At 64.8% G+C, this 54,220-nt stretch carries 58 protein-coding genes and 2 tRNA genes (1 of these 60 cut by a window edge); 43 read left to right on the forward strand and 17 right to left on the reverse strand.

Annotated elements, in window-relative coordinates:
• The first annotated feature begins 595 nt into the window (after positions 1-595).
• From AC13HB_RS08635 to gltX, 3 genes are all read left to right on the forward strand, one after another.
• Positions 596-1,120 carry a hypothetical protein gene (locus AC13HB_RS08635; RefSeq protein ID WP_482949347.1) on the forward strand — a complete coding sequence of 175 codons (525 nt, stop codon included), beginning with the start codon at positions 596-598 and terminating at the stop codon, positions 1,118-1,120.
• A 1-nt stretch (position 1,121) separates the two neighbouring features.
• On the forward strand, positions 1,122-1,625 hold the full coding sequence (locus AC13HB_RS08640) for a hypothetical protein (protein ID WP_482949348.1): 504 nt from the start codon (positions 1,122-1,124) through the stop codon (positions 1,623-1,625).
• Between the two features lie 76 nt (positions 1,626-1,701).
• Positions 1,702-3,039 carry a glutamate--tRNA ligase gene (gene gltX / locus AC13HB_RS08645; protein WP_482949349.1) on the forward strand — a complete coding sequence of 446 codons (1,338 nt, stop codon included), beginning with the start codon at positions 1,702-1,704 and terminating at the stop codon, positions 3,037-3,039.
• Here gltX and AC13HB_RS08650 read toward each other — a convergent pair.
• Positions 3,036-3,611: an LOG family protein gene (locus AC13HB_RS08650; RefSeq protein WP_482949350.1), complete on the reverse strand. Its 576-nt coding sequence runs from the start codon at positions 3,609-3,611 to the stop codon at positions 3,036-3,038. The two genes, gltX and AC13HB_RS08650, sit on opposite strands and share 4 nt — an antisense overlap.
• 135 nt (positions 3,612-3,746) lie before the next feature.
• Between AC13HB_RS08650 and AC13HB_RS08655 the strand changes: the two genes are divergently transcribed.
• The 4 genes from AC13HB_RS08655 to AC13HB_RS08670 all read left to right on the forward strand — a co-directional run bounded on the left by AC13HB_RS08655 (position 3,747) and on the right by AC13HB_RS08670 (position 7,965).
• Entirely contained in the window at positions 3,747-4,781 is a 1,035-nt protein-coding gene (locus AC13HB_RS08655) for a LysM peptidoglycan-binding domain-containing protein (RefSeq protein WP_482949351.1), read from the forward strand.
• The gene (locus AC13HB_RS08660; protein ID WP_482949352.1) at positions 4,771-5,139 is read left to right on the forward strand and encodes a hypothetical protein; all 369 of its coding nucleotides are present in this window, start codon (positions 4,771-4,773) and stop codon (positions 5,137-5,139) included. Before AC13HB_RS08655 ends, AC13HB_RS08660 begins: the two co-directional genes overlap by 11 nt.
• Positions 5,140-5,189: 50 nt before the next feature.
• A complete protein-coding gene (locus tag AC13HB_RS08665) occupies positions 5,190-7,109 on the forward strand; it encodes an ABCB family ABC transporter ATP-binding protein/permease (RefSeq protein WP_482949353.1) in 1,920 nt (639 codons plus the stop codon).
• Positions 7,110-7,239: 130 nt separating this feature from the next.
• Positions 7,240-7,965: a prephenate dehydrogenase/arogenate dehydrogenase family protein gene (locus tag AC13HB_RS08670; RefSeq protein WP_482949354.1), complete on the forward strand. Its 726-nt coding sequence runs from the start codon at positions 7,240-7,242 to the stop codon at positions 7,963-7,965.
• 60 nt (positions 7,966-8,025) lie between these two features.
• Here AC13HB_RS08670 and AC13HB_RS08675 read toward each other — a convergent pair.
• A tRNA-Asn gene (locus AC13HB_RS08675) sits at positions 8,026-8,101 on the reverse strand.
• Between the two features lie 371 nt (positions 8,102-8,472).
• Between AC13HB_RS08675 and AC13HB_RS08680 the strand changes: the two genes are divergently transcribed.
• On the forward strand, positions 8,473-8,829 hold the full coding sequence (locus tag AC13HB_RS08680; protein WP_482949355.1) for an Mpo1-like protein: 357 nt from the start codon (positions 8,473-8,475) through the stop codon (positions 8,827-8,829).
• A gap of 39 nt (positions 8,830-8,868) precedes the next feature.
• Entirely contained in the window at positions 8,869-9,021 is a 153-nt protein-coding gene (locus AC13HB_RS08685; protein ID WP_482949356.1) for a DUF2256 domain-containing protein, read from the forward strand.
• Here the strand turns inward: AC13HB_RS08685 and AC13HB_RS08690 are convergent.
• Positions 9,018-10,601: a cryptochrome/photolyase family protein gene (locus tag AC13HB_RS08690; RefSeq protein ID WP_482949357.1), complete on the reverse strand. Its 1,584-nt coding sequence runs from the start codon at positions 10,599-10,601 to the stop codon at positions 9,018-9,020. The genes AC13HB_RS08685 and AC13HB_RS08690 overlap by 4 nt on opposite strands.
• 21 nt (positions 10,602-10,622) lie before the next feature.
• Here AC13HB_RS08690 and AC13HB_RS08695 point away from each other — a divergent pair, with 21 nt between their 5' ends.
• Positions 10,623-11,339: an SDR family oxidoreductase gene (locus tag AC13HB_RS08695; protein WP_482949358.1), complete on the forward strand. Its 717-nt coding sequence runs from the start codon at positions 10,623-10,625 to the stop codon at positions 11,337-11,339.
• Between the two features lie 25 nt (positions 11,340-11,364).
• Here AC13HB_RS08695 and AC13HB_RS08700 read toward each other — a convergent pair.
• Positions 11,365-11,438 (reverse strand) — tRNA-Cys (locus AC13HB_RS08700).
• 189 nt (positions 11,439-11,627) lie between these two features.
• On the opposite strand from AC13HB_RS08700, the gene AC13HB_RS08705 reads away from it, so the two are divergent.
• The 5 genes from AC13HB_RS08705 (at position 11,628) to AC13HB_RS08725 (ending at position 18,564) form a co-directional block, all read left to right on the forward strand.
• Positions 11,628-12,281: a protein-L-isoaspartate O-methyltransferase family protein gene (locus AC13HB_RS08705; RefSeq protein ID WP_482949359.1), complete on the forward strand. Its 654-nt coding sequence runs from the start codon at positions 11,628-11,630 to the stop codon at positions 12,279-12,281.
• A 233-nt stretch (positions 12,282-12,514) separates the two neighbouring features.
• On the forward strand, positions 12,515-13,909 hold the full coding sequence (locus AC13HB_RS08710) for a TolC family outer membrane protein (protein ID WP_482949360.1): 1,395 nt from the start codon (positions 12,515-12,517) through the stop codon (positions 13,907-13,909).
• A gap of 90 nt (positions 13,910-13,999) precedes the next feature.
• The gene (locus AC13HB_RS08715) at positions 14,000-14,596 is read left to right on the forward strand and encodes a DUF2497 domain-containing protein (protein WP_482949361.1); all 597 of its coding nucleotides are present in this window, start codon (positions 14,000-14,002) and stop codon (positions 14,594-14,596) included.
• Between the two features lie 168 nt (positions 14,597-14,764).
• Positions 14,765-17,590, forward strand: coding sequence for a valine--tRNA ligase (locus AC13HB_RS08720; RefSeq protein ID WP_482949362.1), 2,826 nt, complete (start codon positions 14,765-14,767; stop codon positions 17,588-17,590).
• The gene (locus tag AC13HB_RS08725) at positions 17,590-18,564 is read left to right on the forward strand and encodes a DUF3137 domain-containing protein (RefSeq protein WP_482949363.1); all 975 of its coding nucleotides are present in this window, start codon (positions 17,590-17,592) and stop codon (positions 18,562-18,564) included. The genes AC13HB_RS08720 and AC13HB_RS08725 overlap by 1 nt, the downstream gene beginning before the upstream one ends.
• Here AC13HB_RS08725 and mnmH read toward each other — a convergent pair.
• Positions 18,561-19,637 carry a tRNA 2-selenouridine(34) synthase MnmH gene (gene mnmH / locus AC13HB_RS08730; RefSeq protein WP_482949364.1) on the reverse strand — a complete coding sequence of 359 codons (1,077 nt, stop codon included), beginning with the start codon at positions 19,635-19,637 and terminating at the stop codon, positions 18,561-18,563. The two genes, AC13HB_RS08725 and mnmH, sit on opposite strands and share 4 nt — an antisense overlap.
• Before the next feature lie 65 nt (positions 19,638-19,702).
• Here mnmH and selD point away from each other — a divergent pair, with 65 nt between their 5' ends.
• The gene (gene selD / locus AC13HB_RS08735) at positions 19,703-20,752 is read left to right on the forward strand and encodes a selenide, water dikinase SelD (protein ID WP_482949365.1); all 1,050 of its coding nucleotides are present in this window, start codon (positions 19,703-19,705) and stop codon (positions 20,750-20,752) included.
• Positions 20,753-20,827: 75 nt separating this feature from the next.
• On the opposite strand, the gene AC13HB_RS08740 is transcribed toward selD, so the two are convergent.
• From AC13HB_RS08740 to AC13HB_RS08755, 4 genes are all read right to left on the reverse strand, one after another.
• A complete protein-coding gene (locus AC13HB_RS08740) occupies positions 20,828-21,676 on the reverse strand; it encodes a DUF2145 domain-containing protein (protein WP_482949366.1) in 849 nt (282 codons plus the stop codon).
• A complete protein-coding gene (locus AC13HB_RS08745; protein ID WP_482949367.1) occupies positions 21,673-22,080 on the reverse strand; it encodes a hypothetical protein in 408 nt (135 codons plus the stop codon). The genes AC13HB_RS08740 and AC13HB_RS08745 overlap by 4 nt, the downstream gene beginning before the upstream one ends.
• A 123-nt stretch (positions 22,081-22,203) precedes the next feature.
• Positions 22,204-23,046 (reverse strand): DUF2145 domain-containing protein, encoded by an 843-nt coding sequence (locus tag AC13HB_RS08750; RefSeq protein WP_482949368.1) that lies wholly within the window; start codon positions 23,044-23,046, stop codon positions 22,204-22,206.
• 182 nt (positions 23,047-23,228) lie between these two features.
• A complete protein-coding gene (locus tag AC13HB_RS08755; RefSeq protein ID WP_482949369.1) occupies positions 23,229-23,606 on the reverse strand; it encodes a winged helix-turn-helix transcriptional regulator in 378 nt (125 codons plus the stop codon).
• A 213-nt stretch (positions 23,607-23,819) separates the two neighbouring features.
• Here AC13HB_RS08755 and AC13HB_RS08760 point away from each other — a divergent pair, with 213 nt between their 5' ends.
• Positions 23,820-24,266 carry a GFA family protein gene (locus AC13HB_RS08760; protein WP_482949370.1) on the forward strand — a complete coding sequence of 149 codons (447 nt, stop codon included), beginning with the start codon at positions 23,820-23,822 and terminating at the stop codon, positions 24,264-24,266.
• Here AC13HB_RS08760 and AC13HB_RS08765 read toward each other — a convergent pair.
• Complete coding sequence (locus AC13HB_RS08765) at positions 24,263-25,051, reverse strand: exodeoxyribonuclease III (RefSeq protein WP_482949371.1); 789 nt, start codon at positions 25,049-25,051, stop codon at positions 24,263-24,265. The two genes, AC13HB_RS08760 and AC13HB_RS08765, sit on opposite strands and share 4 nt — an antisense overlap.
• A gap of 131 nt (positions 25,052-25,182) precedes the next feature.
• Between AC13HB_RS08765 and AC13HB_RS08770 the strand changes: the two genes are divergently transcribed.
• A complete protein-coding gene (locus AC13HB_RS08770; RefSeq protein ID WP_482949372.1) occupies positions 25,183-25,536 on the forward strand; it encodes a hypothetical protein in 354 nt (117 codons plus the stop codon).
• Here the strand turns inward: AC13HB_RS08770 and AC13HB_RS08775 are convergent.
• Genes AC13HB_RS08775 through erpA form a run of 3 tightly spaced genes read right to left on the reverse strand, consistent with a single transcriptional unit; the run spans position 25,533 to position 26,959 of the window.
• Positions 25,533-26,207, reverse strand: a complete 675-nt coding sequence (locus tag AC13HB_RS08775; RefSeq protein ID WP_482949373.1) for a nitroreductase — start codon at positions 26,205-26,207, stop codon at positions 25,533-25,535. The genes AC13HB_RS08770 and AC13HB_RS08775 overlap by 4 nt on opposite strands.
• An 11-nt stretch (positions 26,208-26,218) precedes the next feature.
• Entirely contained in the window at positions 26,219-26,572 is a 354-nt protein-coding gene (locus tag AC13HB_RS08780; protein ID WP_482949374.1) for a DUF1428 domain-containing protein, read from the reverse strand.
• A 57-nt stretch (positions 26,573-26,629) separates the two neighbouring features.
• Positions 26,630-26,959: an iron-sulfur cluster insertion protein ErpA gene (erpA, locus tag AC13HB_RS08785; protein ID WP_482949471.1), complete on the reverse strand. Its 330-nt coding sequence runs from the start codon at positions 26,957-26,959 to the stop codon at positions 26,630-26,632.
• 64 nt (positions 26,960-27,023) lie between these two features.
• Between erpA and AC13HB_RS08790 the strand changes: the two genes are divergently transcribed.
• The 17 genes from AC13HB_RS08790 (at position 27,024) to AC13HB_RS08870 (ending at position 42,162) form a co-directional block, all read left to right on the forward strand.
• Positions 27,024-28,232 carry a deoxyguanosinetriphosphate triphosphohydrolase gene (locus AC13HB_RS08790; protein WP_482949375.1) on the forward strand — a complete coding sequence of 403 codons (1,209 nt, stop codon included), beginning with the start codon at positions 27,024-27,026 and terminating at the stop codon, positions 28,230-28,232.
• Positions 28,233-28,343: 111 nt separating this feature from the next.
• A complete protein-coding gene (locus tag AC13HB_RS08795; protein ID WP_482949376.1) occupies positions 28,344-29,174 on the forward strand; it encodes an SPOR domain-containing protein in 831 nt (276 codons plus the stop codon).
• Positions 29,171-30,187, forward strand: coding sequence for a beta-N-acetylhexosaminidase (gene nagZ, locus AC13HB_RS08800; protein ID WP_482949377.1), 1,017 nt, complete (start codon positions 29,171-29,173; stop codon positions 30,185-30,187). The genes AC13HB_RS08795 and nagZ overlap by 4 nt, the downstream gene beginning before the upstream one ends.
• A gap of 80 nt (positions 30,188-30,267) precedes the next feature.
• A complete protein-coding gene (locus tag AC13HB_RS08805) occupies positions 30,268-31,080 on the forward strand; it encodes a segregation and condensation protein A (protein WP_482949378.1) in 813 nt (270 codons plus the stop codon).
• On the forward strand, positions 31,073-31,882 hold the full coding sequence (gene scpB / locus AC13HB_RS08810) for an SMC-Scp complex subunit ScpB (protein ID WP_482949379.1): 810 nt from the start codon (positions 31,073-31,075) through the stop codon (positions 31,880-31,882). The genes AC13HB_RS08805 and scpB overlap by 8 nt, the downstream gene beginning before the upstream one ends.
• A 67-nt stretch (positions 31,883-31,949) precedes the next feature.
• Complete coding sequence (locus AC13HB_RS08815; protein ID WP_482949380.1) at positions 31,950-32,165, forward strand: twin-arginine translocase TatA/TatE family subunit; 216 nt, start codon at positions 31,950-31,952, stop codon at positions 32,163-32,165.
• Positions 32,166-32,168: 3 nt separating this feature from the next.
• A complete protein-coding gene (tatB, locus tag AC13HB_RS08820) occupies positions 32,169-32,597 on the forward strand; it encodes a Sec-independent protein translocase protein TatB (RefSeq protein WP_482949381.1) in 429 nt (142 codons plus the stop codon).
• A 5-nt stretch (positions 32,598-32,602) separates the two neighbouring features.
• Positions 32,603-33,448 (forward strand): twin-arginine translocase subunit TatC, encoded by an 846-nt coding sequence (tatC, locus tag AC13HB_RS08825; protein ID WP_482949382.1) that lies wholly within the window; start codon positions 32,603-32,605, stop codon positions 33,446-33,448.
• 86 nt (positions 33,449-33,534) lie between these two features.
• Positions 33,535-34,812: a serine--tRNA ligase gene (gene serS, locus AC13HB_RS08830; RefSeq protein ID WP_482949383.1), complete on the forward strand. Its 1,278-nt coding sequence runs from the start codon at positions 33,535-33,537 to the stop codon at positions 34,810-34,812.
• Between the two features lie 181 nt (positions 34,813-34,993).
• Positions 34,994-35,728 carry a hypothetical protein gene (locus AC13HB_RS08835; protein ID WP_482949384.1) on the forward strand — a complete coding sequence of 245 codons (735 nt, stop codon included), beginning with the start codon at positions 34,994-34,996 and terminating at the stop codon, positions 35,726-35,728.
• 123 nt (positions 35,729-35,851) lie between these two features.
• Positions 35,852-36,646 (forward strand): 5'/3'-nucleotidase SurE, encoded by a 795-nt coding sequence (gene surE / locus AC13HB_RS08840; RefSeq protein ID WP_482949385.1) that lies wholly within the window; start codon positions 35,852-35,854, stop codon positions 36,644-36,646.
• 74 nt (positions 36,647-36,720) lie between these two features.
• Positions 36,721-37,362 carry a protein-L-isoaspartate(D-aspartate) O-methyltransferase gene (locus AC13HB_RS08845; RefSeq protein ID WP_482949386.1) on the forward strand — a complete coding sequence of 214 codons (642 nt, stop codon included), beginning with the start codon at positions 36,721-36,723 and terminating at the stop codon, positions 37,360-37,362.
• Between the two features lie 101 nt (positions 37,363-37,463).
• A complete protein-coding gene (locus AC13HB_RS08850; protein WP_482949387.1) occupies positions 37,464-38,369 on the forward strand; it encodes a peptidoglycan DD-metalloendopeptidase family protein in 906 nt (301 codons plus the stop codon).
• Between the two features lie 133 nt (positions 38,370-38,502).
• Positions 38,503-38,805, forward strand: coding sequence for a preprotein translocase subunit YajC (gene yajC / locus AC13HB_RS08855; RefSeq protein WP_482949388.1), 303 nt, complete (start codon positions 38,503-38,505; stop codon positions 38,803-38,805).
• A gap of 31 nt (positions 38,806-38,836) precedes the next feature.
• Positions 38,837-40,495: a protein translocase subunit SecD gene (gene secD / locus AC13HB_RS08860; RefSeq protein ID WP_482949389.1), complete on the forward strand. Its 1,659-nt coding sequence runs from the start codon at positions 38,837-38,839 to the stop codon at positions 40,493-40,495.
• A gap of 14 nt (positions 40,496-40,509) precedes the next feature.
• Entirely contained in the window at positions 40,510-41,454 is a 945-nt protein-coding gene (gene secF, locus AC13HB_RS08865) for a protein translocase subunit SecF (RefSeq protein ID WP_482949390.1), read from the forward strand.
• A gap of 96 nt (positions 41,455-41,550) precedes the next feature.
• Positions 41,551-42,162, forward strand: a complete 612-nt coding sequence (locus AC13HB_RS08870; protein WP_482949391.1) for a urate hydroxylase PuuD — start codon at positions 41,551-41,553, stop codon at positions 42,160-42,162.
• A 180-nt stretch (positions 42,163-42,342) separates the two neighbouring features.
• Here the strand turns inward: AC13HB_RS08870 and AC13HB_RS08875 are convergent, their stop codons facing one another.
• Complete coding sequence (locus tag AC13HB_RS08875; protein ID WP_482949392.1) at positions 42,343-43,248, reverse strand: serine hydrolase domain-containing protein; 906 nt, start codon at positions 43,246-43,248, stop codon at positions 42,343-42,345.
• 55 nt (positions 43,249-43,303) lie between these two features.
• Between AC13HB_RS08875 and AC13HB_RS08880 the strand changes: the two genes are divergently transcribed.
• Genes AC13HB_RS08880 through AC13HB_RS08890 form a run of 3 tightly spaced genes read left to right on the forward strand, consistent with a single transcriptional unit; the run spans position 43,304 to position 47,117 of the window.
• Complete coding sequence (locus AC13HB_RS08880) at positions 43,304-44,230, forward strand: IS1595 family transposase (RefSeq protein ID WP_482949393.1); 927 nt, start codon at positions 43,304-43,306, stop codon at positions 44,228-44,230.
• 3 nt (positions 44,231-44,233) lie between these two features.
• Positions 44,234-46,846, forward strand: a complete 2,613-nt coding sequence (locus AC13HB_RS08885; protein WP_482949394.1) for an HsdM family class I SAM-dependent methyltransferase — start codon at positions 44,234-44,236, stop codon at positions 46,844-46,846.
• Positions 46,847-46,853: 7 nt separating this feature from the next.
• Positions 46,854-47,117: a type II toxin-antitoxin system RelE family toxin gene (locus AC13HB_RS08890; RefSeq protein ID WP_482949395.1), complete on the forward strand. Its 264-nt coding sequence runs from the start codon at positions 46,854-46,856 to the stop codon at positions 47,115-47,117.
• Here the strand turns inward: AC13HB_RS08890 and AC13HB_RS08895 are convergent.
• Together AC13HB_RS08895 and AC13HB_RS08900 are read right to left on the reverse strand one after the other, a co-directional pair.
• Positions 47,111-47,524 carry a serine hydrolase domain-containing protein gene (locus AC13HB_RS08895; protein WP_482949396.1) on the reverse strand — a complete coding sequence of 138 codons (414 nt, stop codon included), beginning with the start codon at positions 47,522-47,524 and terminating at the stop codon, positions 47,111-47,113. The two genes, AC13HB_RS08890 and AC13HB_RS08895, sit on opposite strands and share 7 nt — an antisense overlap.
• A gap of 89 nt (positions 47,525-47,613) precedes the next feature.
• Positions 47,614-48,219 (reverse strand): superoxide dismutase, encoded by a 606-nt coding sequence (locus AC13HB_RS08900; protein WP_482949397.1) that lies wholly within the window; start codon positions 48,217-48,219, stop codon positions 47,614-47,616.
• A 107-nt stretch (positions 48,220-48,326) separates the two neighbouring features.
• Here AC13HB_RS08900 and AC13HB_RS08905 point away from each other — a divergent pair, with 107 nt between their 5' ends.
• Both AC13HB_RS08905 and AC13HB_RS08910 read left to right on the forward strand, forming a co-directional pair.
• Complete coding sequence (locus AC13HB_RS08905) at positions 48,327-49,142, forward strand: squalene/phytoene synthase family protein (protein WP_482949398.1); 816 nt, start codon at positions 48,327-48,329, stop codon at positions 49,140-49,142.
• A gap of 115 nt (positions 49,143-49,257) precedes the next feature.
• Positions 49,258-49,953: an SDR family oxidoreductase gene (locus AC13HB_RS08910; protein WP_482949399.1), complete on the forward strand. Its 696-nt coding sequence runs from the start codon at positions 49,258-49,260 to the stop codon at positions 49,951-49,953.
• A gap of 6 nt (positions 49,954-49,959) precedes the next feature.
• Here the strand turns inward: AC13HB_RS08910 and trmFO are convergent, their stop codons facing one another.
• On the reverse strand, positions 49,960-51,363 hold the full coding sequence (trmFO, locus tag AC13HB_RS08915) for a methylenetetrahydrofolate--tRNA-(uracil(54)-C(5))-methyltransferase (FADH(2)-oxidizing) TrmFO (RefSeq protein WP_482949400.1): 1,404 nt from the start codon (positions 51,361-51,363) through the stop codon (positions 49,960-49,962).
• 98 nt (positions 51,364-51,461) lie between these two features.
• On the opposite strand from trmFO, the gene AC13HB_RS08920 reads away from it, so the two are divergent.
• From AC13HB_RS08920 to AC13HB_RS08930, 3 genes are all read left to right on the forward strand, one after another.
• Entirely contained in the window at positions 51,462-52,592 is a 1,131-nt protein-coding gene (locus AC13HB_RS08920) for a hypothetical protein (protein ID WP_482949401.1), read from the forward strand.
• 40 nt (positions 52,593-52,632) lie between these two features.
• Entirely contained in the window at positions 52,633-53,835 is a 1,203-nt protein-coding gene (locus AC13HB_RS08925) for an energy transducer TonB (protein ID WP_482949402.1), read from the forward strand.
• Positions 53,836-53,950: 115 nt separating this feature from the next.
• Positions 53,951-54,220: the beginning of a hypothetical protein gene (locus AC13HB_RS08930; protein ID WP_482949403.1), read on the forward strand. It continues 618 nt past the right edge of the window; the window shows 270 of its 888 coding nt (coding positions 1-270); the start codon lies at positions 53,951-53,953; its stop codon lies beyond the right edge, outside the window.

Below are 54,220 nucleotides of genomic sequence, written 5' to 3' on the forward strand. Positions count from 1 at the left end.
CATCAGGGACATCCTGCACACGGAGATTTACCGGAGCCCTCACGGGCTCCCTCTCGAAACCGGTCTGGACAGACAGTCAGCGCTTTTGCTGCCTCTCCTTACCGATGGCCACCACCGGGCCCTGTCGCGGTCAGCCGACAGGGACGGGCAGGCTCCGTACTCCCCACACCCCCGGCGAACCAGGCCGGGCCTCGAGCGGTGCGAGAACGAGGGTGATTATGCGGGAGGTCTTGAGGGTGGGGATAAGTCGGAAGCAAACCCCAGCCACATCACCCCCTCTCCCCTCCCGGGGAGGGGGATAAAGGGTGAGGGGCGCGCCGCGACGCGGCGCTTCAGGGACTCGCAGCCCGGTGCCCGAAAGCTTTTCCCTGGCCCTTCGGGCCGCCCCTCATCCGGCCTTCGGCCACCTTTTCCCTGACTGGGGAGAAGCGACACGTCATGCTTTCGGAGAAATAGCCGCGTTGCGAACACAGTCCCGCCACCCTGGGTCGGACAATCGCTTGACGGTGACGGTGCCGCGAGCCTCTGCGACACCCCGCCACATTCGTAATATCCGGAATTTCTGTCAAAACAGAAATGAATGAAGGAGGGCGATATGACGACGCTCGCTGTGAGACCGCAGGGCGGGGCGATGACACCCGGCGCCAAGCCGGTTCCGGACCTTGCAACGGTCCGTCCGACACCGTCTGACCACCGCACAACCGGTCCGGGACAAGCCGTTGCGGCCTGGCTGGCGGGATGCGCGGTTGCGGCGCTGACCGGATATTGGGGCGTCGGGCTTTTGGAGCTGGCGCGCGGCAGCGGGGAGGCGGCGGACTTCCTCATCGCCATGGTGAGGGCCCTGCCGGGCGCTGTCGCATTTGCGGCACTGGCGGCCTTTCTCACCAGCATTCCCATGCCGCTCATCGTCTTTCTCGAACGCGCCTGCCGCTGGCCGCGCGGCCTGTCGGATCTGCTGCTCGGCGCGTTTCTGGCCGGATTGATGGTCCAGATATTCGACGTGCCGCTCCTGCAAGGCCCGCGCGGCTGGGCGATGACGGGTTTCGCCGCGCTGTGCGGCGCGATGGGCGGATTGAGTTATTGGGTGGCCGCCGGCCGGCCCGATGCGAAGGAGGTTTGAGATGGGATGGTTCAGGCGCTTGCATGGAGCAAAACCCTGGCGCGCAATCGGGGCCTGGCTGCTCGCCTGTTATGTGTCGGGCGTGCTGATTACGGCGGGATTCGTCGTCTACAGTTCTTTGAGTGCGGGCTTCAACAACGACACGCGGTCCGTGGCTGACATCGTCCTGATGGCTGTTCCCGGGGCGATGCTCTGGGGCGTCGTGACCGGTGGTTTCGTTGCAGTCCTGACGGTGCTTCCCATGCTCGGTATCAACGGTCTGATCCGCGCCCGCCGCTGGCCGCGGCCGCTAGCCGATTTGTTGCAGGGGGTCGCCATGGGCGGCGGTATCATCCAGATCCTCGGTATGCCGCTTTTCACTGCCGGCACCGAAGGCATTCTCCTGACCGCCGGCTTTACCGCAACAGGCCTGATCGCGGGATATGTCTACTGGCGCTTCGCCGGCCGCCCGCGGCCCTACGATCCGGAACCGGAGCGCATCGCCGGCGGGCATATCTTCGACTGATCCGCACCGCCCGCTTGCTCCTGAGCGCGCGGGGCGTTAAGCCCTGCGCCTCAAACTCAAGCGAGCCAGTCATCCCATGACCAAAGTCCGTTTTGCGCCGAGCCCGACCGGGAAACTCCATGTCGGCAATGTCCGCACCGCGATCTTCAACTATCTGTTCGCGCGCAAGGCGGGCGGGATTTTCGTCCTGCGGATCGACGATACCGATACCGGGCGCTCGACGCAGGCCTATGAGGACGGGATCCGCGAGGACCTGACCTGGCTCGGCCTGACATGGGACGAGACCTTCAAGCAGTCGGACCGTTTCGGCGCCTATGCGGCGGCCGCGGAAAAGCTGAAGGCGAAGGGCCTGCTCTATCCCTGCTACGAGACCGGCGAGGAGCTGGAACGCAAGCGCCGCCTGCAAATGGCGAACGGCCGTCCGCCGGTCTATGACCGCGCGGCCCTGTCGCTGACCGATGCGGACAAGGCGAAGCTGGAAGCCGAGGGGCGCAAGCCGCACTGGCGCTTCAAGCTTTCCGGCAATCCGATCAGCTGGGACGACATGGTGCGCGGCCCGGTGACGATCGAGACGTCTTCGCTCTCCGACCCGATCCTGATCCGAGAGGATGGCAGCTATCTCTACACCCTGCCGAGCGTGGTCGACGATATCGATGCGGAAATCACCCACATCATCCGCGGCGAGGATCACACCACGAATTCGGGCGCGCAGATCGAGGTCTTCGAGGCGCTCGGCGGCAAGGCGCCGCAATTCGGACACCAGGCCCTGCTGGTCGGCGCGGACGGCGGCAAGCTGTCCAAGCGCCTGGGATCGCTGGGCATCGGCGAGCTGCGCGATGTCGAGGGTTACGAGCCGATGGCCGTGGTCTCGCTTCTGGCCAAGATCGGGACGTCCGATCCGGTCGAGGCTTTCGCGGCGATGGACGACCTGCTCGAGAGTTTCGATCTGGGCAAGCTGTCCCGTTCGCCGGCCCGCTTCGATCCGGAAGAACTCAAGCGCCTGAATGCGCGTCTCCTGCACGACACGCCCTATGCGGACGTCCAGCCGCGGCTGGCCGCGATGGACGCCGATGCGGGCGAGGCGGTCTGGAATGCGGTGCGTCCCAATCTGGAACGCCTGTCCGATGTGAAGGACTGGGTAGCGCTGATCGAGGGGCCGGTAACGCCGGTCATCGAGGAGGCGGAGTATGCCGCCGCGGCGATCGAGCATCTGCCCGAGGGCGAGCTGACCGGCGAGAGCTGGTCGGCCTGGACCGGTGCCCTGAAAGAAGCGACCGGCCGCAAGGGCAAGCAGCTCTTCATGCCGCTTCGCCTCATGCTGACCGGTGAGCCGCGCGGCCCGGAAATGGCTGTCCTGCTGCCGCTGATCGGACGCGAGACCGTGCTCAAGCGCCTCAAGGGCGAGGCGGCCTAGCCCTCATTCAGGCCTTCAGCGGCGCGTACCTCGTCCAGCAGGTGCGAGATGGCGGCTTCCGGCTCGTCGACCAGATCGATGTGATCGGCGAGAGATTGAGGCGTGAAGCCCTCCTTCACCGTATGGTCGATCAGCTTCATGAACGGCTCCCAGAAGCCTTCCGTATTGAGGAAGACGATCGGCTTGTCGTGCAGTTCGAGCTGCTGGCGGGAGACAACGTCGAAGACTTCTTCCAGCGTGCCGGTGCCGCCGGGCAGGATGATATAGGCGTCGGATTCCGCGATGAGCTGGCTCTTGCGGATACCCATCGATTCGACGATTCGCACGTCGACACCCCTCAGATGGCCTTCCTTGGCGATGAGGAATCCGGGAATGATACCGAGCACATCGCCGCCTTCTTCAGCGGCGGAGGAGGCAGCCTTGCCCATCAGTCCGACATCGCCGCCGCCATAGACCAGGCGGGCGCCGGCCTTCGCAATCGCGCGGCCCACGCGCTCGGCAGCATCGCCATAGGCGGCCCGCTCACCATGTCGTGAACCGCAAAAAACACCGATCGACCATAGTTTTGCCATCGAAACATCGTCCATGATTGCATTATCGGGGCAAGATGATATTCGCCGGAAGCTGTCGGCGCGAGGCTTGCATCCAGTGGTGGGATGCCGGATAGCTCGTCCTGATAACCGGCCTTGAATGACGGGAGACACGCCATGACCGCGACGCGGTCTTTCATCATTGCTGGCGCCCTTGCTGCCGTAGCCATAGCGGCGGCACTGGCCTTCATCATGTATCGGCCCGGCGGAACGCCGGAGCCGGAAACCCTGCCTCGCAGCGAGACTGCCGGAACCGAGACGCCTGCGGTGTCCCCGGACGAGACAGATACGCTGCTTGCCCCGCCGGTTTTCGACATCGTTCGCGTGGCGCCGGTCGGAACGGCTGTGATTGCCGGCCGCGGCGAACCGGGGGCGATGATCCAGCTCCTCGCCGACGGCGAATCGCTGACTTTCGAACACGACAATCAGCGCACCGGCCTGATGCCGGTAAACGAGCGCGGCGAATGGGTTATCATTCTCGACGAACCGCTGCCGTCCGGCGCGATCGAACTCTCCTTGCTGATGACGGCGCGCGACGGACGGGCCCTGCGCTCGGAACAGGTCGTCGTGGTGTCCATCCCCGAACAACGCGGCCCGACGCCGCTGGTCGTCGTGGGACGGCCGGGCGAGGCGAGCCGGGTCTGGCAATGCCCCTCCTGCAGCGATGCCGAAATGGGGCCGCTCGTGCTCGAGACCGTCGATTACGACGAGACCGGCGCGGTGATCTTCTCCGGCCGTGCCGAAACCGGCACGACCGTTCGCATCTATGCCAATGGCGCCCTGGTGGGCGAGACGAATGTCGGCCGCGACGGCCGCTGGACGATGCAGGCCGGCGCTCTGCTCGCGCCGGGCGTATACGATCTGCAGATCGACCAGGTCGACGAAGACGGCCAGGTCAGCGCGGTCATCGTCCTGCCCTTCGAACGCGTGGCTGCGGAAGACCTCAATATGGGACCCGACTCGGTCGTCGTGCAGCCGGGCAATTCGCTCTGGCGTCTGGCCCGCCGCCTCTATGGCGAGGGCATCCAGTACACGGTGATCTACGAGGCCAATCGCGACCAGATCCGCGATCCCGACCTGATCTATCCGGGCCAGGTCTTCGAGGCCCCGCAGGAACCGGGCGAAGGCGATAACGGGGACGATGCGGGCTGATCTGTCCGAACGCCCGGATTTCGACAGCACGCCGGCCAGCCGCTGGGCGCCGCTCCTGTTCGACGTCGCCATCATGCTGGTCGCCGGCCATCTCCTGATCGCTCTGCTGGACGTCTATTTTCCCTATGGAGTCGCGGTCGGCTGGTTCGGTGAAACCGAAGCCGGGCTGATCGAGCGTCTGCCGGTCATCCGGCCCGGCGATCCGGCCTGGTGGGCCGGCGTGGCGGGTTGGGGCTTCGCCCTGGTCCTGCTGCGAACCGGCACCCAATTGCTCGGCTGGCATCGCCTGACCTTCTTCCCGCTGGCCGCACTCATCCCCGTGGGCCTGCATATGGCTGCAACCGGCGGCTGGCTCTGAGACAGGTTCGCTCTGGCTTTCGGCCCGGGCGCACCCTATCTGTCAGCGCAATGAGACCCTCGAAACCCGACAGCGAAGCCGACGCGCAGACGGCACCCCAGGGCCGGCTCGGCCAGACCATGCTGCGCCTGTTCGCGCTGCTGGCCTCGCCGGACATGGCGAAATGGCGCTTCCGCATGGCACTGGCGCTCGGCCTCACCGTGATCGCCAAGCTCTTCGCCGTGTCTGCACCGGTCTTCTTCGGCGACGGCATCAACCTCATCACCCAGCATGCAGGCGGTGGCGCGGCCGCCAGTGCTGCGGCAGACGGCGAGGGCGGGGGCTTTCTGTCCGGACTGCTTGGCACCTTCACCCTGGCCTTCATCGCCTATGCCGTGGCGCGCTTTCTGTCTGTCGGCGCGCCGCAATTCCGCGACGGCCTGTTCGCGCCGGTCAGCCAGGACGCCCAGCGCCTGACCGCCGTGAAGGCCTTCTCGCACGTCCAGTCGCTCTCGCTCGGCTATCACCAGACCAAGCGCACCGGCGCGCTCAACCGCGTCATCGAGCGCGGCGCGCGGGCCGTCGATTTCCTGATGCGCTTCCTGATCTTCAACATCGCGCCGACGCTGCTGGAACTGGTGCTCGCGGCGACGGTACTGAGCGTGAATTACGGCTGGGAGTTCGCGGCGATCGCGACGGTCACGGTCGGGACCTACATGGCCATGACCTGGTCGGTGACCGAGTGGCGCGTGAAAATCCGCCGTCGCATGAACGACGCCGACACCGAGGCCACGGCCCGGGCCGTGGACAGCCTGATCAATTTCGAGACGGTGAAGGCCTTCGCGGCCGAGCAGCGCGAGTCCGATCATTACGACGCCGCGATGACGCGCTATGCCCGTGCGGCGGCCAAGTCCCAGTCCTCCCTGGCCCTGCTCAACGGCGCCCAGGCTCTGGTCATGAATGGCGGCCTGCTGGCGATGGCGCTGACGGCCGGTTGGAAGGCCTGGAACGGGGTGCTGCAGCCGGGCGACGTCGCGGCCGTGACGCTTATCCTGATGAATATCTATCAGCCGCTGAACATCCTCGGCTGGGCCTATCGCGAGATCAAACAGGGTGCGGTCGACATGGAGCGCCTGTTCGACACGCTCGCGCTGCGCCCTGACGTCGCCGACGCGCCGGACGCAAAGCCGCTCGCCATCACCGGCGGGGCGGTGAGTTTCGATGCGGTCGCCTATACCCATGATGGACGCACGCGTTCGGTCAGCGATGTGTCCATGGAGATGCCTGCCGGCGGCTTCATCGGCATTTGCGGCCCGTCCGGCGCCGGCAAGTCGACCATTCTGCGTCTGCTCTTCCGCTTCTACGATCCCGACGAGGGGCGCATCCTGATCGACGGGCAGGACATCGCACATGTCACCCAGCAAAGCCTGCGCGACGCGCTCGCCCTGGTGCCGCAGGACGTCGTCCTCTTCAACGACACGCTGCGCTCCAATATCGTCTACGGGCGCCCCAATGCGAGCGAGGCGGAGATCTGGGACGTGCTTGAAAAGGCGCACCTGGCCGAGTTCGCCCGCAGCCTGCCCGACGGCCTGGAGACACGCGTCGGCGAGCGGGGGCTGAAACTGTCCGGCGGCGAGAAACAGCGCGTCGGCGTGGCGCGCGCCATCCTGAAGAACCCGGCCGTGCTCGTGCTCGACGAAGCCACCTCGGCGCTGGACAGCCAGACCGAGAAGGACGTACAGGCCGCCCTCGCCGAGGCTGCACGGGGCCGGACCACGATCGCCGTCGCGCACCGTCTCTCCACCATTGCCGAGGCCGACCGGATTTTCGTCTTCGAGGACGGGCATGTCGCGGAAAGCGGCACGCATGCCGAGCTGCTGGCGAAGGGCGGGCTCTATGCCGCCATGTGGAAGCGCCAGAGCGAGGCCGGCAGCGGCACGGCCGCCGCCTCGCCGGGAGCCCGACCGGTTCCCGTGCGATCGGCCGAGTAGCACCGCGCTAGGCAGGCCCGGTGCCCGCAGCTATCCTGCCGGCTACAGCTCCGGGGCGAGAGATGGACGCATTTCAAACGACACTGGCGGAAGGGACCGTCTCGTGGCGCCTTGCCGAGGCCGGGGCGGCATGAGCGGCAAGCCTGTCGTCGGCCTGATCGGGCTGGGTGCCTTCGGGCAGCTGGCGGCGCAGCATCTGGCGCCGCATCTCGATCTGCTTGTCTTCGATCCGGGCGTAGCGTCCAGCGCGCACGGACGGTCGGTTTCGCTCGAAGAGGCGGCGGGCGCTCCCATTGTCATCCTGGCCGTGCCGGTCCAGGTCGTTCGCGATGCCTGCGAGATGATCGCGCCGCATGTCGCGGACGGGGCGCTCGTGCTCGACGTGGCGTCGGTCAAACTCGAACCGATGGCGATCATGCGCGAGGTCCTGCCTGCTGGCACGCGTATTGTCGGTACCCATCCGCTCTTCGGACCGCAGAGCGCCGCGCAGGGTATTGCCGGACAATCCATCGTGCTCTGCCCGGAAGCGGGCGAGGATACGGCCTGTCTGGAAGCCTTCCTGTCCGGGACGCTCGGGCTCAAGGTCCATGTCAGCGATGCCGATACCCATGATCGCACCATGGCCAGCGTCCAGGCGCTGACGCATCTCGTCTCGAAAGTTCTCACCGATCTCGGTCTGGAGCAGGCGCCCTACAGCACGCGCAGCTACGACCTGCTCGTCGAGGCGGCGAATCTCGTCCGCAGCGACAGCGAACAGCTCTTCCGCGCGATCGAGCGTCACAACCCGCATGCGGCGGAGGTGCGCGACCGCTTCTTCGCGGCGGCGAGGGCGCTGGATGAACGGCTCAAGACCTAGCGGCCCACGACCGTTGGTCGACACGAGTTTACCTGTCAGGGAAGGGTGTTTCGCTTGGAGTGGCTCCCCGGGACGGGCTCGAACCGCCGACCCGGTGATTAACAGTCACCTGCTCTACCAACTGAGCTACCGGGGAACACTGGTCTCTCAAGCGAGGCCCGGCTTTTATCAGAGCTTTTGCGCGACGCGCAAGCGCCCATGTGCGCCGGATGTGCGATTGATCTGCAAAAAAAAATCGGGAGCCGCATTGGCTCCCGAAAAGGCATTGGGTGGATGGTGGGGTGTCTTCACGGGAAGACGCGTTAACAATCGGGTCGAAACCCTTAAGGCGCGGTTAACGGGATGCGTAGAATTGGGGATTTGATTTATCGTCCTTGCCGAATCCCTAACGACAACACGGAAATGCGCTGTTTCTTGTTGAGACCGCATTACCAATAAAAACGGCGTTTTCGCCTGCAGGGACAGGGTGTGATACTGATTCGGCCATCGAATCGGGGAGAGCCTTCCATGCGGGAATACCAGACATTTGACGCTTTCTGGCCCTACTACCTCCAGGAGCACGCCAAACCGGCCACGCGGTATTGGCACTATGTCGGGTCGACCCTCGCCATTCTGGTCCTCGTCGCTGCGCTGGTCACCCGGACCTGGTGGGCGCTGCTCGCCGTGCCGGTCTCGGGCTATTTCTTCGCCTGGGTCAGCCACGCATTCGTCGAGCGCAACAAGCCGGCGACCTTCACCTATCCGCTCTGGTCGCTGATTTCCGACTACAAGATGTTCGGGTTCTTTCTCGCCGGAAAACTGGACGGCGAACTGGCCAGGGCCGGGGTCCGGCCTGACGGCACGATCGGCGAACCGCAAGGCTAGGCTCTTTCCGCGGGGCGCGAGCGGACTAGCTCATTGCGCATGCCCCGCCATGCCTCCCGCCATCCCAAACCCGAAAAGGTCTGCAGGCAATGCGGACGCCCGTTCGAATGGCGCCGCAAATGGGCCGATGTCTGGGACGAGGTGACATACTGCTCGAGACGCTGCCGCCAAGGCGGGCAGACCGGCAGCTAGTCCAAGGCATCGAGTGTGATCCTGGCGCGGCCGAGATAGGCCCTGCGCTTTTCCTCGCTCATCCGGTCCCAGTTTCGATAGACGGGACCGAGCCGCGGATTGCCGCGTAGCGTCCCGGAATTCCGGTCGAGGAAATCCCAGTAGAGCGCATTGAAGGGACAGGCCGTCTCGCCGGTCTTGTCCTTCACGTCATAGCGGCAGCCGGCGCAATAATCCGACATGCGGTCGATATAGGCGCCGCTCGCGGCATAGGGCTTCGAACCGAGCAGGCCTCCGTCGGCGAATTGCGACATGCCGATCGTATTGGGCGCTTCGACCCATTCGAAGGCATCGATATAGACCGCCAGATACCATTCATGCAGTTCGTGCGGGTCCACGCCGGCGAGCAGGGCGAAGGTGCCGGTGACCATGAGGCGCTGGATATGGTGGGCATAGGCGTCCTCGCGGGTCTGCCCGATAGCGGCAGCGAGGCAGGCCATGTCGGTCTTGCCGGTCCAGTAGAAGCCGGGCAGGGATCGCGAGGCGCCGAGCGCGTTGCGGGTGACGTAATCCGGACCCTCTCGCCAGTAGATGCCGCGCACATATTCCCGCCAGCCGATGATCTGCCGGATGAAGCCCTCGACCGAATTGAGCGGAGCGCGGCCGGCCTCGTATTCCGCCTCGGCACGGCGGCAGACATCGAGCGGGTCGAGCAGGCCGACATTGATGTAGGCGGACAGAAGCGAGTGATGGAGGCAGGCCTCGCCGGTCAGCATGGCGTCCTGGTAGGCGCCGAAATCGGGCAGGGCGTGCTCGATGAAATGATCGCGGGCCGCTTCCGCGTCCGCGCGCCGCGTGGCGAAACGGAAGGGGCGGAGCGTACCGAAATGGTCGGGAAACTCGCGCTCGACGAGATCGAGCACCTCTGCGGTCACGTCGTCCGCCTCGACGCTGAAACGCTCCGGCATGAAGAGGCCGGTCTCGGCAGGCTTGCGATTCTCGGCGTCGAAATTCCATTGCCCGCCGGCAGGCTTGTCCCCGTCCATCAGCAGGCCGGTCCGCTTGCGCATCTCGCGATAGAAATACTCCATCCGCAATTGCTTGCGGCCGTCCGCCCAGCGCTCGAAATCATCGTGCGAACACACGAAGCGGTCGTCTTCGAGGATCACCGTCTCGATGCCGAAACGCCCGGCCCACGCGTCCATCTCCCGGCGCAGGCGCCATTCGCCGGGTTCCGTGACGATCAGCCGGTCATAGCTCTGCGAGCCGAGTTGTGCGGCAACGGCATCGGCGAGGCTTGCGGCCCGCGTCCCGTCGTCGAACCGCCGATAGACGACGTTGTGCCCCGCCTCGCGCAGCTCCTCCGAGAAATGCCGCATGGCAGCGAAGATGAAGGCGATCTTCTTCTTGTGGTGCGCGACATAGGCCGTCTCCTCGCTCACCTCGGCCATGAGGATGTCGGCCTCGCCGCCCGGTGTGCGGCGCAGGCTCGGCAGGTCGGGGCTCAGCTGGTCGCCGAGGACGAGAATGAGGTCGCGCAAATCAGCTCTCCTGCGATCTGATGACGGGGGAGATACGTAGACGCTCCGGCGACAGACCATATCGCGACTGCGGAGCCGGACATGGGTAGGGAAACGAGCGGCGGCATGGCCGTCATATTCGGCGCGACGGGCGGCATCGGGTCAGCCCTGACCGAAGCGCTGCGGGTGCAGGGACGCCATGAGCGCGTGATCGGCCTCTCGCGCAGCGCCGGCGACAATGGCGAGCCCGGTTTCGATCTGACCGATGAAGCCAGTATCGAGGCTGCCGCGACCTATTTGTCCGGCCGGCCGGAAGCGATTCGCCTCGCCATCGATGCGACGGGCTATCTGCACGATGCGCGCTTCGCACCGGAGCGCAGCCTGGGCGCGCTTGATCCGGAACACATGCAGCAGGCCTTCGCGCTCAATGCGATCGGGCCGGCGCTGCTGATGAAGCATATCCTGCCGCTCCTGCCGCGCCAGGGGCGGTCGGTCTTCGCCAGCCTGTCCGCGCGGGTCGGTTCTATCGGGGATAACGAGCTGGGCGGCTGGCACAGCTACCGGGCATCGAAGGCGGCGCTGAACCAGTTCGTGCGCGGCGCCGCGATCGAGACCGGGCGCCGGCGCAAAGAGGCGATCTGCGTGGCGCTCCATCCCGGCACGGTCGATACGCGGCTGTCCGAACCCTTCTCGAAGTCGGGGCTCGATGTGCGTCCGCCGGAGGAGGCCGCGCGCGATATTCTCGCCGTGCTCGACGGACTCGAGTCGGGCGATACGGGCGGCTTCTTCGACCACAAGGGCAAACCGGTACCCTGGTGAGGAAACGCTGGATTTTCGGGAAGGGTGGAGGCACCGCCCGGAATCGAACCGGGGTACACGGATTTGCAATCCGCTGCGTAGCCACTCCGCCACGGTGCCGCACTTGCGAGCCGGGAGCTATAGCCGGAGAGAACGGGCTGAGCAATCCGCCGTTTCACTCCTTTTGCCGCGGAATGCAGGCTGATTGTCGCGCGCGCGCAGTCCGGTGGTTGCTCACGCTCCATTGTGCAGGATATATCAGCGCAAACCCGCGACGACCGAGTCCGGCTCCAGTGCGAGGAGAGATCCGTGAACGAATTCGAACAGGCACGCAAACACATGGTCGACAGCCAGATCCGGCCGGCCGACGTGACGGACCGGACGCTGATCGGCGCCTTCCTGGATATTCCGCGACATCTCTTCGTGCCGCGCTCGCGTCGGGCCGCTGCCTATTCGGACGGCCAGGTCGTTACCAGCGAGACCCGGACGATGATGCGCCCGCGCGATCTCGCCAAGCTGATCCAGGCCGCCGAGATCGAGCCGAACGAACTCGTCCTCGATATCGCCTGCGGCCGCGGCTATTCGACCGCCATCCTGTCGCGCATGGCCGAGACCGTGGTCGGTCTCGAGGATGACGAGGACGGCCTGTCCCGCTCCACCGACCTGCTCTCGGAAGTCGGCGCGGACAATGCCGTCGTCATCGAGGGCGATCTCAAGAAGGGCGTGCCGGACCAGGGGCCGTTCAACGTCATCTTCGTCAACGGATCCGTTGACGCGGTGCCGCAGGCCTGGTTCGACCAGCTGGCCGATGGCGGCCGCCTCGTCGCCATTCTGCGCCGCGGTCCGGTCGGCAAGGCAACGGTCTTCACCAAATCCGCCGCCGGCATTGGCGAGCGTGTCGTGTTCGATGCGAATGCAACCGTCCTTCCCGGCTTCGAGACGGTACCCGGCTTCACCTTCTGATCCCGCCAAATGCGAGGCAGGCATGACGCGCGACCGAATGGCGCGTTGGGCATCGCTGCGTTTCGTGCTAATACTTGCACAAATCTGCAAGTGAACACTGTTCACTTTCGCCGGAGCCGTGCCTATATGAGCGCGAGACATATGCTGGCCTTGGTGCCGGAAGCCATTATGATGCACGTGACTCAGTCGGTCGCTGACCGTCCTGCGGGCGGGCAATGAAGAGGGAAAGTCGCATGACGCGTTTCAAGCAGTGGGCCCTGGCGCTGGCAGGCGGCGTGTCCGTTCTTGCCATGGGCGGCATCGCGAGCGCCCAGTCGCTCGAAGAAACCCTGATCCTCGCCTATAATTCCAACCCGACGCTCCAGGCCGAACGGGCCCGGCTGCGGGCTACGGACGAGATCCGGGTCCAGGCGCAGGCCGGACGTCTGCCGCAGGTCGCGGCGAGCGCCTCGATCGGACGCCAGCACGTCGAATCCGAAAACACTTTCGTCTTCAACGGTACCGCCATCACCGGCGGCGGCGAGTCCGACGCAACGCCGAAGGATTATGCCATCACCGCCAACCAGGCGATCTACCAGGGCGGCCGCATTTCCGGGGCCATCGACCAGGCCAATGCCGCGATCATGGCCGGACGCGAGCAGCTCCGCGCGGTCGAGCAGGCCGTGCTGGTCGATGCTGTTACCGCCTTCATGGATGTGCGGCGCGATGCTGCCGTGGTGGATATCCGGCGGCATAATGCCGAGGTGCTCGCCCAGCACCTGCAGGCCGCACGCGACCGTTTCGAGGTCGGCGAGATCACCCGTACCGACGTCGCCCAGGCCGAGGCACGCCTGTCCGGTGCGCAGGCACAGCTTTCCGCGGCCCAGTCCCAGCTCGCCGCCAGCCGGGCCGCCTATGAGCGCGTCACCGGCCAGCCGCCGGCCTCGCTGACCGAACCGCCGGCCCTGCCGGATCTGCCGGACAATCTGGCCGATGCCGCCGAGACGGCTTATCGCAACAGCCCGCAGCTGCTCGGAGCCCAGTACGGCGAGGAGGCAGCGCGCCACGCCATCCGCATCGCCCGCGGCGCCCTGCGTCCGGAAGTCACGCTGAGCGCCCAGGCCAGCGCCGCACGTGATTCGACCTATACGGGCGACAGCCGCGACACGGCAGCGATCATGGGGCGCGTTTCGGTACCGATTTTCACCGGTGGATTGAATCGGTCCCGCGTCCGCGAAGCCATCGCACAGGAAGAGGAAGCGCGGCACCAGGTGCGCGAGGCGCGCCGCCGGGTTACCGAAGGCGTGACCAATGCCTGGAGCGGATATGTCACCTCTCTGGCCGTTATCGAGTCGAGCCGGCAGGCCGTCCGGGCCAATGAAATCGCCCTCGACGGGGTGGAGCAGGAGGCCTATGTCGGTCTGCGTACGACGCTCGATGTACTTGATGCAGAACAGGAATTGCTCGAGTCGCGCCTGACCTACGTGACGGCGGAGCGGGATTCCTACGTTGCGGGCTACCGCCTGATGCAGGCGATGGGGCTGCTTTCGGCCTCGGCGCTGGGGCTGGATGTCGCTGTTTACGATATGGCCGGTGCCGACAGCGAAAATTCCCGGTTCTCTAACTTTGACTTAACGCCCTGGGACTAGGCTTTTGGCAGAATCGCGGACTGGACAGGGCGTGCCTGGGCCGGTTAATTCGCGTATCAAGAGAAGCGACTGAACCCAAGGACAGGGCGAATGGCCGAACAAGCTGCCGAAAACGAACCGTCGATGGAAGAAATCCTCTCCTCGATCCGCCGGATCATCAATGAGGACGAGGAAGACGCTCCGGCGGAAGCGGAAGCCGAGGCGGCTCCCGCCGACGACGAGCCGAAAAGCCAGGAAGACGTGGACGCCATGTTCGCCGAGGCGGAGGCCGAGCCGGAACCCGAGGGCGAAGCTGACGATGTCCTTGAGCTGACCGACCGCGTCGACGAGGTCGATGGCGGCACCGAGCCGCTCGCCGTGGACGACGATCTGATGATCGTCGATCGCGAGGAGGAAGAAGAACCGGTCGCCGAGGCCGAGCCGGAGCCGGAAATCGACTTCGACGCGCTCGAGGAAGAGACTACGGAAGGCATTATGAGCGAGCCGGCTGCGGCTGCCGCCATGGGCTCCTTCCACACGCTCGCCGACCAGATCCGGATTTCCGAGGAGGAAGGCCGCACGCTCGAGGGTGTCGTCCGCGCCCTGCTGCGTCCGATGCTGAAGGAATGGCTCGATGCCAATCTTCCGGCCATCGTCGACGAAAAGGTCCAGGCCGAGATCGACCGCGTCTCCCGCCGCCGCCGCTAGACCGGCAGCCGGAAATGAGTTCGAAGAGGCGCGCTCCACCGGAGCGCCCCTTTTTCTTTGCGATTTCCGCCAAACCAGGGGCAATCCGCAGCTGACGGGCTGACAATCCGTGTGAGATGTCCATAAAGGTTTCAAAAGCGCGCCCCGCGCCCAGACCAGTTGCGGACCATGATGGACAAGACCTTCAATCCCAAAGACGCCGAATCCCGGATTTACGATGCCTGGGAAAAGGCCGGAGCCTTCCAGCCGATCGATGACGAGAATGCGGAAGCCTTCTCCATCGTCATCCCGCCGCCCAACGTCACCGGCCGGCTGCATATCGGTCACGCGCTGAACAATACGCTGCAGGACGTGCTGGTCCGCTACAAGCGCATGCTGGGTTGTTCCGTGCTCTGGCAGCCGGGCACCGACCATGCCGGCATCGCCACGCAGATGGTGGTCGAGCGCAAGCTTGCCGAAGAAGGCAATCAGGGCCGCCGCGAGATGGGCCGCGATGCCTTCATCGAGCGCGTCTGGGAATGGAAAGAGGAAAGCGGCGGCGCCATCCTGCAGCAGCTGCGCCGCCTCGGCGCCTCCTGCGACTGGTCGCGCGAGCGCTTTACCCTTGATGAGGGCCTCTCGAAGGCCGTGCTCAAGGTCTTCGTCCAGCTCTACAAGGAAGGCCTGATCTATCGCGGCAAGCGTCTGGTCAACTGGGACCCGAAATTCGAGACGGCGATCTCCGACCTCGAGGTGGAGAATCTCGAAGTCGACGGCTTCATGTGGCACTTCAAATACCCGCTCGCCGACGGCAAGACCTATACCTATGTCGAGAAGGACGAGGACGGGAATGTCGTGCTGGAGGAAGAGCGCGACTATATCTCCATCGCCACCACGCGCCCGGAGACCATGCTTGGCGATGGCGCCGTCGCGGTCCACCCGGACGACGAACGCTATGCGCCGATCGTCGGTGCGCTGTGCGAGATCCCGGTCGGTCCGAAAGAGCATCGCCGCCTGATCCCGATCATCACCGACGAGCATCCGGACCCGGAATTCGGCTCCGGCGCGGTGAAGATCACCGGCGCGCACGATTTCAACGATTACGAAGTCGCCAAGCGCAACGACATTCCCTGCTATCGCCTGATGGATACGCGCGCGGCGCTGCGCGCCGATGGCGCGTCCTATGCGGAATGCTCGGCCCAGGCCGTGGCGATCGCCAAGGGCGCGGATCTGCCGGACGAAGCCGGGATCGACGCCATCAATCTGGTGCCGGAGGAGTATCGCGGGCTCGACCGCTTCGAGGCGCGCGAGAAGATCGTCGCTGCGATCAATGCGGAAGGCCTCGCGGTCACCACCAAAGACGAAGAGGGCAATGACATCCCCTTCGTCGAAAAGAAGAAGATCCAGCAGCCCTTCGGCGACCGCTCCCATGTGGTCATCGAGCCCATGCTCACCGATCAGTGGTTTGCCGACGCCAAGACGCTGGCCAAGGACGCCATCGCCGCCGTCGAGGACGGGCGCACGACCTTCCATCCGAAAAACTGGGAAAAGACCTATTTCGAATGGATGCGCAACATCCAGCCCTGGTGCATCTCGCGCCAGCTCTGGTGGGGGCACCGGGTGCCGGCCTGGTATGACGAGGACGGCAATGTCTATGTCGCCGAGAGCGAGGAAGAGGCGCAGGCCCAGGCGGGCGGCAAAGCGCTGACACAGGACGAGGACGTCCTCGACACCTGGTTCTCCTCTGCGCTCTGGCCCTTCTCCACGCTGGGCTGGCCGGACGACACGCCGGACGTGGTCGACCGTTTCTACCCGACCTCGGTGCTGATCACCGCCTTCGACATCATCTTCTTCTGGGTCGCCCGGATGATGATGCAGGGCCTTCACTTCATGAAGGAGGCCCCGTTCAAGGACGTCTACATCCACGCCCTCGTCCGCGACGAGAAGGGCCAGAAGATGTCCAAATCCAAGGGCAATGTGATCGACCCGCTGGAGATCGTGGACGCGTACGGCGCCGACGCGCTGCGCTTCACCCTGGCGGCCCAGGCCGGTCAGGGCCGCGATATCCGCATGTCCAAGGAGCGCGTCGAGGGCTACCGTAATTTCGGCACCAAGCTGTGGAATGCCGCGCGCTTCTGCGAGATGAACGAGTGCAAGCCGGTTGCGGATTTCGATCCGAAATCGGTAGAGCAGACGGTCAATAAGTGGATCCTCTCCGAGGCCTCCCGGGCCGTTGCGGCGATCAATGCGGGGCTGGACGGCTTCCGCTTCAACGATGCGGCAGCTGCGGCCTATCGCTTCGTCTGGAACGTGTTCTGCGACTGGCATCTGGAATTCGCCAAGCCGCTCCTGCAGGGCGAGGACGAGGCCGCCAAGGCCGAGACGCGCGCGACGACCGCTTTCGTGCTCGATCAGGCGCTGAAAATGCTCCACCCCTTCATGCCCTTCGTCACCGAAGAGCTGTGGAACCAGACCGGCGAGCGCTCGACCCAGCTCATCACCGCCGACTGGCCGCAGCTGGACGGACTGGAGAATGCCGACGCCGCGGCCGAGATGGACTGGCTGATCGATCTGATCACCGATATCCGACGCCTTCGCGCCGAGATGAATGTCCCGGCCGGCGCCAAGCTGGCGCTGATCGCGGTCGGCGCGGATGCGGAAACGCAGGCGCGGCTGGAACGTCATGAGGCGCTGATCACGCGCATGGCGCGCCTGGCCGATATCGGCCTGTCCGACACGGTCCCGCCGGCTTCGGCCCAGGCGGTGATCGGCGAGACGACCATCGCCCTTCCGCTGGAAGGCGTAATCGATTTCGACGCCGAGCGAAGCCGCATCTCCAAGGAGCTGGCCAAGCTCGACGGCGAGATCACGCGCCTCGAGAAAAAGCTCGGCAACGAGAAATTCGTCGCCAACGCGCCCGAGGCCGTCGTCGCCGAACAGCGCGAGAAGCTGACCGACTACACGGCCCAGAAATCCAAGATGGCCGAAGCATTGGAGCGGTTGGGTTCGGTCTGATGGATGCGCGTTTCGACAGTTTGTGGCGTGAGAAGCTGGAGCCCTGGCTGGCGGGGCTTGAGCAGGAGCGCCGGCAGGCTGTCAGGCGGCTCTTCATCGGGCTGGGCGCGGGCGCGGTTCTCGGTCCGCTGGCTGGCTTCGCCCTGGGTGTTCAGCTGGAGGAGCCCGGACTGGTCCTGATGGGCCTTTTTCTGGGCTTGGCGATTGGCGGCGGGTTCGGATATCAGCGCCTGCGCGGGCTGCGCAAACAGGTCAAGGTCCGCCTGAACGAAGGCGTCGCCGAGGTGCTGGACCTGCGCTACGCGCTGAAGCCGCCGACGCCGCGCCGGTTCGACACGTTTTGCGATCTGGGCCTTCTGCCGAGCTGGGACCGGCACAGTTTCGAGGATCATTTCGAGGGCGAGCGGCAGGGCTGCGACTTCGAGCTCTACGAGGCGCATCTGGAAGAGAAGCGCCGCAGCAAGAACGGCACGCATTACGTCACGGTTTTCCGCGGCGTACTGATCCGCATCAATTTCCCGCGGAAGGTGGAAGGCGTGACCGTGATCACCCGCGATCAGGGCATCTTCAACGGGCTGGAAGCCTTCGGGCGTTCCTTCGGCAAAACCAAGCTGGAGCGGATCCGGCTTGTCGATCCGGACTTCGAAAAGGCGTTCGAGGTCTATGGCAATGACCAGGTGCTGGCGCGCTACATGCTCACGCCCTCCTTCATGGAGCGGCTGATCGCGCTGGAGGCCGCGCTGAAGGGCAAGAATGTCCGCGCCGCCTTCGACCAGGATTCCGGCGAGGGCGAGCTGCTGATCTCGGCCGAGACCGGCAATCAGTTCGAGGCGGGCTCGATGTTCAAGCCGCTCGCAGACGCCTCGCGCGTGGAAAGGCTGGTCGACGAATTGTCGCGCGTGATCGCCTTGCTCGACCTGCTCGTCGAACCGGCGAAATTCGGTGAGGACAGCCTCGTCGAGGCGAAGGACTAGTTATTGCCGGCGATACGGCCGGCGGCTTCGATCACCTGTGACGCAAGGTCCTCGATGCCGGCCTGATCCAGTGTCCGGCTGCTCGTGCGCTCGATCCTCGATGTCTCCGTATGCCGTTTGCGCGAGCGCGAATAGGCAGGGTCGTAATGCTCGGTGACCAGCTCGACGGCGAGCTGGCGGTATTCGCCCTGCCCGGCGAGCGCCCGCCATTCCGCGATCCGCTCTTTCGAATGCATCTGTTTGAGCCGGTCGAGCGAGGCGACCAGCTTGTCGTGATATTTGATCAGGTCCGGATAGGCGCTCATGAGGAAATCGGCCCGGGCCTCGACAGGCGCTTCGACGACGATGCGCGGCGCCTGTTTCATGGCCTGCCAGATGCGGACAGGGACGCGGCGTCGTCCGACCAGGCTGGACTCGGCTTCCACGAACAGGGGACGCTGCGGATCGATATCGCGCAGCACCGACCAGATACCTGTCTCGAAGGCTTTCTGGCTCGGTTGTTCCAGATCGGCGAAATCGCCGAAGGCCGAACCGCGATGGCCGGCCAGGCCTTCAAGGTCGAGGACCTGTTCTCCGCGCCTGGCCAGCTCGTGCAGGATGGCGGTCTTGCCGGTGCCGGTCTGGCCGTCGACGAGGATGATGGGCAGGGCCGTCCCGCCGGAGTCGAGACCGGCGACGACGCTGCGGCGCCAGCTCTTGTAACCGCCTTCGAGGAGGGTGACCCGCCAGCCGACCTGGGACAGCACCAGCGCCATGGAGGTGGAGCGCATGCCGCCGCGCCAGCAATAGACGAGGGGGCGCCAGGCTTTCGGCTTGTCGCTGAGGGCGGTCTCGATATGGCGGGCGATATTGCGGGCGGTCAGGGCGGCGCCGTGGCGGCGGGCGGTGAAGGGCGAGATCTGGGCGTATTCCGTGCCGATCCTGGCGCGCTCCTCATCGTCGAGCACGGGCAGATTGACGGCGCCGGGCAAATGATCTTCTGCAAATTCCGACGGGGACCGGACGTCGATAATGGTATCGAAGAGTTCCAATCCGTCAGCGGATAGGTCATCAGTGGTAGCGAAACGCTGCATGGGTCGTGTCGTCTTCCGGCCTGGCCTTTTGCGGCAGACTAGCGGTTTTCCGAAGGAGCGTGAGGATGGATGACATACAAGGCGTCCGGCTGACATCCCTGGCCCATGGCGGCGGGTGCGGCTGCAAGCTCGACCCCGGCGTGCTGACCCGGATTCTGGGCGCGCCGTCCGGCCTGCCCATGCCTCCGGACCTGCTCGTCGATGCGGCGACGCGCGACGATGCGGCCGTCTACCGGATCAACGAGACGACCGCGCTGGTGGCAACCACCGACTTTTTCACGCCCATCGTCGACGACCCGTTTGCCTTCGGCCAGATCGCCGCGACCAATGCGCTGTCCGACATCTATGCCATGGGCGCGACGCCGATCTTCTCGCTCGCGATCGTCGGCATGCCGGTCGCCAAACTGCCGGACGAGACCATTCGCGCTATCCTCGAGGGCGGGCGCTCCGTCGCCGAGGCGGCGGGGGCGCCGGTCGCGGGCGGGCATTCCATCGATGCGGCCGAGCCGATCTACGGGCTCGTGGCGCTGGGGCTCGTTCATCCCGAACAGATGCTGACCAATGCCGGGGCGAAGTCCGGCGATGTGCTCATCCTCGGCAAGCCGCTGGGCATCGGCATCTACAGCGCGGCGCTCAAGAAGGGCACGCTGGACGATACGGGATACGCAGAGATGATCGCCTCCACCACGCGCATCAATGCACCCGGTGCGGAGTTCGCCGGCATGGAGGGCGTGCATGCGGCGACGGACGTGACCGGTTTCGGCCTGCTGGGACATCTCAGCGAGATGGTCCAGGGCAGCGGTCTGCGAGCCGAACTCGACCGCTCCGCCATCCCGGTCTTCGAGACCGCGCGGCGGCTTGCGGCCGAGGGCGTGAAGACCGGCGCGTCCGGCCGCAACTGGGCCGCGATCGAAACGGGTATCGAGGCGCCGGCGGACTGGGATGAGGCCGAGCGGGCCCTGTTGTGTGATCCGCAGACGTCCGGCGGTCTCCTGGTCTCCTGCCGCGAGGATGCGGCGCAGTCCGTGCTGGATTGCTTCGCCCGGCACGGGCATGAAGGCGCGGCCGTGATCGGCCGGATGGACGAGGGCGAGCCGGGCATCCGGCTGCTCTGACCCTGAATAAAGAGCGGTGCGTGCCGCGCGCGACACGCACCGCCGGGTGGGCACCGGCCGATTGGCTGGCGAGGGTCAGTCAGTGCCCGGTGATGTCGCCGCGGGGGCCGGTGTGGCCTCCACGACCGGCGCGGTGAGGAAGTTCGCGCGGATTTCGTAGTGATCGGTTGCCAGCTGATAGCGGTCCATGAAGGCTGCCATGGAGCCGAAGGTGGCCGTGCGAATCTCGCCGCGCTGATCGTCGAGGCGGATGCGTTCGTCGACCGACGGGCCGAGCAGGCGCTCGAAAAAGCTCACCTCCACGGTTGCCGGTTCGAACCATGCGCTCAGATTGGCCTTGATCTGCGCCCGGTCGTCCGTCTCCCAGGCGGCCGCCGCGATCACGTCCAGCATGTATTCGTTGCAGTTCTGGAAGCGGGGATCGTGCGGGTTCGAGAGCAGGGAATAGTCGGGCTGGTGCAGTGCGTCGTCGCGGCCTTCCGCCAGCAGCCCCGCCAGGCGCCGCTGCATTTCCGGCGTCGGAATGATGACGCCGACCTCGCCGATCACGTCACCCATGGTGAAATTGAGCGGCCAGTCCTGCGCCAGATAGGAGGTCCGGCGGTCTTCCTCTCCATGATAGAGATTGTGCACCGCATAGCCGTTGATGCGCTCGCCGGTCTCCGTTTCCAGCTCCGAATAGACCCAGAAGGCACCATGCGTGTAGCGAATGCCGTCTGGCAGGTCCTCGCGCAGCCGGCCCGAGCGGAAGACGATCGCGACGCGTGCGCCGCGGGCCGCCAGTTCGCGCTCGATCTGCTTGGAGAAGTCCGCAGCCTCCTCGGTCGAAAAGGGCGAGATCGGCAGTGCGCCGGATCCGGCCTCCGCGACCTGCGGCGTCGCCGCGGCCAGAGCCGTGGCGAGGATGAGCGCCGCGGCTCTCATGGCTCGCTCCGGTCCTGGTGAGGACGGGGCCCGTGCGGGGTCTGCGGCACGGCCGGCGGGGCGTCGGGCACGACGATGGCGTCGTCCACGTCCAGCTTTTCATAGCCGGAGAAGGGGGCGGCCGCGATGTCGCCCGCGAGCTCCATCGTCTCGTCCGCGAGCTCGGCGTCCGCTGTGATGATCGCGGCCGTCGTGCCGGTGACCGCGACGACGCTCGCCGCGGTCACGGCCACGCCGGCCGAGCCGAGCGTCGCGGCCGCCTCGACCGACCCGCCGACGATCTCGCCGGAGGCCCGGGCGGAGGCATTGCCCGACTGCGCTGCGGCGGGGGCGGCGACGGCCAGTGCGCAGGGCAGGGCAAGGAGCAGGGCAAAGGGCAGGGATTGGGGCAAATATCGTTTCACATCGGTCTCCCTCGGGGACTGAACCAGCCGCCGGAGAGCATGCCGCAGCCGACATGAAATGTAAATGAACATAGTTCGTAAATAAGATTCACATAATTCAGTTCCGCAAAATTTCCCCTAAATTCAGTCTATTGGTTGCAATTCTTCGTCTGCATTCGAAAGTTCGAACACGCTATCCGCCAGGTTGAAGTCCAACATGAAGTTGGCAAGGCTGTCATAGTCGGCGAAGCGAATGACCCGCCGTTGGTCGTCGAGGCGTAATTCGGGATCGAACCATCCGGCAGTGAGCCGGCCGAACCATCCGTAGCGGACCGTGGCCGGCTCGAACCAGGCCGTCAGATTGACCTTGATGCGGAGACGGTCCGTGGTCGACCAGGCCGCGGCGCCGACGATGTCGAGCAGGAATTCCGCGCTGTTCTGATAGCGCCGGTCGCCGGGATTGGAGATGCGCGACCAGGCCGGCTGGTGGAGCGCCGGATAAGCGTCCGAGCCGAGGATGGCGAGCATGCGATCCTGCATCGCCGCAGACGGGATGATGATGCCGACCTCGCCGGCCGTCTCCGGCAGGATGAAGTCAAGCGGCCAGTCCTGGACCAGTTCGGAGCGGCGCGCGGACAGGGCGGAACGCTGCAGACCGTAGACGGCATACCCGTAGACCGTCTCGCCCTCGATCGTCTCGATCGGGCTGTGGACCCACAGGGCGCCGTGATCGTAACGCTGTCCGGTCTCCATCGCCTCGCGCGGCTGCGTCGCCCGGAAGACGATCGCGATCCGCGCATTGCGCCGGCCCAGTTCGCGTTCGATGCGTTTGGAGAAATTCGCGGCCCGCTGGAGCTCGTCTCGCGACGCGGTGCGGTATTGAGCCGGATAGGGCAGGACGCGTTCATGCCCGTCCTGGGCCAGGGCGGTATGCGATGACATCGACACAAGGCCGAGAAGGACGATGTGCGCGAGCGTGCGGAGCAAGGGGTTTCGCCGGGGATTGCGGCGGCGCGGCGCGCGGCTTTGGTCCGTGGCTCGCCGCAGGAGACCCAGTGAAACAAGACTCAGGATACGCATGATCGTCCCGTGGTTTTCCATTCTCGGCCGGAGCGTATCACGGGCAGCGGCGAGGGCGGGAGTGGAATCTGGTTGCGGCGGCTGGATGCTCAGCCACCGGATGCATTGTCCGGCGGGGATTGCATGAAGGGTTCCGGCGCGACCCATGTGTCGGGGTAGTGGCGATTGGCCCAGCGACACATTTCCTGCAGGACCGGGTGCAGATCCGCCCCCTTTGGTGTGAGCGCATACTCATAGCGCCGGGGGCGTTCCTGGTAGGGCGTCCGTTCGACAAGGCCGGCATCCAGCATTTTTACCAGGCGATCCGCCAGGATATTGGTCGTGATGCGTTCGGGCGAGGTCAGAAATTCGGAATAGCGGCGCTTGCCGTTCACGAGGTCGCGCAGGATCACCAGCGTCCAGCGGTCGCCAACGAGGTCCAGTGTCGTGGCAATGGGGCAGGCAGATCGGTGCTGGGTTTCGGGCATGGCTTCAATTAATGACTTGCAACTTGCAATTAACAAGTCATAAGTTAATTTTGTGTTGCTGCGGGTGCGGGAAGGCGCGTGTTTTTACGTCGAAGCCCATGCCTCCGGACCAGGTGCAGTGCGGGTGTCTTGCCAGGTCCGCCCTGCGCCGTCGGCATCGGACAGCGGCTGGTGGAGGACGTGGTCCCAAGGGGCCGGAAAAAGGAGAGTGAAATGTCGAAAGCCGGATTTTCGGGCGGATGCCTGTGTGGTGCGGTCAATTACGAGGTGTCCGGGGAGGCGCGGATGTCGGTGCATTGCCATTGTACCGATTGCCGCAAGAGCAGCGGTACGGGACATGGCACACATATCGGTTTGAGCGAAGATCAGCTTTCCATAACCGGAACGCTGAAATTCTACGACCGGGCCGCAGACAGCGGCAATATTGTCAGTCGCGGTTTCTGTCCCGAATGCGGCTCGGCCGTCTACTCGACCAATTCGGCGATGCCGGGCATGGTCTTCGTGCGGGCGTCGAGCCTGGACGACCCGGAAGCGATCAGCCCGATCATGTCGGTCTATGCAAGCCGGGCGATATCCTGGGACCCGATCGCCCCAGATCTGCCATCCTTCCCGGAAATGCCGTCAGCCATGCCGGAAGGTGCCGGGGCCGGCCAAGGCTAGAGTTCGAAACTGCCCACGATCGGGATGTGATCCGAGGCTTTAGGTTCGCCGCGGGTCTTCTTGTGAATTTCGATACCGGTGATCCGGTCGGCCGCCTGCGGCGAGAGCAGGAGGTGGTCGATCCGGATGCCGTGACCCTTCTGCCAGCGCCCGGCCTGGTAATCGTAGAATGTGTACTGGTGCCCGCGCCCGTCGACCTGTTCGAAAGCCTCCGTCAGGCCAAGCCATTTCAGGGCGCGGAAGGCGGCCCGGCTCTGCGGCAGGGCAAGCGCGTCCTTTTCCCACACTTCCGGATCCCAGCAATCGCTGTCGCGCGGTATGACATTGTAGTCGCCGGCCAGGATGAGCGGTTCTTCCAGCGCGAGCAGTTTTTCGGCGTGACGGCGCAGTCGCTCCATCCAGGCGAGCTTGTAATCGTATTTGGGACCCGGCGCCGGATTGCCGTTCGGCAGGTAGATGGACGCGACGCGAACCGGCCCCGACTCGGCGGAGATGACCGCTTCCAGATATCGCGCCTGTTCGTCGTCCTCATCACCGGGCAGGCGTGGCGTGACGTCCTCGATCGGCAGGCGCGAGAGGATGGCGACGCCGTTATAGGTCTTCTGGCCGTGTGTCTCGACATTATAGCCGAGATCCTCGATCTCCATGCGCGGGAAATTCTCGTCGATCGTCTTGATTTCCTGCAGGCAGACCACGTCGGGCTTCGCCTCGCGAAGCCAGTCCAGCACATTGGGCAGGCGGGCCTTGATCGAGTTGACGTTCCAGGAAGCGACGGTCAGGGTCATGGTCTTGCGCCCGTTCGAATGCGATGTGGAGCGGGCACAATAGGGCGTTTCGCCCCGCTGTGAAGCCGTCGGCGCGCAGTGAAGAACAGGCCGTCTCCGCGCGGCCCTGGGGTAGTTTCGGGGAGGCCGTCATGAAGCCCGTCGCTGTTCACCGTCCGTCGATGATCTGGCTGGTCCTGACGAGCCTCGTCGTGATCGCGTTCGGCGTTGTCACCTCTGGTCTCTGGTATCCCGCACTGGTCATTCTCGCTTCGCCTGGGACCGGGGGCGAGGGCGCCGTTCTTGCCTTTGCCGTCTATTCCAGCGCCGGGCCGGTCGCCGCCCTGCTGGGGCTCGTGGTCGGTTGGGTGCGCGTCGTCATGGGGCGCCGCTATTCCGGCCTGAAATGGATGATCGCCCTGCCGCTGATCTGGCTCATCGGCCTGTTCGGCTGGCTGGCAGTGGTTAACACGCTTTGCGACGGCCGGTTCGACTGCGGAGCCTAGAAACCTTCGAACCTCGCGAACTCATCCACCTCCGCCCGCTCCGAGCGGAGACGGTTCACCGGGGCGTCCGGATCGGCATGGCCAAGGGCGACGGCGCACCAGATGCGCTGCTCTTCCGGCAGGCCGAGCGTCGCCGCCACCGTCTTGCCGCGCGACATCCAGGCTTCCTGGGCGCAGCTGGCGAGGCCCTGCTCCTCTGCCGCCAGCATGAAAGCCATGATGAACATGCCCAGATGGCCCCACTGATTGGGGTTCATGCGGCTGTCGATGGAAAAGAAGACGCCGACCGGCGCGCCGAAGAATTCGAAATTGCGCAGGAGGTGCGCGAGGCGCGCCGCCTTGTCCTCGCGCGGAACGCCCATGGTTTCGTACATCTGTTCGCCCAGCGCGTAGCGGCGCGAGCGATAGGGTTCCCAGAGCTTTTGCGGATAGGCCCCGAAATCATTCTCATCCTCGAAGGGCGCGGCATCGATCCGGGCCCGGACCGCATCGATGACGCGCTGGCGGGCTTCGCCGGCAACGACATGGGCCTGCCAGGGCTGAACATTGCCGCCCGAGGCCGCCCAGCGGGCCGTATCGAGCAGTTCGCGGACCACGGCTTCGCTCACCGGCGTGTCGAGGAAGGCGCGGGTGGAAATGCGGCGCTTGAGGGCGTCGGTCACAGACAGCATGGGCGATTGGTTCAGCGTTGCAGAAGGGTTTCGAAACTGCCCATGATGAGGCGTTGTCCGTCAAACGGCATGTCCTCGATCTTCATTTCGGCAGCCATGTCGTCGGAGAGGCCGGGCATGGCGGCGTCGCGAACCGCCTTCGAGGGCCATTCCACCCAGGAGAAAACGACGCTCTCATCGTCCTTGAGCTTGACCGCCATCGGGAAAGAGGTCGTTTCGCCGGGCGGCACATCGACGCCCCAGCATTCGCGCACCGAGAGGGCGCCGTGCTTCAGGAAGAGGTCTGCGGCCCGCCTGGCCACGTCGAGATACGCGTCCTTTCGGGCCGTTGGCACCGGAATGACGAAACCGTCCACATAGCTCATGGCATGTACCCCTTTCGGCGAGAGGATGGCGGAAGCGCTCCCCGCCGTCGAGCGGCATCAGATCGAAAAACTCGTTCCGCAGCCGCAGGCCGCCGTGGCGTTGGGATTGTGGATCTTGAAGGCGGCGCCGATCAACTCGTCGACATAATCGATCTCCGAGCCTTCCAGGAAGGGCAGGGAGGCTTCGTCGATGGCCACTTTCGCGCCGTCGCGCTCGATAACGAAATCGTCCGCATTGACGGCCTCTTCGAGGTCGAAAGTGTAGGAGAAGCCCGAGCAGCCGCCGCCGACCACGCCGATGCGCAACAGCGCGGCCTTGGTCTGGCTGGCGATAATGGCGTTGATCTGTCTGGCCGCCGAGGCGGAAAGCGTCACATTCGTCGACATGGTCATACCGGTATGGCGTTTCGTTCGTGTCTGTCCTGCTCTATATGGACCCCGACAGGCGCCGATGAAAGGGCTGACCGACATGACGATTGCGGCGACCGAGCGTACGCGTGCGCCCTATGCCTGCCATCCCTCGCAGTCGCGCGGCCGGCGATTTGCCCAGGCCGACAGTGCGACACGCAATGCCTTCCAGCGCGACAGGGACCGGATCATCCACTCCGCCGCCTTCCGCCGCTTAAAGGAAAAGACCCAGGTTTTCGTGGCTCATGAGGGCGATCAGTACCGCACGCGCCTGACCCATTCGCTCGAGGTTTCCCAGATCGCCCGGACCCTGGCCCGTACGCTCGGCGCCGACGAGGATCTGGCCGAAGCGCTGGCCCTCGCGCACGACCTCGGCCACCCGCCCTTCGGTCATGAGGGTGAACGGGTTCTGGCCGAAAAAATGAAGAATTACGGCGGTTTCGACCATAATGCTCAGACGCTGCGCGTGGTCACGAAGCTGGAAGTCCGCTATCCGGAATTCGATGGCCTCAACCTGACCTGGGAGACGCTTGAAGGTGTGGTCAAGCATAACGGACCTCTGCTCGCGCACGACACGTCCGAGGAGGAGCTGGCCTGGGCTTTCACCGATTACGAGGGCTGGCGCGATCTCGAACTCGATACCCATGCCGGCGTCGAGGCTCAGATCGCGGCGCTGTCCGACGATATCGCCTACAATAACCACGATATCGACGACGGGCTTCGCTCCGGTCTGCTCGAGCTTGAGCCGCTGATGGAGTTGCCGCTGGTCGGCGAGATATTCCGCCGCGTTATGCAGCGCTGGCCGGATACGCCGCAGACGGTGGTTATCCACGAGGCCGTGCGCGACCTGATCGGCGTCATGGTGGACGATGTCATCACCGAGACCCGGCGCCGCCTCGACGCGGCGCGGCCGGACAGTCCGGAGGCGGTCCGCGCGCTCGATACGCCCGTGGTGGCCTTTTCCGAAGACATGACGATGCATCTCGCAGGCCTGCGGCGGCATCTCTTTTCGCACATGTACCGGCACTACAAGGTCAATCGCATGATGAGCCAGGCGCGGCGGGTGATGCGCGACCTGTTCGATCTCTATCTCGCCGATCCGGGCGTGCTGCCGACCGATATCCAGGCCGGCATGCATGGCGCCGGAACGGCCGAGTCCGCGCGCCAGGTCTGCGATTATATCGCGGGAATGACGGATCGCTTTGCCGTTGAGGAGCATCGCAGGCTTTTCACCGTGCAGGGGTATTTCTAGTATGCCGCTTTCCGGCCTCTGCGCGTGAGCTGCGCGGGCCGGGAGTGCTAGGTTGGTGTCGTCCGGAGCGATTCGCTGCGGGCTACGCACAGTGAAACGATCAGGAACGCCATGACGGATCAGGACGACGAATCCCGCCTCGGGGCCTATGCGCCGCCTACGGATGAATTCTCGACCTTCGACGCGCGCGACGAGGATGGGCGGCGCGGGCCGCTGCTCCTGACTGCGGCGCTCGCCGTATTCGTCCTGTTCCTGGGCGTGGTCTGGAGTGCCTATAATCAGGGCTTGCGCGAAAGCGGCCGGGACGGCGCGCCGCGTCTCGTCCCCGATGTCGAACCCTTCCGCGAGCGCCCCGCCGATCCCGGCGGCGAGGAGACGCCGGACACGGATCTGGACGTCTACAACCGGCTGACCGGCGATAGCGGCGAGGGCGAGGACGAAGTCTCTCTGCGTCCCGCGCCGGAAGAGCCGATGGAGGATACGCGCCCGGCGCTGCGCGTGGAAACCGTGGATGCCGACGAGGCGGACGCGGCCGCACGTGAGGCGCAGCCTGCAGTAACGGCGCCCGATCCGGAACCGGAACGTCCGGCGCCGCGCCAGCCCGAACCCGAGCCCGAGCCGGAGGCTGCGGCACCCGCCACGACGCCGACGACGGTGCCGAGCGAGACACCGCCCCGCACGGTGGATGTTAACGGCGAGTGGGTGGTCCAGATCGCGTCCTTCCGGTCCGAAGCCGATGCGGAAGCTGCCTGGGTCGCCTTCCGCACGCGCTTCGCCGATATCGCTTCGGGCCTCGCCCCGGATGTGGCCAGCGTCGAGATCGCCAATCGCGGCACCTATTACCGCCTGCGTATCGCGGCCTTCTCCACGCGCGACGGGGCCGTCGAATTCTGCTCCAGTCTGCAGGATCGCGGGCAGGACTGCCTGGTCGCACGCCGATGAGCACGAGATCCGCGATCTACGGTCTGGCCGGGCTCACGCTCTCGCCGGACGAAAAAGCCTTCTTCCGCGATGCCGAGCCCTGGGGCTTCATCCTGTTCGCGCGCAATGTGGAAGGCGTGAACCAGCTGGCCCGCCTGACGCTGGAACTGCGCGATTGCGTCGGGCGCGATGCGCCGATCCTGATCGATCAGGAAGGCGGCCGCGTCGCCCGTCTCAAACCGCCGACCTGGCGCAAGGCACCGCCGGCCCAGCTGTTCGGCGATCTCTTCCTGAAAGAGCCGGAGATGGCGATCGAGGCGACGCGCCTCAACCATCGTCTTCTCGCGCACGAGCTTCGTACCATCGGCGTGGACGTCGATTGCGCGCCGGTCGCCGATCTGCGCATTCCCGGCGCCGACGACATTATCGGCGATCGCGCTTTCGGTGAGACGCCGGAACCGGTCATCGCACTGGGGCAGGCGGCCATGGACGGTCTGGCCGCGGGCGGCGTGGCGCCGATCATCAAGCATATTCCCGGGCATGGCCGCGCACGGGCGGACAGCCATCTCGAACTTCCCGTCGTGCCCGAAGAGCACGGTCTGTTGTCCGAGACCGATTTCGCGCCCTTCAAGGGGCTCAATAAGGCGCCCATGGCGATGACCGCACACATCGTCTATTCCGACATCGATCCGGACCTGCCCGCCACGACCTCGCCCGACATGGTGGGCAATGTGATCCGTGGCGAGATCGGTTTCGACGGTCTCCTGATGACCGACGACCTCTCCATGAAGGCGCTCAGCGGAACATTCCGCGAGCGCGGAGAGGCGGCGTTGAAGGCCGGATGTGATATGCTGCTGCACTGCAATGGCGAGATGGCGGAGATGCTGCCGGTCGCCGAAGCTGCGGCTGCGCTTGCCGGCAAACCGGCCGAGCGCGCGGCAGCCGCCGAAGCCATCCGGGACACGATCGAGGATTTTGACCCGGAAGACGCCGAATCGCGTCTCAATGAGCTGCTGCGTCCGGTCCAGGCCTGACGGCCTCCGCTCCGGACCGCCGAGACAGCGCCACGCAGCATGATGTGAGAACCGGGAGGCCCTGAATACCGGGAGATGGGGTGAACGAATTTTTCGAGGAAGACGTCCGGTTTGAAGCCGCGGAAGAAGCCGAGAACGATGCGCTCGTGGTCGATCTCGACGGCTTCGAGGGACCGCTGCACCTGCTGCTCGCTCTGGCGCGCAAGCGCAAGGTCGACCTCGCGAAAATTTCCATCCTCGAACTGGCCGAGCAATATCTCCAATTCATGGAAGCCGCCCGCCGTTTGCGGCTGGACCTTGCCGCCGACTATCTCGTCATGGCGACCTGGCTGGCCTTCCTGAAATCCAAACTCCTCCTGCCCAAACCCAGGAGCGACGAGGAAGAGGCCCCGGCAGAGGTGATGGCGGCCGCGCTGGCCTTCCGTCTGCGCCGGCTGGAGGCGATGCGGGCGGCTGGCGAGGCGCTGTTCGCGCAGACGCTGGAAGGCACGGACGTCCATATGCGCGGCGCGCCCGAAGGCGTTCGCGCGACTCGGTCGGTGGTCTATGAAGCCGATCTGCACGATCTCCTGTCCGCCTATACCCATCGCCGAATCGTTCAGGCTCGGGCGAGCTACACGCCGCAAACGCCACGGGTCTATGGACTGGAGACCGCGCGCGAGCGTCTCGAAACGCTGATGCCGGAGCTGAAGGACTGGCGCGAACTGGACAGCCTGCTGCCCGATACCGGGGAATTGGGCGCCAATCCGCCGCCACTCAGGTCGGTACGTGCAAGTTCCGTGTTGGCGGCGCTTGAAATCACCAAGGAAGGCCATGCACGATTGCGCCAGCGAGAAGCCTTCGCGCCGCTCTTCGTACGCGGCGCTTCGGGAGACGAAACATCCGATGAGTGACGACGACAAATCCGCCCCGCCGGACGCGATCTCCGATGCGATCGCGGCGCTGCGGCAGCGGGCCGAGCACCAGGGCCCGTCGGCGGCTGCCGACGAGGAGGCCTCGAAGGCGCTCGGCGTGCACCTTGCCGTCAATACGGAGCGGCGCAATCTGCGCATCCTCGAAGCCCTGCTTTTCGCGGCGGCCGAGCCGTTGGACGAGGAAACGCTGATCGGACGCCTGCCGCTGGAGGCGAATGTCCAGGATCTGCTGGGCAAGCTGGCGGCGGAATATGCCGAACGGGGCGTGCAGTTGAAGGAAGTCGGCGGTCGCTGGCGATTCGAGACCGCGCCGGACCTCGCTGACGTGCTGACCGAGGTGCGCCGGGAGCCGCGCAAGCTCTCCCAGGCCGCGCTCGAGACCCTGTCCATCATCGCCTATCACCAGCCGGTGACGCGGGCGGAGATCGAGGAGATTCGCGGCGTCGCCGTGTCGAAGGGCACGCTGGACCTTCTGTTCGAGCTGCGCTGGATCCGTCCACGCGGGCGCCGCCGTACGCCGGGACGTCCGGTGACTTACGGCACGACGCAGAAATTCCTCGAATATTTCTCGCTCGCATCGATCGGCGATTTGCCGGGCATGTCCGATCTCAAGGCAGCCGGCCTGCTCGATGCGCGCCTGCCGCCGGATTTCGTCGTGCCGGACCCAGGCCGGGTGGAACAGCCCGAACTGATCGAGGACCCGCTCGACGATGAAGAGGCGCATGCCTTCCATGTTGATTTCATGGAAGGTGATGGCGATGGTCCCGACGCTGCCTCGTGATTGACGGGTTGGACGCGGCGCGGCATCTGCATTAGACCAGTTATCGTTATTTCAGACGGAGGGGCTCATGGCTCCCGGAATGTGGCAAATCCTTCTCGTTGTCCTGCTCGCGGTCCTGCTGTTCGGCGGCCGTGGCAAGATCGCATCCGTCATGGGCGATTTCGCCAAGGGCATCACCAGCTTCCGCAAGGGGCTCAAGGACGAGGAGGATGGCGAGTCATCCGAGACCGAGGCCCCGGCTGTGGACAGCAGCGTACGCGACGACGAAAAGACCGGGAGCTAGGCGATGAGCCCCGGCATCGGTGCGCCGGAACTGCTGGTCGTTCTCGTTCTCGCGCTCGTCGTGGTCGGGCCTCAGCAATTGCCCGTATTGATGCGCCGTGTCGGTCGCGTGATGGGGCAGGCGCGCAGCATGGCCCGCGAATTCCAGCACTCCTTCGAGGAAATCGGCCGGGAAACCGAGCTGGCGGAGCTGCGCAAGGAAATCGAAGCGCTCAAATCCGCCAATCCGATCGAGGAAATCCGGGGCGAAGTCGACAAGGCGGCGCTCGAAACCCGAAACGACGAAATCCGCAATCTCAAGATCGCCAAGGCGAAGCAAGCCGACGGCCCGCTCTTCGAGCGCAAGCCGGACCCGGATGCCGCACCCGGCGAGGACGATAACGACACGGCCGGCCGTTCGCCTGCAAAGCCTGCTGCCAGGGATAGTGACTGACCGCCATGTCTCACGTCGAAGAGGATGAAGTCGAAGCGAGCCGCGCTCCGCTGATCGATCACCTGATCGAGCTGCGAGGGCGTCTGGTGGTGATTATCGGCTTCCTGCTGGTCGGGTTCGTCGTCTGTTTCGGCTTTTCCAAATACATCTATGAATGGCTGCTTCTGCCCTATCGCGATGCGGCGGCGCTGGTCCGCGGCGTGCCGGTGGAAGAGCTCGACCTGACCGCGAACTTCTTCGCACCGCTCGAATTCTTCTTCGTCCGGCTCAAACTGGCCCTGGTCGGTGCGGTCATTATCATCTTTCCGGTTATCGCCTGGCAGATCTACGGCTTCGTCGCGCCGGGCCTCTACAAGAACGAGAAGGGGGCCTTCGCGCCCTTCCTGGCGATGTCGCCGGTCCTGTTCGGGCTGGGCGTGGCCTTCGTCTATTTCATCGTCCTGCCCATGATCATGCGCTTCTCGCTGGGGCAGGAGCAGGTGTCCGAACTGGCCGGGACGCGGATCGAGCTGCTGCTCAACGTGTCCGACTACATGAACCTCATCACCACGCTGATGCTGGTCTTCGGGATTTCCTTCCAGATGCCGGTCTTCCTCATGCTGCTCGCCAAGGCGGGCCTGCTGACCGGCCGGACCCTGCTGAAGGGCTGGCGTTTCGCCCTGGTCGGCATCTTCCTCTTCGCCGCTTTCGCAACGCCGCCGGATCCGATCAGCCAGATCCTGCTGGGCGGAGCCTTGCTCGGACTCTACTTCCTCTCCATCGGCGGCATGATGCTGATGCATCCGGGCGAAGAAGACGATGAGGACGATGCGGACGAAGACGCCTCCTCCGGCACCGACATCACGTCCTGACGCCTTGCCGCCCGCCCGGCCTGTTTACGGGGCGGACGGGCGAGGCTATAGCCCGCTCAAACCCATCTTCCATCCGGACCGGACCCATGCACGACATCAAGATCATCCGAGACAATCCCGAAGCCTTCGACGCTGCCCTCGCCAAGCGGGGAATGGAGTCGCAGTCCGGGCCGCTGCTCGAGCTCGATGTCCAGCGCCGCGAAGCGCTGACCAAGCAGCAGGAGGCCGAGACCGAGCGCAATGCGCTGTCCAAGCAGATCGGCAAGGCCAAGGCGTCCGGCGATGAGGACGAGTTCAACCGCTTGCGCAGCGAGGTCGACCGTCTCAAGACCGTGCTCGAGGAAGCCGCCCAGCAGGCGCGCCATTTCGACGAGACGCTGAACCAGCATCTCGCCGCCTTGCCGAACCTGCCGGAAACGGATGTGCCCGAGGGCGCGGACGAGGCCGACAATGAGGAAGTGCGCCGCTGGGGCACACCGCGCGAACTGGGCTTTACGGCCAAGGATCATGTCGATCTGGGCGAGGGGCTCAGGCAGATGGATTTCGAAGCTGCCGCCGCACTGTCGGGCGCGCGCTTCGTGGCGCTCAAGGGCGGTCTGGCCCGGCTGGAGCGCGCGCTGGCGCAATTCATGCTCGACCTCCACACGAGCGAGCACGGCTATACCGAAGTGAGCCCGCCCTACATGGTGCGCGACGAGGCCATGTTCGGCACGGGCCAATTGCCCAAATTCGCCGACGATCTCTTCCGTACGACGGACCATCGCTGGCTGATCCCGACGGCGGAAGTCCCGCTGACCAATCTGGCCCGCGACCAGATCCATCCCGAGGACACGCTGCCGCTGCGCATGACGGCCTTCACGCCCTGTTTCCGCGCCGAGGCCGGTTCGGCCGGGCGCGACACGCGCGGCATGATTCGCATGCACCAGTTCCAGAAGGTGGAAATGGTCTCTATCGTGGCACCGGACGAGAGCGAGGCCGAGCTCGACCGCATGACCGGCTGCGCGGAAAAGGTCCTGCAGCTGCTGGAACTGCCTTACCGCGTCATGCTGCTCTGCTCGGGCGATATGGGTTTCTCGGCCAAGCGGACCTACGACCTCGAGGTCTGGCTGCCGAGCCAGGGCACCTATCGCGAGATTTCCTCCTGCTCGAATTGCGGGGATTTCCAGGCCCGCCGCATGAATGCGCGCTATCGCAAGGACGGCGAGAAGCGCCCGGCCTTCCTGCATACGCTCAACGGGTCCGGCGTCGCCGTCGGCCGCGCCATGCTGGCCGTGATGGAAAACCACCAGAACGAGGACGGCTCCATCACCATCCCGCAGGCCCTGCGCCCCTATATGGGCGGGCTCGACGTGCTGAAGGCCTGACCGGCCACCCCTCGATCCTGAGCCCGGTTGTGATCATGCCGGCCACAGGCCTGTACGGGCAGGAAGTGCGGCCTCCCACAAAGGTTGTGTAATAAAACCACGCTCGAATTTTCCCTTTAATTCCATTAGGGTGCGCAGCGCGCATTCGCGCATGAATCCCTGAACAGAAAGGGAGAGGGACATGTACCGCAATCTCATGTGTTCGGTCGCCGCGTGCGGCCTGTTGTCGGTCGGTCCGGCTGTGGCTCAGGAAGAGATGCCGCCGGAAATATTTGTCTACGCAACCTATTACGAATGCGACCCGGCGCTGGAGGGGGATTTCGATGCCGTCCAGGAAGCGGTCAATCAGCCCGTCCTCGAGGCGATGGTCGAGGAGGGCAGCCTCGTTGGCTACGGGTACTGGCGCCACCACTCAGGTGGCAATTGGCGCCGGCTCAACGCGCTGATCGGCACCAGTCCGGAAGGGCTGATGGAAAATCTCGCCGAATTCCAGCGCCGTGCGAACGAAGCCGATTCCGGCGAGTTGGAGATCGGTGCGGGCGCCTGTCCGCGACATGACGACTATATCTGGCATGTCGAGGCATCCGGGGGTGAGACCGGCGAAGGCGATGTGGTGCTCTCGCAATACCTGATCTGCGACGAGAGCCGGTCGGACGAGACGCGCGCCATGATCGAGACGCAGCTGGCGCCGGTCTATAACGGCTTCGTGGAAGAGGGCCGCCTGTCATCCTGGACCTGGCTCTCGCACATCATCGGCGGCGAGTTCCGCAATATCCTGTCCTTCGCGGCACCCACGGATGCCGAGGTGCTCGGTGCGTTCGGCGCCGGCTGGGAAGCGACGAGCGATATCGACGAGATGGCCGCCTGGCCGGAAATCTGCCACTCGCACGACGATTATATGTGGCTCACCGATTGATCCTGCAATTGAAGTCAGGCCGCTCCGGCAAATTCCGGGGCGGTCTGCCAACTTCATCTTCCGGGCTGGCAGGCATCGGGAATTGGGCTAGAAGGCGGTCTGTCGCCAGCGAAAGTCCGAGCCATGATCCCCGAAAACCCGCGTATTCTCCTGACCAATGATGACGGTATCCGGGCCTCCGGCCTGAAAAGCCTCGAGAAGATCGCGCGGGAATTGTCGGACGATATCTGGATCGTCGCGCCGGATCAGGAACAGTCCGGCGCCGGACGTTCGCTCACCCTGCATGCGCCGCTGCGCGTGCGCCGCTGGGGCGAGCAGAAATTCTCCGTCACCGGCACGCCGACCGACTGCGTGTTGATGGGCGTGCAGGACCTCATTCCCGGCAAGAAGCCCGACCTCGTCCTGTCCGGCGTCAATCGCGGCCAGAACATCGCCGAGGACGTGACTTTCTCGGGCACGGTCGCCGGCGCGATGCAGGGCATGCAGCTGGGCATTCCCTCGGTCGCGCTCTCGCAGGCCTATGGCTTCCAGCGCGAGGACCCGATCCACTGGGACACGGCCGAGACCTTCGGGGCGCCGATCCTGCGCCGCCTGTTCGAGATGAAATGGCCGGAAGACGTGCTCATCAATGTGAACTTCCCGGATGCCCGGCCCGAGGACGTCAAGGAAGTCGAGGTCACGCGGCAGGGCCGCCGCGACCAGCACATCCTCCACGCCGAACAGCGCAAGGACCCGCGCGGCTTCGAGTATTACTGGCTCGGCTTCAAGGGCACGCTGTCCAATCCGGGTGAGGGGGTCGATCTGCGGGCGATCTATGACGGAAAGATTTCCGTCACCCCCCTTCACATGGACCTCACGCACGGCGAAACTCTGGGCAATCTCAAGCGTATGCTGGGCGGCGTGCCGCCGCGCAGCTGAGTGCGGCCGGTGAGGGCCTGTGCCGCGCTGCTGCGGCCCCGTACACGTCGGCCTGGACAGGAAAGGTCCGGACAATGAGCTTGCCCGATCCGCGCGTGATCCAGCTGGTCATGTCGCTGCGCCGCGGCGGCATGACGGACAAGACCGTGATGGCGGCGATCGAACGCACGCCGCGGCATCTCTTCGTGCCCGACCGGTTCGGCGACCAGGCCTATGACGACAGGCCGCTGCCGATCGATTGCGGCCAGACCATTTCCCAGCCGCTCATCGTCGCGCTGATGACCCAGGCGCTCAAGGTCGGCGATCGCGACAAGGTGCTCGAGATCGGTACCGGGTCCGGCTATCAGGCGGCGGTGCTCTCGAAGCTGGCGCGCCGGGTCTACACCGTCGAGCGCTATCGCACGCTGGCCCGCGAGGCCGAGGAGCGCTTCGAGGCCCTGCGCCTGACCAATATCGTCCAGCGCATCGGGGACGGCTCGAAAGGCTGGCCCGAACAGGCGCCCTTCGACCGCATCATCCTGACGGCGGCGGCACCGGAACGGCCCGACGAAATCCTCAAACAGCTCAAGGATGGCGGCATCGCCGTCGCGCCGGTCGACCGGGATACGAAACAGGTCCTCGTGCGCTATGAGCGCCACGGCGACGAGATCACCGAAAGCGACATCATGGATGTGCGTTTCGTGCCGCTGGTGAAAGGCGAGGCCCGGGCGCTCTAGAATCCCGCCTTTGCCACGAAACGGCCCGATATGACTAACCAGCGGTTAAGGCTTCCATGGCTTGATGGCGGAGGTTTTGTCTGCGGGGACCCGTTTCGACGATGCGTGCGGCGCGTTTCATCTGCCTGATTGCTATGGTCGGTACCGGCCTGGCTGCGTGTGCCTCGACGCCGCGCGAGCCGGCGCGCGTGGATCATCGCTATCCCGGTGCGCGGGCTGCGACGTCGAGCTATACCGCCATGCCGGTGTCCTGCAGTCGGGGCTATACGGTGCGGCGCGGGGACACTCTCTCCGAAGTCGCCCAGCGCTGCGGCGTGGACATGCGCGAACTGGCCCGCACCAACGGTCTTTACGAGCCCTACGCGCTGGATGTCGGCCAGACGTTGCGCATGCCTCATCCGCCGATGCACGTCGTGCAGCGCGGCGAGAATCTCTACCGGATCGGGCTTCGCTACAATATCCCCTTCCAGACGCTGGCCGCCCATAACGGCATCCGTCCGCCCTACGAAATCGAAGTGGGTCAACAGATCCGCCTCCCGCAGGGCGCGCGTGCCGTGACCGTGACCGAAGCTGCACCGTCGCGCGTGTCCTCGGTCCGCCGCGATACCTCCCCGGCGCCTGCCGCAGCGGGTGCGCCGAGCTTCGACTGGCCGATCCGCGGCGCCATCCTGTCCGATTTCGGCCGCAAGCCTGATGGCGGCCGCAATGACGGGATCAATATCGAGGCCCGCACCGGTGCCGATGTCCGCGCCGCGGCGGCAGGACAGGTCGTCTATGCCGGCAGCGAGCTGGCCGGATATGGCCGGCTCGTCCTGATCCGGCATTCCGGTGGTTTCGTAACGGCTTACGCCCATAACAGCCGCATTCTCGTGCGCGAGGGCGACCAGGTCGAGCGCGGCCAGGTGATCGCGGCGGCCGGCGATACCGGCTCCGTGGACCGTCCCCAGGTCCATTTCGAAATCCGCAATGGCGTGAACCCGGTCAATCCGATGAGCTATCTGCGCTGACCCGGCAGGCGTTATCAGCAGTCAGCCCTTGTTGCATGCCAGTCTGACCCCGATATAGTCCCGCGCTATTCAATATCCGGCGCCGCGCACTCGAATCGAGCCGCTCCGGCGCCGCGGGGAGAGATTTGTCATCATGTCACCTGAACTCATGCAGACTGTCGTCATGTTCGCGCTCATGGCGGGCGTGTTCTATTTCCTGATCATCCGTCCGCAGCAGAAGCGGTTCAAGGAACACAAGGAAATGGTCGAGAGCCTGAAGCGCGGCGACGAGATCGTCACGCAGGGCGGGCTCATCGGCAAGGTCGCCAAGGTTGGCGATGAGGAAATCTCGGTCGAGCTGTCCGACGGCGTGAAAGTGCGCGTTGTGCGTCAGACGATCACCGCGGTGCGCGGGCGTCCCGAGCCGAAGCCGGCCAATGACGCCAAGTCCGACTGATCCGACGCTAATCTAGACGGGACCGTTCGCCATGCTGCATTTCGGGCGCTGGAAGCTGATTTCCATTTTCGCTGTCATCCTGCTCGGGGTGCTGTACACCGTCCCGAACTTCGTGCCGGAGACCGATCGCTACACCGTCAACGAGCTTGACGGGACGCGGGAGGCCCAGGGCATCTGGCGCTGGCTGCCGAGCCGAAGCGTCAATCTCGGTCTCGACCTGCAGGGCGGTTCGCACATCGTCTTCGAGGTCGATATGGACGAGGTCCGTGCGGCCGAGCTGGAGAACCTGGCGGCGGACGCCCGCGACACGCTGCGGGGTGCCGACACGCCGATTTTCACCCGATCGATCGCGGCGATTGGCGACGAAGTCGTGGTGCTGCTGATCCGCGAAGACGAACGCGACACGGCCTTCGAACTTCTCCGCGAGCTCAACCGTCCGGTGACGGATGCGCGCGGTCAGCCCGGCCTCGCCCAGGTGTACGAGATGCGCCGCGATCCGAACGATCCCAGCGCGATCCGGATGAGCATCACCGAAGAGCAGTTCACGGCGATCCAGAATCGCACGCTCAGCCAGTCCATTACCGTGATCCGCAAGCGTCTCGACGGACTGGGCACGACCGATCCGACGATCGCCCGCTCGGGCGAGGACCGGGTCATGGTGCAGGTGCCCGGTGCGGACAATCCGGACGAGATCATTGCCCTGGTCGGCACGCAGGCCAGCATGAGCTTCCACCTGGTCGACGAGACCATCGATCCGGGGCCCAACGGCCAGGCCCGCACGCCGCCGGGCCGTACCATTTATCCGCTCTCCGATACGGGCGGTCAGCAATACCTCGCGGTCGAGACGCGTGCCCGTCTGACCGGCGAAAACCTCGTCAGCGCGAACGTCACCAATGATGCACGCTATGCCCAGCCGGTTGTCGGCTTCCGCTTCGACACCCAGGGCGCGCTGATCTTCGGCGACATGACCACCGAAAACCGCGGCCGCCGCTTCGCCATCGTGCTGGACGGCGAGATTATCACCGCGCCGCGCATCAATGACCCGATCCTGTCGGGCAATGGCATCATCACCGGCAATTTCACCTATGACAGCGCCGGCCAGCTTGCCATCCTGCTCAGCGCCGGTGCCCTGCCGGCCAGCCTGACGCCGGTCGAGCAGCGCGTGGTCAGCGCGAGCCTCGGTGCCGACCAGATCGAGAGCGGCCAGATCGCGATTATTATCGGCTTCGTGGCGGTTATCGTCTTCATGCTGGCCGCCTACGGCGTGTTCGGCGTGTTCTCGACCTCGGCCCTTCTGGCCAATGTCGTGCTGATTCTCGGCGGTCTGTCCGGTCTCGGCGCCACGCTGACCCTGCCGGGCATCGCCGGCATCATCCTGACCATCGGTATGGCGGTCGATGCGAACGTGCTGATCTACGAACGTATCCGGGAAGAGGCCCGCAACGGACGAACGCCGTCGAACGCCATCCAGGCGGGCTATGAGCGCGCCCTGGCGGCCATTCTCGACGCCAACATCACCACCTTCATCGCGGCGGCGGTCCTGATTATGCTGGGCGAAGGCCCGGTCCGCGGCTTCGCCGTGACGCTGGGTATCGGCATCGTGACGTCGGTCTTCACGGCCTTCGTCTTCTCCCGCCTGCTGGCGGTCCTCTGGCTGCGGGCCTTCAAGCCCAAGCAGCTGCCGCTTTAAGGGAGGGCTTCGACATGTCTCTCGCACTCGTCAAATACCTGCCGGTCAGCGGCAATATTCCCTTCATTCGCGGCCGCATGGTCGCCATGGGGATCTCGCTCCTGCTGATCCTGGGCTCTCTGTTCGAATTCGCCAATGTCGGCATCAATTTCGGTATCGACTTCCGCGGCGGCGTCCAGACCGAGATCCAGGTTCCCAATCGCGACAATATCGACGAAGACCTGCGTGAGGTCGCCAACGGGCTCGGACTCGGCGATGCCAAGGTGCAGGGCGCCGGCGTCACGGACGGCATTCGCACCGTGCTGATCACGCTTCCTCTGCAGGAAGGCGAGGGCGCGGAAGGCGAGGAAGCCCAGCAGGACGCCCGTCGGGCGCTGGAAGAAGCGCTGGAGGCGAATTTCGAGGGCGTGGACATTCGCGGCTCGACCGTGATCGGTGGCGCCGTTTCGAACGAGCTCGTCGTCACAGGCTTTACCGCCATCGGCGTCGCGCTCTTCCTGATGCTGATCTATATCTGGTTCCGCTTCGAGTGGCAGTATTCGGTCGGTGCGATCATCGCCCTGGTGCACGACGTCATCCTGACCGTGGGCATGTTCTCGGTGACCCAGCTCACCTTCGACCTCGCCACCGTGGCCGCCCTCCTGACGATCGTCGGTTACTCCATGAACGACACCGTCGTCGTGTATGACCGCATCCGCGAGAATCTGCGCAAGTACAAGAAGATGCCGTTGTCCGATGTGCTCAATCTGTCGATCAACGACACGCTGTCGCGTACCGTGCTGACCTCGATGACGACGCTCCTCGCTCTGGTCTCGCTCTATGTCATCGGCGGCGCCTCGCTGCAGGGCTTCGCCTTCGCGATGATCTGGGGTGTGGTGATCGGTACCTATTCGTCGATCTTCGTGGCGTCGCCGCTCCTGCTCTTCACCAATGTGCAGCGTGAGAGCAACGAGTCCTGACACGCGACTTCTTGCGTCCGGGCTATCCTGATACGCGAATTCCTGTAACCTCCCCGCTTGTGACAGACTCACTTCTGTAACAACGGGGAGGGAAACTTGGCTGCTATTCTGACTAATCTTCGCACGACAGTGATCGTGTCGATGGTGCTCGCACTGATCTATCTGCTGGCCTATGTGGTCAGCGGCGCGATCGATCCGGGGCCGGCACTCTGGCAGGCCATCGCCCGCTGGACGCACGTCGTCTCGGGCATCATGTGGGTCGGCCTGCTGTGGTATTTCAACTTCGTCCAGATACCGAACATGCCCAATATCCCGGACGAGCAGAAGCCGGCGATCGGCAAGGTGATCGCACCGGCCGCTCTGTTCTGGTTCCGCTGGGGCGCGCTTTTCACCGTCATCACCGGTCTCGCCGTTGCGGGCCTGCGCGGCTATTCCGCCGAAGTGCTGACGCTCGGCCTCGTCGCCGGCGACGCCTACACGCCGCAATACTCCTTCATCGGGATCGGCATGTGGCTTGCCATCATCATGGCGATCAATGTCTGGTTCGTGATCTGGCCCAACCAGAAGATCGCCCTGGGCATCGTCGAGGCGCCCGATGACGCCAAGCCGAAAGCAGCCCGCATGGCGATGCTGTTCTCGCGCACCAACACGCTGCTGTCCTTCCCCATGCTGATCGCAATGGCGATGGCCCAGACCGTCTTCGGCTGAGGCGGAACGACAGGACCGGAAATGTTTCGGGGCCCGCCATTGGCGGGCCCCGTCGCGTCTGGGGGGACATGCGAGATAAACGGCCCTTTCCGGGCGCCCGGCTCAAAGGGCGATCGCGACCGTCTATGCGTCTTCAACGTCCCGGCGGCGGAATTCCGTCGCGCTAAACACGGACCGCTGTCAGTCGAGCGCCAGGCTGCGATAGACGAGCGGGCGGAAGACGCGCGCCGTGCGCGGCTCGGGCCGGTTCGGCGAGGGCTGGATCTGGGTCATGATAACCGCGGCGATATCCGTGTTCGGGCTCACGAAGAAGTCCGTGTCGAAAAAACCGCCCCAGCTGAAATCGCCCGGAATACCGGGCGCCTGTTCGCCGTTCTCCGGCACCAGGACGACGTCGAAGCCGAAGCCATAGGCACGGCCCTGCCAGCTTTCGCCGAGCTGTTCCGGTGTGGTCTGGGGGGTGCGCATCATGGCCAGCGTCTCGGCCTCGATGATCCGGACGCCGTCCAGCTCGCCGTCATTGGCCAGCATCATCGCGAAGCGCATGTAGTCGCGGGCCGTTGAGACGAGGCCGCCACCGCCCGACGCCCAGTCGGGATTGGGCTGGTCGTAGCGCATCAGTTCGCCGGTCTCGGCATGCACGTAGAGCGGGGACATCTCGGCTTCGGTAAAGTCCACATCCTCGAAGAAGAAACCGGTCGAGGGCATGCCGAGGGGCTCGAAGATCTCCGTTTCCAGATAGTCCTCATAGGGCATGCCGGACGCGACCTCGACGACCCGGCCGAGCACGTCATTGGCGTAGGAGTAGATCCAGCGTTCGCCGGGATCGGTATAGAGCGGAAGTGAGGCCAGTTGCTCCATGCGTGCGGCCAGATCGCCTTCGCCGGCATAGAGCGAGTTCTCGATATAGAGCTGTCCGAGATCGGTCTCGGTATCGAAGATGTAGCCGAGCCCGGCCGTGTGGGTGAGAAGGTGCCGGACCGTCATCTCGGTCTCCGGCGCACGCGTGGCGATCGTGCCGTCCGGACCGGCCATCGGGCTGACCGCAACCTGCATCTCGCCGAAAGCCGGAACGGAACTATGCACTTGCCAAAGGTGGCCTGGTGGGCTAGGTTGGTGGCGTTAGGGGGGGGCTTGCACCATGAATCTGATGACCGTCCTGAGGATGAGCGACGACGAAGCGCGCGAGTTGCTGGAGTCAATCCGCTGGCCGGAGGGGCCGGTGTGCCCGCACTGCGGCGGGATGGATCGGGTCTGCGCGATCACTGGCAAGTCAGCTCGCCCGGGACTGCGCGAGTGCGGTGACTGTAAGAAGCAGTTCACGGTGACGGTCGGGACCGTCATGCACAAGAGCAAGATACCACTCTCCAAGTGGGTCGCTGCCTTCTACATGATCTGCGCGCACAAAAAGGGCGTCAGCGCCCTTCAGTTGCAACGTGACCTTGGGCTCGGCTCGTACCGGACAGCTTGGCACATGACGCACCGCATCCGCGCTGCGATGCAGGAAGAGCCGATGCGCGGCCTCCTGGCGGGCAAGGTTGAGGTTGACGAGACCTACGTGGGTGGCAAGCCCCGCCCCGGTTCCGGCAAGCCGAGAGGCACCGGGCGCGGCACGAAGAAGGCGCCGGTCATGGCGATGGTCGAACGCGATGGACGTGCTCGTTCGAAGCCTGTTGCGCGCGTCGACGGCGAGACGCTGAAAGGCGAGGTTCGCCAGAACGTCGATCGTGACAGCATAATCATGACGGACGAGTGGGCGGCTTACCGTGGGCTGAGCGCTGACTACCGCTTCGGCCACCTAACGGTGAACCACAGCCAAGGTGAGTATGCGCGTGGTGGTGTTCACACCAACACGGTCGAAAGCTACTTCGCGCTCTTGAAGCGCGGTGTGTACGGTACGTTTCACTCCATCTCGAAGAAGCACCTCGGGCGCTACTGCGATGAGTTCTCCTTCCGCTGGAACACGCGGAAGCTAAATGATGGCGACGCGATGGTTGAGGCTGTAAAGGGTATGGTAGGAAAGCAGCTGCCATACAGCGTGCTCGTCCATGGATCGGCGGGGGAATAAGGCATGACAGTTGCTGCACTGGCGCGGAGATCGGAGCGTCGGACGGAGCGGTTGCTGGACGACCTCCTGACTTCTCAGGGGTGGGATGATCGCAAGCCACCCCGTGGAAACCTATACCTACAGCATGAGTACCGCGATCATCCGGACCTTGCCGAAGCTCTAGCGAAGGCCAGCAAGTCCGGTGCGGGTCGCGGCGTGCCCGAAGCCATCCTTGTCAATCCGTCGGACCACGCGCCCCTGGCCGTGATCGAGGCGAAGGCGGCGCCTGACGCTATCGATCAGGCCGTCAGCGAGGCGCAGGGCTACGGCGACGCGCTCGTGAAGATGGGTTTCCGTCCGCTTGCGATTGGACTGGCGGGCACGGAGTCCGACGCCTTCGCGCTGCGCGTGTCGAAGTACGATGAGGACGCGAAGGCCTGGGTGCCCGTCACCTACGAGGGGTATCCAATCAACTGGGTGCCGAACGAGAAGGACTTGCGCCGCATCACGGCGCGGGGCGGGCCTGCCGACATTCGACCGACGCCTCCGCCTGCCGAAGTGCTCGCGGAGAAGGCCGACGAGATCAACCGTCTGCTTCGTGAAGCCGATATCAAGGACGAGTATCGTCCTACCGCCGTTGCCGCCTTCATGCTTGGCCTCTGGAAATCCGAGGGCAACATCAGGCGCGACCCGCGCTTCGTTCTGGCGGACGTGAACGACGCATGTGCCACAGCCTTTCGAGAAGCGGGCAAGGCGGGGCTCTCCAAATCAATCGCGGTGGACGCAGCGAACACCAAGCTGCGTGATCGTGCTCCTCGCATCCTGACGATCTTAGAGCGCCTGAACGTCACCGTACTGACGGCGGAGCATGACTATCTCGGCCAGCTGTACGAGACGTTCTTCCGTTACACTGGCGGCAACACGATCGGGCAATACTTCACGCCCCGTCACATCGCCCGGATGATGGTAGATGCCTGCGAGGCTAGCAGCAACGACGTGGTCGCAGACCTGGCCTGCGGCACCGGTGGCTTCTTTGTCGCCTACATGAGCCGCCTGGTCGAGGAAGAGCACCTGCGCCGGGACCGCATGGTCGAAGTGATCCAGGAGAATATCATCGGCTTTGAGTCGGAGCCGAACACAGCTGCGCTCTGCGTCGCCAACATGATCCTTCGCGGAGACGGCTCGACGAAGATCCGGCAGGCGGACTCCCTTGGGCACATGCCAGACTTCCCTGGGGGCGAAGCATCGATTGTAGTGATGAACCCGCCCTTCCCCCACAAGGGAACAGACACGCCTGTCGAGGACTTCGTCGAGCGGGGTTTAGAGGCGCTTCGCAACGGTGGCAAAATGGCCGTAATCGTGCCTGCAAGCCTTTTGTCGAAAAGCGGGAAGGCCGCGAAGTGGCGCGAGGCGATCCTAAAGAAGCACACCCTGACGGCGGTGTGTCAGCTGCCAGACGAATTGTTCCAGCCGTTCGCCTCCGTCACTACCTCGATCGTGTTCCTAGAGAAGGGGCGCCCGCATAAAGCGTCCCGGAAGACCGTCTTCGTCCGGCTGCATCACGACGGCCTTGTCCTCCGCAAGAGCGTCCGCGTGCCGCGCGACAGCGAGCCTAACCAAATACCCGAAGCGCTGGACGCCATCGCAAACAAGACCGAGGCGGCCGGCTTCAGCGCGGTCGCGAGTGTGTCCGGTCAGGACGAATGGTCTGCCGGCGCCTACATCGCAACGGCGGTTCCGGAGGATGCGGAGTTGCGCCAGGCGGTCGACGTGCAGCTTCGACGCCTTGCGTCCTTCTACACGCGCTACGCGGCGGAGATCATGGAGCAGCGTCGCGCGATCGACGCAGGCGACATCGACCTTCAGCCTTATCGGGACATGCTGTCATCGACCCGTCTTAACAATGCGACGAAGTTAGCCTCCGAAGCCGGAACGATCGGCGGCACCTTCGACATCTACTACGGCCTAAAGGAGTTGCACTCCCGCGAGGGGATCGCGCAGGGGCGCACGCTCATCATCTCGCCGACGGAAAGCTACAACGGCACCTACGGCTGGCTGGACTTCCCCGTCGCGGCAGAGCCCAGCTTCGTCACCGTCGCGCAAACCGGCTCGATCGGAGAGGCCTTCGTCCAATTAGAGCCCTGCGCCGTGAACGACGACTGCCTCGTCCTCCTGCCAAAGGAGAAGGGGCTGCCGGACCTTGTTATCCTCGTACTCGCCGCAGCGACCCTGCACGCGGAGAAGTGGCGCTTCAATTACGGACGGAAGCTGACGCCGCCCCGCATCACGGACTTCGTGTTGCCCAAGGCGCCCGAGCTAGAGGCCTGGGTCGCCGACCGCATTGACGACATGATGGACGTAGTCGCGGCGAGCCTTGCCCCTTACAACACTGACGACGGAGAAGGCGACATGGCAGACGAGAATAGTGAGGGCGGACGCCTGTCTATGTACGGCGTGGACCCCAAGGATGCACTGCGTGCCTTTATGCAGGTCGACCCGGAAGCGGTGAAGCGGCGTGAGAAGGCTCGAAAGGTGAAGCCCTCGTCGGATGACAAGGATGCTGAAGACGCCTACGCGGCGCTGGATGAACCCCGCACCGCGACCCTTGAGGAGATCAAGGCGCGCCAGAACCAGTAGGTGAGGCGTGGGTTACAAGATTAGCTTCAGGCGGCCTGCAGAGAAGGGCCTAGGCGACATGCCCGCTCGCGAGCGGAACCGACTGCTCGACCGCATCGGTGAATTAGCCGCAGACCCTTTCCCGCCGGGCTCGCGGAAGCTGAAAGGGCACGATGGCTTGCATCGCGTGCGCGTCGGGAACTGGCGGGCAATCTACCGGGAGCCCGACGAGGACGGCATCATCGACGTGCTAAAAATTGGCCATCGCCGAACCGTCTACCGGTTTCACTGACCGCCTTTGGCAAGTGCATAGTTCCGAGCCGGAATATAGTCGCTGACCGGGTCGTCGAGCCCGATCGTGCCGTCCTCGACCAGCTGCATGGCGGCGATCGCCGTAACCGGCTTGCTCATCGAGGCGATGCGGACCGGCGTGTCGACGGTAAAGGGCGTACCCGCCTCGATATCCTCGAAGCCCGCTTCGGAGACGAAGACGATATCGCTGCCGCGCGCGACGATCGCGGCATAGCCGGGACGCGCACCGGCTTCGGCCAGCGCGTCGAGTTCGGCGTCGAGCCGTTCCAGGCCGGCAGTGTCGAACCCGCGGGCTGCCGGGTCGGCGTCGGGCTGCAATGTCTGTGAAAAGGCCGGCAGGCTGAGCGTTGCAGCAGCCAGGCCGGCGGCAAGAAATCGAAGGGCCATAAGCCTCCCCCTGGTGTTTTTGTATCGACCAAGGGGGAGGTTAGGGCGGAGCGGGTCGCTTGGCGACCCGTTTCCTGGTGTCGAACGCCTTACTGGGCGGCGGCGAGGTTCTCGGCCGCGAATTCCCAGTTCACCAGCTTGTCGAGGAAGGTGGAGATGTAATCCGGACGACGGTTCTGGAAGTCGAGATAATAGGCATGCTCCCAGACATCCATGGTGAGCAGAGGCGTGACGCCGTCTTCCGTGAGCGGGGTTTCCGCGTTCAGCGTCTTGCGGACTTCCAGCTTGCCGTCCTTGAGAACCAGCCAGGCCCAGCCGGAGCCGAACTGGGTCGCGCCGGCCTTGGCGAAGGCGTCCTTGAAATTGTCGAAGGAGCCAAAATCGCGGTCGATCATCGCAGCGAGATCGCCCGTCGGCGTGCCGCCGCCATTCGGGCGCATCGACTGCCAGTAGAAGGTATGGTTCCAGATCTGCGCGGCATTGTTGAACACGCCGCCCAGCTCCGCATCGCCGGCCGCCTTGCGGATGACGTCCTCGAGCGAGAGGGCTGCCATGTCGGTGCCGTCGACCAGGCCGTTCAGATTCTTCACGTAGGCGGCGTGGTGCTTGCCGTGGTGGAAGTCGAGCGTCTCGGCCGAGATGTGCGGCGCCAGGGCGTCCTTGGCGTAGGGAAGATCGGGCAGTGTGAAAGCCATGAAAACCTCGTCTTGGGCAAGCTGTGAATGGATGGTGGCCGGGCTGGCCAAATGCTTCATGCCCGCTCATATGGGGTGGTGAGTACTCGTGTCCACCGGGCAGACGCATGACCGACAACAATTTCGACAATTTGCTCGCCAAGGCCGATCCAGATCGTCGCCTCGCCGCACTGTTCGCCCCGCCGGAGCAGCGTGAGCGTCTTTATGCGCTCTACGCCTTCAATCACGAGCTCGGCCGGATCGCGGACGCGACCTCGGAAAGCCTGATCGGCGAGATGAAACTGACCTGGTGGCGGGATGCGGTGGCGGACCTCTATGCCGATCCTCCGCAGCCGCGGCGCCATGACGTCACCGAGGCCCTGGCCGGACTGATCGGACGCCTTCCCGTGGGCGAGCTGCAGGCCCTGGTCGATGCCCGTTTCGAGGATATCTCCGCACGGCCGTTCGAGACGCTTGACGATGTGCTCGACTATGTCGATGCGACCGCGGTGCGTCTGATGCGGCTGGGCTCGATCGCCTGCGAGGCCGAGATCGAGCCGGCCCTGCTCGTCGTCGCCGGGCGCGCCTGGGGGCTGACGGGCCTGCTGCGTGCCTTTCCGCACCGCGCGAGTATAGGCCGGGCTCCGGTCGGCGGCGATGCGCTGGGAGAAGCCGGGGCGACGCCGGCCATGCTGGCTCAGGGATTGGGCGCCGAAAAGGTGGCCGAAGCCCGCCGGCCGGTCGTGGACGCCGCCCGCGATGCTGCGCGAGATCTCGATGCGGCCGGTGCTATGCCGCCCGAGGCTGTGCCCGTGATCGGCTATGCCCGGCTCGCTGGCGCCTATCTCGACCGCCTTCCGGCCAATCCCTATCAGCTGGCGCCCGAGACCAATCCTCTGGGGCGCCGCCTGCGCATGGCCTGGCTGTCCCTGACCGGACGCTGAGTGCGACCGCGCACCCCCGTGACAATGCCGAGCGCAGCGATAAGCTTGTGCGAGGCGCCGTGATCGCGCATCACGCCGAACTTCGAATTCTCACGAGCCTTTCCAGGAGACAGACATGCATCACGCCCTCATCACCGGAGCCAATCGCGGTCTTGGACTGGAACACACGCGCCAGCTGCTCGAGCGCGGATGGCATATCACCGCCGCCTGCCGCAATCCCGACGCCGCCACCGAGCTGGCCGCCCTGCCGACCGGCGAGGGCAAGCTGGACATCCTCGCCTATGACGCCACCGATCCGGACGGTGCGGAAAAGCTGGCCAAGGCGGTCACCGGTCCGATCGATCTTCTGTTCGCCAATGCCGGCATGATGTCGAAAGAGACCCGCCAGTTCGGCAATACATCCAAGACGGCGATGGCCGACGAATTCCGGGTCAATGCCCTGGCGCCGCTGGCGCTGGCCGAAGCCTTCGCCGACCAGGTCGCGGCCTCGGAGATGAAGGTCATCGCCCTGCAATCCTCGCGCATGGGCTCCATTGCCGACAATGAGAGCGGCGGCGGTTACGGCTACCGCGCGTCCAAGGCCGCGCTGAACGCGATCGGCAAGTCGCTCAGCATCGACCTGAAAGACAAGGGCGTCGTCGTCCTGGTCCTGCATCCGGGCTGGGTGAAGACGGATATGGGCGGCCCGCACGGGCAGCTCACCGCTCCGGAAAGCGTCTCAGGCCAGCTCGACCTGATCGCCCGCGCCTTCAACAACCCCGCCATGAGCGGCCGCTTCTTCCACGTCTCCGGCCAGGACCTGCCCTGGTAGGTCGGGTCAGCCCGCCGCCGCCGCCCATCCGGCCAGATCTTCGAGCGCGCGCGCCGACATCAGCTTCTTCTTGGCCACGCTCTTGGCCTTGCCGCGAATGCGGTTGCCTTCCTCGTCGCGGGAGGGCGCCTGCATCATCGGGAAGAGGCCGAAATTGACGTTCATCGGCTGGAAGCTGCCCTTGCCCGCATCGAGGTGACCGCCGGTCACATGCGCGATGAGAGCGCCCATGGCCGTCGTTTCCGGCGGCACGGAGATCGGGCGTCCGAGGCGTTCGGCGGCGGCGTAGCGGCCGGCCAGGAGCCCCATGGCAGCGCTCTCGACATAGCCCTCGACACCGATCAGCTGTCCGGCGAAACGGAGGCGCGGCCGGGATTTCAGGCGCAGCTGGTCGTCCAGCAGGCGCGGGGAGTTCATGAAAGTATTGCGGTGAATGCCGCCCAGGCGCGCAAACTGCGCCTCCTCCAGGCCCGGGATCATGCGGAAGATCTCGGTCTGGGCGCCGTATTTCATCTTGGTCTGGAAGCCGACCATGTTGAACAGCGTACCCAGCGCATTGTCCTGGCGCAGCTGCACGATGGCGTGCGCCTTGATGTCCGGCTGGTGCGGATTGGTCAGGCCGACCGGCTTCATCGGGCCGTGACGCAGCGTTTCGCGTCCGCGCTCCGCCATCACCTCGATCGGCAGACAGCCGTCGAAATAGGGCGTGTCCTCCCACTCCTTGAACTCGGTCTTGGGCGCGGCGAGGAGGGCGTCGATAAAGGCGTTGTACTGGTCTGCGTCCATCGGGCAGTTGAGATAGGCCTTCTTCTCGGCCTCCGTCTCGCCCTTGTCGTAGCGCGACTGGAACCAGGCCTTGTCCAGATTGATACTCTCGCGATGGATGACCGGCGCGATGGCGTCGAAGAAAGCCAGCTCGCCTTCGCCGGTCAGGTCGAGAATGGCCTCGGACAGCTTGTCCGAGGTCAGGGGCCCGGTCGCGATGATGACGCTGTCCCACTCTTCCGGCGGAATACCGTCGATCTCGCCGCGCTCGATCGTCACCAGCGGATGCTCGCTGAGCGTCTTCGTCACGGCCTCGGAAAAGGCGTCGCGATCGACAGCCAGCGCGCCACCGGCCGGCAGGCGGTTCTTGTCGCCTTCGGCCATGATGATCGAGCCCAGCCGCCGCATCTCCTCGTGCAGCAGGCCGACCGCATTGGTCTGCGCATCGTCCGAGCGGAAGGAGTTCGAGCACACCAGCTCGGCCAGTCCGTCCGTCTTGTGGGCATCCGTGCCCCGGACACCCCGCATCTCGTGCAGGATGACGGGCACGCCCTGTGAGACGAGCTGCCAGGTGGCCTCGGAGCCGGCCATGCCGCCGCCGATGACGTGAACGGGTTTGAGCGCTTGATCTGTCATGCGCGGCATATCGATCCCGCACGCAGGCAAGTCAAGCCGTACCGGTCAGCGGTGGCTTGACCTGAGCGGCGCCTGCCGGAAATATCGCGACGAGGGGGAAGTATTCCATGAAGCATGCTCTGGTTGCGTTGTGCGGATTTCTGGCTATGGCGTCCGGCGTTGCCGCCCAGGACGAGCCGCTGCCGCAGGAGGTGGCGCAGGCTTATCTGGCTTATGAGGCGGCGGTTGAGGCGCAGGACTATGTGGCCGCGAGCACTGCGGGTGAAGCGGCCTTCCATGCCGCTCGTTCGGCCGGGCTGGAAACGGGGCTGCAGCTGACATTGGGCGCGAATGCGCTGGCCGTTGCCGAGTACCGGCATCGGGGTGCAGGGCTGGTCGGGCTGACGCGCGCGGTGGCCGGCCTCGCGCAAGTGACCGGCGATACCGAGCTTGTCTTCGAACTCCGCGTTCGCGGATTGCGCGCGGCCATGGCGACACGCAATTACGTCGCGTTCGAGCCGCTTCTGAACGATGCGCTCGATTATGCTGTAGATGCGGAAGTCCGCAGCGAAGCGGCGCTCGAATGGCTCGGTAGTATTCGCGATCCGCGCTGGCTGGTTTCGGCCGGGGACGAGGCCGACGCGGTATTCGCGGCAGCATCCACCGAAACGGATGCGATCCTGGCGGCCAATCTCGCCATCGACCGCCAGCTGGAAGCCATCGCGCGGGAGGACTGGCCGGAAGCGCTCGCTATCACGGAAAGCGTAGTTGCGCGGCTCGTGACGCATCCAGGAGACAGCCGCGACGCGGTCGACGGGGTGTTGACGGGGCTGACGCAAATACTGCCGACGGGGCTCGGCGCGACCGATGCGGGTACCGAACATCTTTCCGCGGTGACGGCGCAGCGCTGGTGCGACCTGCTGGAGCGTCGCCTGATGATTGCCTATCCCTATTACGAGATGCAGGTGCCGATGCGGGCGGCAGAGCGCCTGGAACAGGGCGTTCTGCGCCTGCCGTTCCGGATGATGTCCGATGGCGCGCATGCGGAACGGGGAGACCTGGAAAGCTCTTTCCGCACCGGCGCTTTCTACGCCCGAACAGCAACGGATTATGTCGAGACCCTGCCGTTCATACCGGCCTGCCAAACCGACGCTACGCCTGCCGACGGCGTGCTGCGCGTGTCCTTCATTTCATCCCCGACCGGCAACCGGCTAGGAGCCTACACCGTCACCTTCCGGTTGCTGCATTCGGTCCAATAGTCCCGAGGCCGCGGCACGCCCGACGCAGAGGAAGTCGCCCATGAAAACCATTCTGATTACATTGACCGTCGCAACCTCGAGCTGGCTCGCAGCCGGCGCCGCTTCGGCCCAGGACGAGCCGTTGCCGCAGGAGGTGGCGCAGGCTTATCTGGCGTATGAGGCGGCGGTCGAGGAGCAGGAATATGCAGCGGCACTCGCGGCAGCTGAAACCGCCTGGCGGGAAGCAGAGGCAGCGCGCGTTGACAACGCGATTACTGGCACGCTCGCAGTGAACTATGGGGCTCTCGCTCTGCGAATGGGCGAATTCTCGATAGCTCATGAGGCATTGCGGGAAGCCGCGCGTCTCGGCGACCGAAGCCGAGAAACTGCTGTCGAACGTGCCGATCGCTGGTATCTGGCTTCGATGGCGGCTTATGCGAACGAGGATATCCGTGATGCCCGCTCGTGTGCCCGCCGAGCGGTGCGCGCGTTACGTGATGCGGAAGATGCACCGCCCTTATTATCGGGGAACGCCCATTATATGTCGGCGCGAATGAGTGCGATAAGTGGTCGGTTTTCCAACATTGGCGAAAATGCCCGCACAGCGATCGAGGCATACGAGAACGCGCCGGGCGCGCCACGGCATTCGCTCGCAGACGCCTATTATCTCTCCGGCATCGACCATTTTTTTTGGGGCGAGCGGAGCGAGGCGGCGATCGCCTTTCATCGCTCGGCGTTGATCTGGAGCGAGATCGACATGACCTCGGAAGCCTTTCGGAGCGCCCGTATCTGGACACGGATGACTGTTCGTGAACTGGGGGCGGAAGAAGGTGAAGTGGTTTCGGCACGCATTCGCGAGATCGGTATGCCGGAGAGCTGGGGGCCCGCGCCGGCCTCTGCGACTGAAGACGGGCCCACCGACGCCTACGATGTCGATGCGCAACCAAGCTATCGGGCGGACCCTGAATATCCGATCAATGCGGCCTACGCGAATGTAGGCGGCGTTGTCTATGTCGGCTTTGACGTGGATGAACGCGGACGGACCGAGAATGTCGAAGTCATCATTTCCGCCCCGCAGGGTATTTTCGATGATGCCGCCCTCGATGCGGTGCGTAGCTGGCGTTACGAACCGGCGATACTCGATGGTGAGCCAGTTGTACGGCATGGCATCGAGACGCGCTTCGATTTCACCATGTGTCCCTATCCGTCGCGCAGGGCGTGCGACACCTGGGCGCGCGAGGAAATGGCGGACGAAGAAGACTAGACCAACAGGCCGGTGGAGTTTTGCGAAAACGTGGCGGAAGCCGAACGCCGCAGCCCCTTTCGCTTGATCCGGCGGCGCGGCGCGGTATGTCTGTGCCGAACTCCGGAGAGACTTCATGTCCGACGCGAAATTGCCTGTCCTGCGCAGCGTTATGGCTGCCTATGCCTTCTTCATCGCCAATTGGCGCCCGATCCTCGTGGCGGGCCTGCCTTATACGGCAGCCTATGCGGTTCAGCTCTGGCTGCTGCTGGGCGGTGCGCCGGAAGGGGTGACAACGGCGCTGGGTCCGCTGGTCTGGCTAATCGCGTTGTTTGCGAGCGTGGCGCTTTCCGCTGCGGCGCTGCGGATGGCGATCCGGGGCGACTATTCCGGCTGGCTGGGGCTG

Source organism: Maricaulis sp. B-26, from assembly GCF_056857855.1.

What these genes read in the sequence shown, in the direction of transcription:
- AC13HB_RS08635 (WP_482949347.1), top strand. Translation starts at nt 596, where the DNA reads ATGACGACGCTCGCTGTGAGACCGCAGGGCGGGGCGATGACACCCGGC.
- AC13HB_RS08640 (WP_482949348.1), top strand. Translation starts at nt 1,122, where the DNA reads ATGGGATGGTTCAGGCGCTTGCATGGAGCAAAACCCTGGCGCGCAATC.
- gltX (WP_482949349.1), top strand. Translation starts at nt 1,702, where the DNA reads ATGACCAAAGTCCGTTTTGCGCCGAGCCCGACCGGGAAACTCCATGTC.
- AC13HB_RS08650 (WP_482949350.1), bottom strand. Translation starts at nt 3,611, where the DNA reads ATGGCAAAACTATGGTCGATCGGTGTTTTTTGCGGTTCACGACATGGT.
- AC13HB_RS08655 (WP_482949351.1), top strand. Translation starts at nt 3,747, where the DNA reads ATGACCGCGACGCGGTCTTTCATCATTGCTGGCGCCCTTGCTGCCGTA.
- AC13HB_RS08660 (WP_482949352.1), top strand. Translation starts at nt 4,771, where the DNA reads ATGCGGGCTGATCTGTCCGAACGCCCGGATTTCGACAGCACGCCGGCC.
- AC13HB_RS08665 (WP_482949353.1), top strand. Translation starts at nt 5,190, where the DNA reads ATGAGACCCTCGAAACCCGACAGCGAAGCCGACGCGCAGACGGCACCC.
- AC13HB_RS08670 (WP_482949354.1), top strand. Translation starts at nt 7,240, where the DNA reads ATGAGCGGCAAGCCTGTCGTCGGCCTGATCGGGCTGGGTGCCTTCGGG.
- AC13HB_RS08680 (WP_482949355.1), top strand. Translation starts at nt 8,473, where the DNA reads ATGCGGGAATACCAGACATTTGACGCTTTCTGGCCCTACTACCTCCAG.
- AC13HB_RS08685 (WP_482949356.1), top strand. Translation starts at nt 8,869, where the DNA reads ATGCCCCGCCATGCCTCCCGCCATCCCAAACCCGAAAAGGTCTGCAGG.
- AC13HB_RS08690 (WP_482949357.1), bottom strand. Translation starts at nt 10,601, where the DNA reads ATGGTCTGTCGCCGGAGCGTCTACGTATCTCCCCCGTCATCAGATCGC.
- AC13HB_RS08695 (WP_482949358.1), top strand. Translation starts at nt 10,623, where the DNA reads ATGGGTAGGGAAACGAGCGGCGGCATGGCCGTCATATTCGGCGCGACG.
- AC13HB_RS08710 (WP_482949360.1), top strand. Translation starts at nt 12,515, where the DNA reads ATGACGCGTTTCAAGCAGTGGGCCCTGGCGCTGGCAGGCGGCGTGTCC.
- AC13HB_RS08715 (WP_482949361.1), top strand. Translation starts at nt 14,000, where the DNA reads ATGGCCGAACAAGCTGCCGAAAACGAACCGTCGATGGAAGAAATCCTC.
- AC13HB_RS08720 (WP_482949362.1), top strand. Translation starts at nt 14,765, where the DNA reads ATGATGGACAAGACCTTCAATCCCAAAGACGCCGAATCCCGGATTTAC.
- AC13HB_RS08725 (WP_482949363.1), top strand. Translation starts at nt 17,590, where the DNA reads ATGGATGCGCGTTTCGACAGTTTGTGGCGTGAGAAGCTGGAGCCCTGG.
- mnmH (WP_482949364.1), bottom strand. Translation starts at nt 19,637, where the DNA reads ATGCAGCGTTTCGCTACCACTGATGACCTATCCGCTGACGGATTGGAA.
- selD (WP_482949365.1), top strand. Translation starts at nt 19,703, where the DNA reads ATGGATGACATACAAGGCGTCCGGCTGACATCCCTGGCCCATGGCGGC.
- AC13HB_RS08740 (WP_482949366.1), bottom strand. Translation starts at nt 21,676, where the DNA reads ATGAGAGCCGCGGCGCTCATCCTCGCCACGGCTCTGGCCGCGGCGACG.
- AC13HB_RS08755 (WP_482949369.1), bottom strand. Translation starts at nt 23,606, where the DNA reads ATGCCCGAAACCCAGCACCGATCTGCCTGCCCCATTGCCACGACACTG.
- AC13HB_RS08760 (WP_482949370.1), top strand. Translation starts at nt 23,820, where the DNA reads ATGTCGAAAGCCGGATTTTCGGGCGGATGCCTGTGTGGTGCGGTCAAT.
- AC13HB_RS08765 (WP_482949371.1), bottom strand. Translation starts at nt 25,051, where the DNA reads ATGACCCTGACCGTCGCTTCCTGGAACGTCAACTCGATCAAGGCCCGC.
- AC13HB_RS08770 (WP_482949372.1), top strand. Translation starts at nt 25,183, where the DNA reads ATGAAGCCCGTCGCTGTTCACCGTCCGTCGATGATCTGGCTGGTCCTG.
- AC13HB_RS08775 (WP_482949373.1), bottom strand. Translation starts at nt 26,207, where the DNA reads ATGCTGTCTGTGACCGACGCCCTCAAGCGCCGCATTTCCACCCGCGCC.
- AC13HB_RS08780 (WP_482949374.1), bottom strand. Translation starts at nt 26,572, where the DNA reads ATGAGCTATGTGGACGGTTTCGTCATTCCGGTGCCAACGGCCCGAAAG.
- erpA (WP_482949471.1), bottom strand. Translation starts at nt 26,959, where the DNA reads ATGTCGACGAATGTGACGCTTTCCGCCTCGGCGGCCAGACAGATCAAC.
- AC13HB_RS08790 (WP_482949375.1), top strand. Translation starts at nt 27,024, where the DNA reads ATGAAAGGGCTGACCGACATGACGATTGCGGCGACCGAGCGTACGCGT.
- AC13HB_RS08795 (WP_482949376.1), top strand. Translation starts at nt 28,344, where the DNA reads ATGACGGATCAGGACGACGAATCCCGCCTCGGGGCCTATGCGCCGCCT.
- nagZ (WP_482949377.1), top strand. Translation starts at nt 29,171, where the DNA reads ATGAGCACGAGATCCGCGATCTACGGTCTGGCCGGGCTCACGCTCTCG.
- scpB (WP_482949379.1), top strand. Translation starts at nt 31,073, where the DNA reads ATGAGTGACGACGACAAATCCGCCCCGCCGGACGCGATCTCCGATGCG.
- AC13HB_RS08815 (WP_482949380.1), top strand. Translation starts at nt 31,950, where the DNA reads ATGGCTCCCGGAATGTGGCAAATCCTTCTCGTTGTCCTGCTCGCGGTC.
- tatB (WP_482949381.1), top strand. Translation starts at nt 32,169, where the DNA reads ATGAGCCCCGGCATCGGTGCGCCGGAACTGCTGGTCGTTCTCGTTCTC.
- tatC (WP_482949382.1), top strand. Translation starts at nt 32,603, where the DNA reads ATGTCTCACGTCGAAGAGGATGAAGTCGAAGCGAGCCGCGCTCCGCTG.
- serS (WP_482949383.1), top strand. Translation starts at nt 33,535, where the DNA reads ATGCACGACATCAAGATCATCCGAGACAATCCCGAAGCCTTCGACGCT.
- AC13HB_RS08835 (WP_482949384.1), top strand. Translation starts at nt 34,994, where the DNA reads ATGTACCGCAATCTCATGTGTTCGGTCGCCGCGTGCGGCCTGTTGTCG.
- surE (WP_482949385.1), top strand. Translation starts at nt 35,852, where the DNA reads ATGATCCCCGAAAACCCGCGTATTCTCCTGACCAATGATGACGGTATC.
- AC13HB_RS08845 (WP_482949386.1), top strand. Translation starts at nt 36,721, where the DNA reads ATGAGCTTGCCCGATCCGCGCGTGATCCAGCTGGTCATGTCGCTGCGC.
- AC13HB_RS08850 (WP_482949387.1), top strand. Translation starts at nt 37,464, where the DNA reads ATGCGTGCGGCGCGTTTCATCTGCCTGATTGCTATGGTCGGTACCGGC.
- yajC (WP_482949388.1), top strand. Translation starts at nt 38,503, where the DNA reads ATGTCACCTGAACTCATGCAGACTGTCGTCATGTTCGCGCTCATGGCG.
- secD (WP_482949389.1), top strand. Translation starts at nt 38,837, where the DNA reads ATGCTGCATTTCGGGCGCTGGAAGCTGATTTCCATTTTCGCTGTCATC.
- secF (WP_482949390.1), top strand. Translation starts at nt 40,510, where the DNA reads ATGTCTCTCGCACTCGTCAAATACCTGCCGGTCAGCGGCAATATTCCC.
- AC13HB_RS08880 (WP_482949393.1), top strand. Translation starts at nt 43,304, where the DNA reads ATGAATCTGATGACCGTCCTGAGGATGAGCGACGACGAAGCGCGCGAG.
- AC13HB_RS08885 (WP_482949394.1), top strand. Translation starts at nt 44,234, where the DNA reads ATGACAGTTGCTGCACTGGCGCGGAGATCGGAGCGTCGGACGGAGCGG.
- AC13HB_RS08895 (WP_482949396.1), bottom strand. Translation starts at nt 47,524, where the DNA reads ATGGCCCTTCGATTTCTTGCCGCCGGCCTGGCTGCTGCAACGCTCAGC.
- AC13HB_RS08900 (WP_482949397.1), bottom strand. Translation starts at nt 48,219, where the DNA reads ATGGCTTTCACACTGCCCGATCTTCCCTACGCCAAGGACGCCCTGGCG.
- AC13HB_RS08905 (WP_482949398.1), top strand. Translation starts at nt 48,327, where the DNA reads ATGACCGACAACAATTTCGACAATTTGCTCGCCAAGGCCGATCCAGAT.
- AC13HB_RS08910 (WP_482949399.1), top strand. Translation starts at nt 49,258, where the DNA reads ATGCATCACGCCCTCATCACCGGAGCCAATCGCGGTCTTGGACTGGAA.
- trmFO (WP_482949400.1), bottom strand. Translation starts at nt 51,363, where the DNA reads ATGCCGCGCATGACAGATCAAGCGCTCAAACCCGTTCACGTCATCGGC.
- AC13HB_RS08920 (WP_482949401.1), top strand. Translation starts at nt 51,462, where the DNA reads ATGAAGCATGCTCTGGTTGCGTTGTGCGGATTTCTGGCTATGGCGTCC.
- AC13HB_RS08925 (WP_482949402.1), top strand. Translation starts at nt 52,633, where the DNA reads ATGAAAACCATTCTGATTACATTGACCGTCGCAACCTCGAGCTGGCTC.